The following is a 56,790-nucleotide window of genomic DNA, read 5'->3' as shown; positions in this document are numbered from 1 at the left end:
GCGATCGAGGAGAACGGCCTCACCGAGGACCAGGCCCGCGACCAGGTCGAGATGCAGCTGCTCGTCGAGCAGCTCGTCGAGGACGAGGACGGCAGCACGACGCCGAGCGAGAAGGAGCTGCGCGCGATCTACGCGAAGGCCAAGAAGCAGGCGGCGGGTCAGCAGGGCCAGAAGATCCCGTCCTACGACCAGGTCCACGACCAGCTCGCCGAGCAGGCGAAGACCGAGCAGATCGGCAAGGTCGCCGGCGCCCTCGTGGAGGACCTCCGCAAGGACGCGGACATCACGATCAACCTCTGACCCCTTCGGGCATGGTCCACTGACCGGGTCGGATCCGGCCGTTTGGCGCGACCGGATCGGGGAACGATGCCTGGCGACAGGCACGACCAGGGGGACGGTGGGGAGTGACGGATCCGGAGATCGAGCACGCGCGTCTCGTCTCGGGTGACGCGGCGACGCTGCGACAGCTGACGGCGACGCTCGAGGCATCCGCGCACGCGCTGACGGGTGCCCGGTCCGACATCGCCGACGCCCAGGACGTGGTGGTCTGGAACGGCGCCGGTGCCGTCGCCTTCGACGCCCGCCTCTCCACGCTCCGCTCCGGCGTCACCCTCACCCGTACGACGGTGCAGCGCGCCCGCGGCGCGCTCGAGACGGCCGCCGCGGCCTACGAGCGCGCCGAGGCCAACGCCGACTACTACATCGGGTTCTGGCGCAACCGGCCCGCCGCGCTGCCGCCGGTGGTCGAGGAGATCTTCGCCCGGCTCGTCAACGCCTTCCTGCTCGGCGTGGGCGTCGACTACAACCAGCAGCTCGCCGCCGTCGAGGCCGTCCTGACGGGCGACGAGGTCGACCTCGACAGCCTCGACGAGGAGACGCGCGAGTGGGTGGAGGAGGGGCTGCGCAAGAACGAGGAGTGGCTGGCCGGCAACGACAGCGGCCTCGGCCCCATCATCCCCAACACCGCGGCCACCGGCGACGACCGCGGCTGGATCCCGCAGGGGCTGGGCTACGACCCGGACTCGCACACCCTCATCCAGAGCTACTACACCAAGGACGGCACCTCCTACCTCGCCCTGATCGACGAGATCACCGGCAAGAAGATCGGCGAGGTCCGCCTCGGTGGCGACTTCCCCGTCCCCGAGACCGGGGGCGCCGCGCCTGACCGCCCCAACCACGCCGGGGGTGTGAGCGTGCAGGGCGACAACGTCTACGTGGTCGACAACGGGCAGGTGTTCACCTACTCGCTCCAGGAGCTCCGGGGCGGCACGGCGGACGACAAGGTCGACCCGGTGCGGCCTCCGCAGGACGTGAGCGGCGGCTCCTACTCGGCGATCCACGGAGGGCGTCTCTACCTCGGCGACTTCGAGAACGACCTGCTCCACGTCTACGAGAAGCAGGGAGGCGACTGGGTGAAGGTCGACGTCGTCGACACGCCCCAGGACTGCCAGGGCGTGGTCGTGCGGGACGGGCAGTACGTCTTCAGCTCCTCCTACGGCCGCGGCAACGAGAGCAGCCTGATCGTCCAGGACGCGGTCACGGGGGACAGGAGCGATCCCTACGTCATGCCCAACATGTCGGAGGGGATCGTGGAGGTCGACGGCGACGTGCTGACGACCTACGAGTCCGGCGCCGGCCACTACCAGCACGCCGACGGCACGTCGGGCTGGTGGTGGGGCCTGGACGACAACCGCGACCTGTGGCCCAGCACGCACATGACCCGCACACCGCTGTCGGACCTCGGTGTCGGTCAGGACCTCGAGATCGAGCCCGCGTCCCTGACCCGGGCGGCCGGCGACCTGGGTGCTCCCGCCGACGTGCTCGCCAGCGAGTCCGCGACGGTCGGCGGCGTACGCGTGCCCGCCCATGCCCTCGGCCGTGTGCCCGCGGCCGCCGGTCTCAGCCGTGCGATCAACGAGCTGGTCGAGACGGCCGGCGACAGCCTGCGCACCGGGTCCCGTGCGGTCGGTGCCGCGGCCGAGCTGCTGGTCGCCACGGCCCACGACCACACCCGTGTCGACGACCACGTGGGCGCCGCCTTCCGCGGTGCCACGCCGCTGCCGTGACGGGGACGCTCTGCCATGCTTCCCGCATGTGGCGCGCCATCTCGGGGGTTGTCCTGCTCGCCCTGCTCGCCGGGTGCGGCTCGGACGGCACCGGCGACGTCGACGACTCCGCGGCCTGGCGGACCAGCAGCGATCCGGTGGACCCCACCGGTCTGATCTGGGCGTCGGGACAGACGGTGCACCTCGCGGACGGTACGACGCTCGACGTGGGCGCCGACGTCGCCCGGTTCGCCGTCGCCGGTGACGGCATCTTCTTCTTCGAGGACGACGGAGGTGACCAGGGCAACGACCTGCGCCGGGCACCGCTCCTCTACGGCGCGGACGGAGCCGCCCCGGTGGACACCGGGCTGGAGGTCGACGGGGACATGGTCGCCGCCTCGCCCGACGGGACCCACCTCGCAACCATCGTGATGAACGACGACGACACCCGGGCGACGGTGATGGTCTTCGACCTGACGTCGGGCGACGTGGTCCGCTCGACCGACGGCCTGGAGCCGGGCTCCGACCCGGCCTTCGAGTTCGCCGAGGCCGAGCTCAGCGTCCTCGGGATCGACGACGAGCTGCTCTACGGCAGGTCGCTGGAGGGTGACTTCGCCTGGGACCTGGTCACGGGCGAGGGACGCGAGTCGGACCCGATGTCCCTTCCCACGGACACGACGAGCCCCGACGGCGCCTGGACCATCCAGGACAGGCGGGACGGCACCGTCCGCGCCATCGAGTCACCCTCGGGCGAGCAGGTGCCGCTGCAGCTGCCCGCCGATCAGCGCAGCTACCTCACCGCGTGGGCCGACGACTCGACGGCCGTCGGCGTCTCGGTGGAGGGCGGGTCCGAGGAGGGCCTGGATCCCGGTGACACCGTGCGCCTCCTGACCTGCCGGGTCCCCGAGGGGGAGTGCGAGGTCCGCACCGACGTTCCGGACGGGACGGTCGTCCTCCCGATGCGCGGCGACACCGGACAGCGGTTCACGATCCAGACCGGTACGCCCTGAGCAGTCCGCCCGGGTTCAGACGTTGCGGCGGTACTGGCCGCCCACCTCGAAGAACGCCTCGGTCACCTGCTGCAGCGAGCAGACGCGAGCGGCGTCCATGAGGACCGCGAAGACGTTGTCACCCTTGATCGCGGCGTCCTTGAGCCGGGCGAGGGCCTCCTGCGCCTCGGCGCCGTGCGCGGCCTGGAAGGCGCGCACGCGGTTGAGCTGCGACTCCTTCTCGGCGTCGGTGGCCCGCGCGAGCTCGATCTCCTTGGGCTGGGCGTCGGCCGCCGACTCCTTGACGAAGGTGTTCACGCCGATGATCGGCAGCGAGCCGTCGTGCTTGCGGTGCTCGTAGAGCATCGACTCGTCCTGGATCCGCCCGCGCTGGTAGCCGGTCTCCATCGCGCCGAGCACGCCGCCGCGCTCGTTGATCGAGTCGAACTCGGCCAGCACCGCCGCCTCGACGAGGTCGGTGAGGTCGTCGATGACGTACGAGCCCTGGAGCGGGTTCTCGTTCATCGCCAGGCCCCACTCGCGGTTGATGATCAGCTGGATCGCCAGCGCACGGCGTACGGAGTCCTCGGTCGGGGTCGTCACCGCCTCGTCGTACGCGTTGGTGTGGAGGCTGTTCGCGTTGTCGTAGATCGCGATCAGGGCCTGCAGCGTGGTGCGGATGTCGTTGAAGTCCATCTCCTGCGCGTGCAGCGACCGGCCGCTCGTCTGGACGTGGTACTTCAGCTTCTGCGAGCGCTCCGAGGCGCCGTACTTCTCCTTCATCGTCACCGCCCAGATGCGGCGTGCGACGCGGCCGATCACGGAGTACTCCGGGTCCATGCCGTTGGAGAAGAAGAACGACAGGTTGGGCGCGAAGTCGTCGATGTGCATGCCGCGCGCGAGGTAGGACTCGACGTAGGTGAAGCCGTTGGCGAGGGTGAAGGCGAGCTGGCTGATGGGGTTCGCCCCGGCCTCGGCGATGTGGTAGCCGGAGATCGACACGGAGTAGAAGTTCCGCACGTCGTTGTCGATGAAGTACTGCTGGATGTCGCCCATCATCCGCAGCGAGAACTCGGTGGAGAACAGCGCCGTGTTCTGGCCCTGGTCCTCCTTGAGGATGTCGGCCTGCACGGTGCCGCGGACTTGCTTGAGCGCGTCTGCCGCGGAGATGCCGCGCTCGGCCGCCTGGTCGATGGCGGCGTTGAGGAAGAACGCCAGCACCGTGGGGGCAGGGCCGTTGATGGTCAGCGACACCGAGGTCGTCGGGGCGATCAGGTCGAAGCCGTCGAAGAGCACCTTCATGTCGTCGAGCGTCGCGACGCTCACGCCCGAGGTGCCGACCTTGCCGTAGACGTCGGGGCGCGGGTCGGGGTCGCGGCCGTAGAGCGTCACCGAGTCGAACGCCGTCGACAGGCGGGTCGCGTCGTTGCCGTGGGACAGGATCTTGAAGCGGCGGTTGGTGCGCGCCGGGTCGCCCTCGCCGGCGAACATCCGCGCGGGGTCCTCGTTGTCGCGCTTGAACGGGAAGACGCCGGCGGTGAACGGGTAGTAGCCCGGCAGGTTCTCGTTGCGCCAGAACGTCACGAGCTCGCCGTGGTCGGCGTAGCGCGGCAGCGACACCCGGGGGATCTTGGTGCCGCTGAGCGACTCCCTGGTCAGCCTGGTGTGGATCTCCCGGTCGCGGACCACCACGACCTGCTCGTCCCCGGAGTACGACTCGACGACCGCGGGCCAGCGCTCGATCTGGTCGGTGATGTCGTGCGGCACCGCCTTGCGCGCGGCCTCGAGCAGCTCGGACACGCCGCCCGCATCCCCCTCACCCAGTGCGTCGGCGACGTACTGCACGCGCTGGAGGTTGCGCGCCGCCTCCGCCAGCTCGGTCGTCCGCGCGTGGTAGCCGCGCACGGTCTCGGTGATCTCGGAGAGGTAGCGCACGCGGTCGGCGGGCACGACCTGCCGGATGCCCGAGGAGTGGCGTACGTCGACGTGCGGGAGCGTGCCCTCGACGATCGGCAGCCCGGCGTCGGCGAGCTCGCCGCGCAGGTGCTGGTAGAGCGCGGTCACGCCGTCGTCGTTGAAGGTCGCGGCGCTGGTGCCGAAGACCGGCATGTCGTGCGGCTGCTTGCCGAACGCCTCACGGTTGCGGACCAGCTGGCGGCCGACGTCGCGCAGCGCGTCCTTGGCGCCGCGACGCTCGAACTTGTTGATCGCGACCGTGTCGGCGAAGTCGAGCATGTCGATCTTCTCCAGCTGCGAGGCGGCGCCGAACTCCGGCGTCATCACGTAGAGCGAGTGGTCGACCAGCGGCACGATGCCCGCGTCGCCCTGGCCGATGCCGGGCGTCTCGACGATGACCAGGTCGTTGCCGGCGGCCTTGAGCACGTCGATCACGTCGGCGAGGTGCTCGGGCACCTCGTGGGCACCGCGCGTCGCGAGCGAGCGGAAGAAGACCCGGTCGCCGTCGAGGGAGTTGGCGCGGATGCGGTCGCCGAGCAGCGCGCCGCCGCCCTTGCGGCGGGTCGGGTCGACGGCGATCACGGCGATGCGCAGCTTGTCCTGCTGGTCGGTGCGGAAGCGGCGTACGACCTCGTCGGTCAGCGACGACTTGCCCGAGCCGCCGGTGCCGGTGATGCCGAGCACGGGCACCTCGCGGCGCTGGGCGGCCGCGCGGACCTCGGTGAGCATCGCCTCGTCGAGGCGGCCGCCCTCGGCGCCGGTGATGGCCCGGGCGACGGCGAACCGGTCGCCGCTGAGGACCTGCTCGACGCTGACCGCGCCCTCGGACCAGAGGTCGACGTCGCAGTCGGCGACGACGGAGTTGATCATCCCGACGAGGCCCATCTTCTGGCCGTCCTCGGGGGAGAAGATCGTGACGCCCGACTCGCGCAGCCTGGTGATCTCCGACGGCACGATGACGCCGCCGCCACCGCCGACGACCTTGACGTGGCCGGCGCCCTGCGCGCGCAGCGACTCGACGAGGTACTCGAAGTACTCCACGTGCCCGCCCTGGTAGGACGACACGGCCACGCCCTGCACGTCCTCCTCGAGCGCCGCGTCGACGACCTCCTGCACCGAGCGGTTGTGCCCGAGGTGGATGACCTCGCAGCCCTGGCTCATGAAGATCCGCCGCATGATGTTGATCGACGCGTCGTGACCGTCGAACAGCGCGGACGAGGTCACGAGGCGGATCGGGTTCTTCGGCGTGTGCAGGTCAACCATGACCAGATACTAGGACGTCCAACTACCTACTCGCGAGTCACCGTTCTGTCGACTGCGGTCACCGGATATCCGGTGACCGCAACGGTTGTCGGCCCAGATCCAGGCTGACAACCATGGAAGTCGGGTGCACAGCTCAGCCGCCGTCGCCCAGGCCGGTCCGGAGGGCGGTGAGCCGGTCGGTCAGGTCGCGTACGTCGCCCTCGGGCAGGCCGGGGGTCTCGAAGACCTCGCCGTTGAGGGCCGCCGTCGCCTCCTCGACCGCCTCGCGGCCGGCGTCGGTCAGCACGGCGCGTACGACGCGACGGTCGGCGTCGTCGCGGACGCGCTCGACGAAGCCCTGCGCCACCAGGCGGTCGACGGCGCTCGTGACGCTCGTCGGGTGCACCTGCAGCAGCGAGCCGAGCCGCGACATCGGCATCGCCGCCTCGCGGGCGAAGGACAGCAGCCGCAGCACCTCGTAGCGGGCGAAGGTCAGGCCGCGCGGGCGCAGGACGGCGTCGATCCGCTCCATCAGGAGCTGCTGCGCGCGCACGACGGAGGTCACCATCGCCATCCCGTCGGCGGCGTCGGACCAGCCGTGCGCCACCCACTGGCGGTGGGCCTCGCCGATCGGGTCGCGCGTCATGGCTGCACGGTAGCCAGCATCTCGTGCGCCTCGACCATCGCCGGGCCGTACCAGGTCAGCAGCCGTCCCGACACCAGCCGGGTCGGCGTGCGCAACGCCTCGGGCCCGTCGGAGTCGGTGAAGACGTACGGCTCGTCCGGGAGGAGCACGACGTCCGCACCGGCGTCGTCGATCGCGTCGGGCGTGACCGTCGGATAGCGCCCGTCGCCGGGAGCCATCACGTTGACGAGCCCGGCCCGCGCGAGCAGGTCGTCGGTGTAGGTCGGGGAGCCGACGACCATCCACGGGTCGCGCCAGATCGGCACGGCGACGCGGAGCCGGGGAGCAGCGGGCTCGGACCAGAGCGAGCGCGCGGAGACCAGCCACGGCGGCTCGGGCAGCCCGAGGGCGAGGGAGAACAGCCGCGACATCGAGTCGATCGACTCCTCGACGGTCTCGATGCGGGTGACCCAGACGGCGACGCCGGAGTCGCGCAGCCGGCGCACGTCGAGCTCGCGGTTCTCCTCCTGGTTGGCCACCACCAGGTCGGGCGTCAGCGCGCGGATCGCCGCGAGGTCGGGGTTCTTGGTGCCCCGCACGCGCGTCACGGACAGGTCGGCCGGGTGGGTGCACCAGTCGGTGGCACCGACGAGGACGTCGGGCGCCGACGCGGCGATCGCCTCGGTCAGCGACGGCACGAGTGACACGACGCGACTGGCTGCACCTGCCAGCGGGACGGCATGTCCGAGGTCGTCGCGCATGACACGAAGGTTAGACACCGCACGGGTGATGGGCGATGGCACCGCAACGTGGTGGAGTTGCCTCATGAGCAAGCGTTTGCGGTCCGCCGCAGTGCTCCCCGTCGACGGCGTGGAGCTGTCGACGGCGGAGCAGCGGACCTTCCCGGCTCTCGAGCCGACGACCGGAGAGCCGCTGTGGCAGGTGCCCGACGCGGGCGTGGAGGACGCGGTCACCGCGGCCACCGCCGCCCGCCGCGCGCTCCTCGAGACGCCGTGGAGCACCGACCTCACGCTCCGCAGCGACGCCCTCCGGCGCTTCCACGAGGCGCTCCACGACCGGGCCGACGACTTCGCACTGCTCATGGCGACCGAGGCGGGCGTGCCGGTCGCGCTGCGCGCCGACCACCTGGACGCGCCGATCGCGCAGATGCTCGTCGAGGACCGCGACCAACAGCCTGCCGTGACGGCGGTGATCACCCCGGGCACGTCACCGCTGGCGGTCGCCATAGAGGAGGTCGGGCGGGTGCTCGTCGCAGGCGGCACCGTCGTCCTCAAGCCCGCCGTCGAGGCGTCCAGCGCCGCGCTCGAGCTCGGCCGCATCGCCCTCGACATCCTCCCGCGCGGCGTGCTCAACGTGATCACCTCCCGCGACGTCGACGTGGCGATCGCGCTCACCCAGGACCCGCGCATCGACGCGGTGTCCTTCACCGGCTCGGCCGTCAGCGGCGAGCGGGTGCTGGTCGCGGCGACGCGGGCGGGCAAGGCCACCCGCATCGACGTCGGTGGCGCCAGCGCCGCGCAGGCCACCGACGACGACCTCGCCGAGGTCGTGCGGGCCGCGGCGGCCGCGGTCGTCGCCAACGCCGGCCAGGGGTGCCGGCTCCCGACGAGCGTCCTGGTCCCGCCCCACCGCCACGACGAGGCGCTCGCCCTCGCGGTCGAGGCCATGGAGTCCGCGGTCGTCGGCGACCCGACCGACCCCGCCACCCGGTGCGGCCCGCTCCGCTCGCGCGTCGCGCGCGACCGGGTGCTGCGCTACCTGGCGCTCGCAGCGTCCGAGGGCGGCACCGTGGCGACCGGCGGCCACGCGCTGGACCGGCCCGGGTGGTGGATCGCGCCGACGGTGATGGGCGGCCTGTCGCCGCAGTCCCGGCTGGTGCGCGAGGAGGTCCTCGGCCCGGTGCTCATGGTCGTCGCGGACGACGCATCGGCACGTGCATGACGCCGTCCTCGTCGAACTCCGGGCCGGTCACCTCGAAGCCGTAGCCCTCGTAGAACGCGGTCAGCCCGGTCTGCGCGTCGAGCCGCACCTCGCGATCGCCGCACAGCGTGATCGCCTCGTTCATCAGCAGCGCGGCCAGGCCGCGTCCCCGCGCGGACGGTGCAACCACGACGCGGCCGATGCGCGCCCAGTCGCCGTCGTCGAGCACCCGGAGGGTGCCCAGCACGACGTCGTCCTCGTCGAGCAGCACGACGTGACGCGTCGCCGGCTCGAGGTCGCGCCCGTCGAGGTCGGGATAGGGGCAGTCCTGCTCGACGACGAACACCTGCTGCCGCAGCCGCCACACGGCGTACGCCGTCCGCGTGTCGAGGCCGTCGACGTCCGAGGTGACCAGCTTCATCGCAGGACACCTCCATCCACGAAGGCGACGACCTGGCGGAAGGCGCGGCGCGCCTCGGGGGCGAAGGGGAGGATGCCGTAGACGTGGATCAGGTCGGGCTCCTCGATGGCGGTCAGGTCCCAGCCGGCCTCGGCGGCGCGCCGGACGAGGAGGCGGCAGCCGGGGTGGAGCAGGTCGCGGGTGCCGTAGAGCACCATCGCCCGCGGCAGGCCGGCAAGTTCGGCCAGCGCGGGGGAGACCTCGGGGCGGCCGAGGTCGTCGGACGAGCCCGCCCACCACAGGGCGTACGCCTGGAGCTTGCCGAAGAACAGCCACGGGTCGATCGCGTCGACCGCCCGCGTCTCGGGGGTCGAGGTGGTGAGGTCGACCCACGGCGCGTGCATGACGAGGTGGGTGGCCGGGGTGAGCCCGCGGTCGCGCATCGCGACGGCGATCGCGAGGGCGAGCCCGCCGCCGGCCGAGTCGCCGGCGAGCACCACGCCGCCCTCCTCGCCGGCCCAGCGGCCCGCGTCGGCGACGAGCGCGTCGTGCGAGTCCGCCCACGTGTGCTCGGGCGCCAAGGGGTAGGTGGGCAGGACGATGCGGGCCCCGATCGCGTCGGCGAGCCGGGTGGCGTAGCGGACGTGCACCGGGTCGATCGGCGCCATGAACGCGCCGCCGTGGACGTAGTAGAGCGTCCGCGTCGCGCGCCGGCCGCGCGGCGTCAGGACGTAGGACGGGAAGCCGATGTCCTCGACCCTCACGTCCCACCGCTGGCCGAACCGCGGCACCGCGCGGGTCGGCAGGCCGGGCTCGAGGGTGCGGTGCCAGGCCTCGACGCGCGCCCGCTCGACCGGCTCGTTCTCGAGCTCGCGCGAGCGCCGGACCTTCGGGATCACCGTCGCGAGCAGCTGGTGGCGGAGGCTGGGCATGGCCAGAGCGTAGGCGGCGCCCGCGTCGGGGCTAGGCTGGTCCCACAAGACAGGGGAGCACGCGCAGGCGTGCTGAGAGTGCGGACCAGACCGCAGACCCTCCGAACCTGATCCGGTTAGCACCGGCGATAGGGAGTCACCACGATGCACGCACCCGTCCGCGCCCTCACGGCCACGCTCGCGGCCCTCACACTCAGCAGCTGCAGCCTGATGGGCGGCAGCGACCCGGCCGAGCCGAGCAGCTCGGCGTCCGACGGCACGACCGGCGGCACGTCCGGTGGCACCGTCGTGCTCGCCACGCACGAGTCCTTCCACCTCCCGAAGAAGCTCGTGCGTGAGTTCGAGGAGGAGTCCGGCTACACGCTCGAGGTCCGTGCGGCGGGCGACGCGGGCACGCTCGCCACGAAGCTCAGCCTGACCGCCGACAACCCGATCGCCGACGCGGCGTTCGGCATCGACAACACCTTCGCCTCGCGCCCGCTCGGCGAGGGCGCCTTCGCGTCGTTCTCGCCGACCACGACCCCGCCCGACGAGTACGCCCTCGCCGACGGCGGCGACCGGCTGGTCCCGATCGACTCCGCGAGCGTCTGCGTCAACGTCGACACCGACTGGTTCGACCGCGAGGGCCTCGAGCCGCCGCAGACGCTCGACGACCTCACCGACCCGGCGTACGCCGACCTGCTGGTGACGCCGGGCGCCTCGACGAGCAGCCCGGGGATGGCGTTCTTCCTCGCCACCGTCGCGCAGTACGGCGACGACTGGCCCGACTACTGGACCGACCTGATGGCCAACGGCGCCGAGGTCGTCGACGGGTGGGAGGACGCCTACTACGGCGACTTCACCGCCGGCGCGGAGAACGGCACCCGCCCGATCGTCGTCTCCTACGACTCCTCGCCGGCCTTCACGGTCACGGACGGCCGCACGACCACCGCGGCGCTGCTCGACACGTGCTTCCGCCAGGTGGAGTACGCCGGCGTGCTGGCCGGCGCCGACAACCCCGACGGCGCCGAGGCGCTGATCGACTGGATGCTCGGCGACGAGGTGCAGAGCGCCCTGCCGGAGTCGATGTACGTCTTCCCCGTCATGCCCGGCGCGACCGTGCCCGACGACTGGGCCGAGTTCGCACCGCAGCCCACCTCCCCCTTCGAGGTCGCTCCCGACGAGATCGCCGCCAACCGTGAGCAGTGGCTGACGGAGTGGACCGACGTCGTGTCCCGATGACCACTCCCGAGCTGCTGGTCGAGGTGCGAGAAGCCCCACCGACGAGCCTCGAGACCCTGTCCCGATGAGGCGCATCCTCGCCCTGCTCCTCCTGGCCGCCGGGCCGGTGCTGGTGCTCGGCGTCCTCTTCGTGCTGCCCGTGACGGGCATGGTGGCGGAGGGCTTCGTGGCCGACGGCCGCTTCGCGCCGGGCGCGGTCCTCGACGTCCTCGCCCGCCCGCGCGTGCACCGGGTCGCGTGGTTCACGGTGTGGACATCGGGGGTCGCGACGGTGCTCTCGGTCGTCCTCGGACTGCCGGCGGCGTACGCCCTGCACCGGCTCGCGCTGCCGGGCCGCGCGGCGGTCCGGGCGGCGCTGCTGGTGCCGTTCGTGCTGCCGACCGTCGTGGTCGGGGTCGCCTTCCGCCAGCTGCTCGGCGAGGGCGGGCCGCTCGGCGCGCTCGGGCTCGACGGCACCCCGGCGGCCATCGTGGCCGGCCTGGTCTTCTTCAACGTCGCCGTCGTGGTCCGCACCGTCGGCGTCGCGTGGGAGTCGCTCGACCCGCGGCCCGGACAGGCGGCGGCCGCGCTCGGCGCCTCGCCGTGGCAGGTGCTCCGCACGGTCACCCTCCCGGCGCTGCGGCCGGCGATCGTCGGTGCGGCGAGCATCGTCTTCCTCTTCTGCGCGACCGCGTTCGGCATCGTCCTCACCCTCGGCGGCGTACGCCACGCGACCGTCGAGACCGAGATCTACCTGCTGACCACCACGGTCTTCGACCTCCAGGCGGCCGCGGCGCTGTCGGTGCTCCAGATCGTCGTGGTCGTCGGCCTGCTGGCGCTGGCCGCGCGCCTGCGGGCCGTGCCGGACCCGACCGCCCAGCGCACGGTCACGCCCGTGCGTGCCGTACGCCGCAGCGACGCGGCCGTGGTGGCTGCCACCGGTGCGGTGCTCGCCGCCATGCTCGTGCCGGTCCTCACCCTGGTGCTCGGGTCGCTGCGGGTCGACGGCGGGTGGGGGCTCGGCAACTACCGCGCTCTGTCGAGCACCGGAGACAACCAGGCGCTGCTCGCGCCCGTGACGTCCGCGCTGGCCACCAGCCTGCGCACGGCGGTCGACGCGACGTGGATGGCGCTGCTGGTGGGCGTGCTGGTGGCCACGATCGTCACCCGGCGCTCGCACTCGCGCGCCGAACGGCGCGTGCGCTCGACCCTCGACGGCTTCTTCATGCTGCCCCTCGGGGTCAGCGCGGTGACCCTCGGCTTCGGCTTCCTGATCACCCTCGACCGGCCCCCGCTCGACCTGCGCGACTCGCCGTTGCTCGTGCCGATGGCCCAGGCCCTCGTCGCGCTGCCGCTGGTCGTCCGGACGCTCACCCCGGTGCTCGGCGGCATCGACGACCGGCAGCGGCAGGCGGCCGCGTCGCTGGGTGCGTCGCCGTGGCGCACGCTGCTGACCGTCGACCTGCCGGTCACGTGGAAGCCGATGCTCGCGGCGAGCGGGTTCGCCTTCGCGGCGTCGCTCGGGGAGTTCGGGGCCACGTCGTTCCTCGCGCGCGACGACAGCCCGACCCTGCCGGTGGTGATCTTCCGGCTGCTCGGCCACCCCGGTGCGATGAACTACGGCATGGCCCTCGCCGCCTCCGTCGTCCTCGCCGCCGCCACCGCCACCGCCATGCTCCTCGTCGAGCGGTTGCGCGTCCCCGGCGTGGGAGCGTTCTGACGTGCTCTCCCTCGACGACGTGACCGTCCGCTACGGCGACACCATCGCCGTGGACGACGTGTCCCTCGACCTCGCGACCGGCCAGGTGCTCGCCGTCCTCGGGCCGTCGGGCTGCGGGAAGTCGACCCTGCTCCGCGCCGTCGCCGGCCTCGAGCCGCTCGACTCCGGCACGATCGCGTGGGACGGCATCGACCTCGCGGGCACACCGACCCACAGGCGCGGCTTCGCGCTGATGTTTCAGGACGGTCAGCTCTTCGCCCACCTCACCGTCGCCCGCAACGTCGCCTACGCGCTGCGCCTGCGTCGTACGCCGTCCGCGCGGGTCGCCACCCGCGTGCGCGAGCTGCTCGCCCTCGTCGGCCTGGAGGGCTACGACGACCGGCTGCCCGGCACCCTCTCTGGCGGCGAGCGGCAGCGGGTCGCGCTGGCCCGGGCGCTCGCGGTCGAGCCGCGGCTGATCCTGCTCGACGAGCCCCTGTCCGCCCTCGACGCGACGCTGCGCGAGCGGCTCGCGGGTGACCTCCGGTCGATCCTCCACGCGGCCGGCACGACGGCGCTGCTGGTGACCCACGACCACGAGGAGGCGTTCGCGCTCGCCGACCGCCTGGCCGTGATGCGCTCCGGACGTGTCGTGCAGAGCGGCGCGATCGACGAGGTGTGGCGCGAGCCCGTCGACGAGGAGACCGCCCTGTTCCTCGGCTACGCCCGCGTGCTGCGCGGCGACGCGGCCGCGCGGGTGCTGGCCGCGGCGGGACTGCGGACGGCGTACGCCCTCGCGCTGCGGCGCTCGGCCCTGGTCGTCGACGCGACCGGTCCGCTGCGCGCCCGCGTCGTGCAGGCCCGGGTGACCCCGGAGCAGGTCCGCCTCGTCGTGGGGGTGGACGGCGTCGGCACCCTCGACGCCGTCGCGCCGCTCGGCAGCCGGGTCTCACCGGGCGACGAGACCGGGCTCCGGGTCGATGTGACCAGGCTCGCGATCCTTCCGATCACGCGGGCCTCTTGACCGCTCGTGGGGCACGTCGGTCAACCCCATGCCTGCTGCGCACCGTCCATCACGCACGCTGGCTGCGTTGTCCTCGACTCGACGTGGCTCCGCCACGCCTTCGCTCGTCCGCCTTGCCATCGCACGCGCTGGACGACGCTCGCGACGGCAAGGGCTTGACCGACGCACCCCTAGACTGACGTCCGTGCACCGTCCGGCCTATGCCCTCCTCGTCGGCGTCGCCGCCACCATGGGCGTGCTGGCGCTGATCGCGTCGTTCACCCTCGACCGTCCGCTCGTCGACCCGGAGGGCTTCCTCGGGCCGTCGTGGCTGAGGCTCCCGCTGCTCGTGCTGGGCGCCTTCGCCCTCGACCTGCTGCCCCGCACCCTGTGGGCCTCGCGGATGAAGCCGGCCCTGATGCCCGCGATCGCGCGCGAGCGGATCCGGGAGCACTGGGACAAGGAGCGCATCGTCCTGACGGTGCTCGGGCTCGTGTCCTTCTACATCACCTACGTCTGCTACCGGAACCTGAAGTCGTTCCTCCCCTTCATCATGGGTGAGGACAAGTACGACCGGGAGCTGCACCTCGTCGACCGGGCGCTGATGTTCGGCCACGAGCCTGCGACGATCCTCCACACGATCTTCGGCACCGGGTTCTCCTCGCACATCCTCTCGACGATCTACCTGTGGTTCCTGCCGCTGGTGCCGCTCGCGCTCGCCGCCTGGCTGGTGTGGTCGCGCAACATCACCTTCGGCTACTGGTTCGCCACGTCGCAGTGCCTGGCCTGGGCGCTCGGCACCGCGTCCTACTACGCGCTGCCGACCCTCGGCCCGGGCTTCCAGTACAGCTACCTCTACACCGACCTCCCGGAGACCGGCTCCAGCGCCTTGATGGAAGCCTTGTCCTACGGGAGGTCCAACGTGATCCGCGAGGGTGCCGAGGGGGCGGTCCAGTCGGTCGCGGGCTTCGCGTCGCTGCACGTCGCGATCACGCTCCTCGTCGCGCTGATGGTGCAGTACACGCTCCAGAACCGGATCCTCCACATCGTCTTCTGGGCCAACTTCGCGATCACCGTCGTCGCGACCCTCTACTTCGGCTGGCACTACATCGCCGACGACCTCGCCGGTGTCGTGATCGCCCTCTTCTCCTTCTGGCTCGGCGGGCTCGCGAGCGGGCAGAAGTTCGACCGCCACGGTCTGGCCTCCCACCCGACCTCGACCACCTCCCAGGTCCCCGTCGACGCCGACTGACGGGTGGCTAGCAAGTCCCCGGATATCCGGGGACCTGCCCGCTTACAGGTAGAGATCTGTACCCGTAAGCGGTCATCCCGGGTGCACAGTCCCTCACGCGAACGTGCGACTGCGGGCAGCGAGCACCTTGCGGAGCCGGCTCGCGAGGAGCTCGGGCCGCTCCAGGTCGGCCCACGTGATGCGGATGCACACCCAGCCGGTGAGCAGGATGACCTTCTCCTCGCGCGCCTTCTCCCGCATGAGGAATTCATCGAGCGTCTCGCCTTCCCGGCGGTGGATCAGGTACTTGGACTTCCCGTCGAACTCGAGGAACACCCCCAGCTCGGGCCACGCGAAGTCGAGCCGACTGACGAGGACGCCCAGCTCGTCGTAGATCTTGTGCTGCGGCTCGGGACGCGGCAGCCGTTGCATGTACGTCAGGTAGCTGAAGCGGTCCTCGCCGACCGACTCCAGACGACCGTCCGCGAGTCGAAGCACGAGGTCGGCCGTCAGGCTGCCGGGCCAGGTCTGGTGGTCCTCGACCTGAGCAGCGAACTCGGCCAGCGTCATTGCACGCGCATGCAGCATCCGGTTGACCACCACGAGCGACGCCTCCACGCCTGCCACGGTCGACACCTCGAACGCTGACCGTGGAGCGGTGCTGACCAGCACACCGTTGACTACCTCGAGGTCGTCGGCCTCCAGCCGCCCCCGGTGCGGGACCCAGTCCCCTTGGCGTCGGCCGGCGCGCTCCGGCTTCTCGCGGGTGGTGTGGACGACGTCGAGTGGGAGGCCCCACGTCGGAATCCTTCGTTCGACCACCGATGACGTGTGCGTCAGTGCAGTTTCCTGATGAGCGCGCGCGAGGACCGCACGGCCCAGGACGCGGTGTCGGTCCTCGGGCGAGCAGGCGTCCCACAGCTCGGCGCGCACATACGCGCCGTACCGCACGCGGTGCAGGACCTTGGCGCGGACCAGGCGATCGATCTGCTGGTTGGTGAGCCCTTCGGCGAGCAGCTCGCGGCGGAGTCGGACGATGCCCTCGAGGTTGCGGGCGGGCGATGACGGAGACGGCGGTTTCATCACCACAGTGGGATGCCCGCGCCCTGTCCGCGTCATGCCGGGCTTCCGGGATCTGTGGACAGACCTCGCGGACGGGCGCTTGGCACCCGGAATGCCCGCTTACAGGTAGAGATCTCTACCGGTAAGCGGGCAGGTCCCCGGATATCCGGGGACTTGCTCGACGGGCCGCGAGAGCTACATGGGTGTAGTTTGCAAGCCGACACGCCGGATGAGGGTGAAAAAGTTGGGGAAAGTGTTCCGCATGTGACGAAAGTTCACTAGCGTGCCTCGCGTTGCCCGTGCGATGGGGAAGTCGCGCGGTCGACCCGAGACCCGTGAGGGGAACCCCCGTGCCCGTCGCTCCACCGCCCGACCACGCCCGCGCGCCACGTCGTACGACGTCGCGCTGGGCGACGGCCGTCGTGCTGGTCGCGGGGCTCGCGATGGGTCCGGGTGCGGCGTTCGCGGACGACGACCGGGTGCCCACCGAGGCCGACGTCGCCGCGGCGGAGCAGGACGCGGCCGACAAGGGGCGCGACGTGGCCGCGGTGCAGGCGGACCTGATCCGCGCGAACCTCGCCCTCGACGCCGCCGGTGACACCGCAGCCCAGGCGGCCGAGGCGTGGAACGGCGCCCGGTGGCGGGCCGACGAGGCGCGCCGGGCAGCCGCCGAGGCGCAGGCCGCGGCCGACGCGGCCAGCGACGACGTCGCGACGCAACGCGAGCTGTACGCCGCCACGATGGTGAAGTCCTACGAGGAGGCCTCGCAGGTCCAGGGCCTTGCCGCGGTGGTCGAGGCCGACGGCATCGCCGCACTCATCGACCGCAGCATCACCGTCGGGAACACCTCGCAGGTCCTCGACCAGCAGTACGACTCCTTCACCGCGGCCTCCGCGGTCGCCGACGTCACCGCCGCCGCTGCCGAGCAGGCCGCGGAGCGCGCGAGCGACGCCGAGGCCCAGGCCGAGGAGGCCCGCGACGCGGCCGCTCAGGCGCAGGCGGACGCCGGGTCACGTGCCGAGGAGATCGCGGCCGACAAGGCCGACCTGATCGCTGAGCTCGCCGACCTCCAGGGCATCAGCACCCGCCTCGCGCAGAAGCGGCAGAGCGCCCTCGAGCAGGCAGCGGCCGAGGCCGCAGCGGCGGCGGCGCAGGCCCAGGCGGAAGCCGAAGCCAAGGCGCAGGCCGAGGCGGAAGCAGCAGCCAAGGCCCAGGCAGAGGCAGACGCCAAGGCGAAGGCCGAGGCGGAGGCAGAGGCGAAGGCCGAGGCCGAGGCGAGGGCCCAGCAGCGGGCCCAGCAGAGCAAGCCCACGCCGACCCCGACGAGCACGCCCACGCCCACGTCGACCCCCACGTCGACCCCCACGCCGACGCCGACGACCGCGCCAACGCCGACCCCGACGAGCACGCCCACCCCGACCACCACCCCGCCGCCCGGTGGTGGCGCGTCGGCCGCGGTCGCGTTCGCCGCCTCCCAGATCGGCGAGCCCTACCGCTACGGTGCGGCCGGCCCCGATTCGTGGGACTGCAGCGGCCTGACCGCGGCGGCCTGGGCCAGCGGCGGCAAGGCGCTCCCGCACTACTCCGTCGCGCAGTACACCCAGTCGACCAAGATCACCGCCGCCCAGCTCGCCCCCGGCGACCTCGTCTTCTGGGGCTCGTCCAGCAACCCGTCATCGATCTACCACGTCGCCCTCTACATCGGCGACGGCCAGATCATCCACGCCCCGCGCACCGGCCGGGACGTCAGCCAGGAGTCCATGTACTACTGGCGCACCCCCAACTTCTTCGCGCGCCCCTGACGAGGACTGTGCACCCAGGACACCCGCTTAGAGGTGGAGATCTCTACCTGTAAGCGGGCAGGTCCCCGGATATCCGGGGACTTGCCGACGCAGGACTCACCGCACCTTGCGGGCGAACCGCGCGGCGAGCTCGCCGGGGTCGAGGTCGCCGTCGAGGACGAGGCGGGTCGGCCAGGCCGAGGTGTCGATGTCGGACAGCTCCTCGAACAACGCCAGGTCGCGGGCGTACACCTCGGCGGTCCGGGCCACGTCGTCGGCGGTCGGCGCCGTGCCGGGCACCTGCTCGGCACCGGCGTGCCAGTTCTTCAGCGGCGGCACCGACTCGAAGCGGGGCAGCTCGAGGAAGTCGGTGGTGCGGTCGACCGTCGCAGGGAAGTCGGCCAGCATCGACCGCAGCTCCAGCAGCAGCCACTGCTGGCGGCCGAACAGCTCGAAGCCCCGCTGCAGCTGCTCGCCGTAGAACCCTCGGGCGAGACCGGTCATGTGCCGCCACCGCATGGTGCGTACGACGTCCGGGTCGGGCACCTCGTCGGGCAGGGACGTGTGCGGCCACTCGGTGAGGAAGTCCGGCCAGTCGGGCCACGCCAGGTTGCGCGAGCGCAGCATCACCCAGTGCGAGAAGAGGCGCTCGAGCGGGTCGCGGAACACCGCGATCAGCGGCATCCCGGAGTCGTAGGCGTGCATCCGCTCGAGGGCGTGCGGCCAGTAGAGGTAGGTGGGTGAGGCGTCGCCGACCAGCCGGTGGATCGGCGCGCGCCGGGGTGCGCTGTAGTCGCGCGCGTAGTCGGGCGCCGACCAGTCGACGTCCTCGTCGTCGAAGTAGTGGCGCTCCTTGTGCGGCGGCTGGCACACGAGCCGGTGCTGGTTGAGCGTCACCGCCAGCGTCGACGTACCGCCCTTCTGCACGCCGACGATCGCGTAGTTGTACGCCATCTCTCCCCAGCCCTCGCCCGGCGGGGTGGCCTCCGACACGTTCATCGCCGCGAAACCTACCCGCCGGGCTACTTTGGGGGCATGTCAGTGGACGACGCCCTCGCCGACGAGATGCCCACGCCCGTGCCGGAGAAGTCGGAGGACGAGGTGCCGGCACCCACGACGGACAAGGGCTACCGCCAGCCCGAGGTCGACGTCGCCGCGATGCGCGCCGTGCTCGACGGCCACTACGCCGAGGTCCGCGACCTGGTGCGCGCCAACCTCGCCGAGCACGCGCAGATCCTCCGCGACGAGGAGAAGATGACCACCGCCGACTTCCGCGAGCGGGTCAAGGACGTCGTGGTGATGATGGCCGAGACCGGCCAGACCGGCATGGGCTTCCCGGAGGCGTACGGCGGGGGCGGGGACATCGGCGCCTCCATCGCCGCCTTCGAGACCCTCGCCATGGGCGACCTGTCGGTGCTCGTGAAGGTCGGCGTCCAGTTCGGGCTCTTCGGCGGCGCGATCCTCCAGCTCGGCACGAAGACCCACCACGACGCCCACCTCGCCGACCTCGTGAGCGGCCGCACGATGGGCTGCTTCGCGATGACCGAGAGCGGCCACGGCTCCAACGTGCAGGCGCTCGGCACCGTGGCGGCGTACGACACCGCGACGCAGGAGTTCGTGATCACGACCCCGGACGACGCGAGCCGCAAGGACTACATCGGCAACGCGGCGGCCCACGCCGAGCTCGCCGCGGTGTTCGCCCAGCTCGAGGTGGACGGGGAGCGCCACGGCGTGCACGCCTTCGTCGTCCCGATCCGCGAGGGCGGCCGGGTCCTCGACGGCGTACGCATCGAGGACTGCGGTCCCAAGATGGGCCTCAACGGCGTCGACAACGGCCGCATCTGGTTCGACGGCGTGCGGGTGCCGCGCACCGCGCTGCTCAACCAGTTCGCCGAGGTGACGCCCGAGGGCCGCTACCTCTCGCCGATCGACAACCCCAACAAGCGCTTCTTCACGATGCTCGGCACCCTCGTGCAGGGCCGGGTCTGCGTCGGCGGCGCCGGCATCAACGCTGCCAAGGTCGCGCTGACGATCGCCACCCGCTACGCCGTACGCCGTCGCCAGTTCGAGGCGACCTCGCCCGAGGAGGAGCAGGTGCTCCTCGACTACGGCATGCACCAGCGCCGCCTGCTGCCCCTCGTCGCCCGGACGTACGCTCTCCACTTCGCGCAGGAGGTGGTCGCGGGACAGCTGCACCACGTCTTCTCGGGGGAGACGGACGACGAGCACGGCCGCCGGATGCTCGAGTCGCGCGCCGCCGCGACGAAGGCGCTGGGCACGTGGCACGCGACCCGCACCATCCAGGAGTGCCGCGAGGCGTGCGGAGGCGCCGGCTACATCAGCGAGAACCGCTTCGCCGCGCTCAAGGCCGACACCGACGTCTTCACCACCTTCGAGGGCGACAACCACGTCCTGCTCCAGCTGGTCGCGAAGGGCCTGCTGACCGACTACGCCGGCGAGTTCGAGGACATGGACCAGCTCGGCATGGCGCGCTTCGTCGCCGGCCTGGCGGTCGAGACCGTCGTCGAGCGGACGTCGGTGCACAAGCTCGTCCAGTCGGTGCGCGACCTGCTGCCCGGCGGCGACACGTGGGACCAGGAGGCCGGTCTCCTCGACCCCAACTACCAGCTCGCGATGCTGCGCTTCCGCGAGGAGCACATGATCGGCGGGGTCGCCCGTCGCCTGAAGCGCGGCATCGACCAGGGCCAGAACCCGGGTGCGGTCTTCTCCCGCGTGCAGGACCACGTCATCGCGGCCGCCAGGGCCCACTCCGAACGGCTGGTGCTGGAGGCGTTCGTCGCGAAGACCGCCGCACTGCCCGACGGCGACCTCAAGGTCGCGCTCAACCTGCTCTGCGACCTCCATGCCCTCAGCACGATCGAGGCGGACCGCGCCTGGTTCATGGAGCACGGCCGGCTCTCGAGCGCGCGCTCGAAGGCGATCAGCCGCGAGGTCGGCTCGCTGTGCCGCAAGGTCCGCCCGCTGGCCGTCGACCTCGTCGACGCCTTCGGCGTACCGGAGGAGATGCTGCGCAGTCCCGAGCTGCTGACCTGGACGGAGACCGGGCCGGCGTGAGGCTCCCGGGGCTGGGCGGCTGGAGCGAGGACCCGCTGTGGTCCTACGTCTACCCCTGGCTCGTCGAGCACCCCCAGGTCGGCCGCCCGGCGTGGCGCGCCGGGACGGGGAGCGACCTGCGGCTGATCGACGAGGCCGCCGCCGAGCTCGGCACCCTGCCTGCCGGGGCACGGGTCCTGGACGTGCCGACCGGCTCCGGCGTGGCGCTGCGCGGCGTACGACCGGGGCAGGGCCTCGACGTGGTCGTCGCCGACATCTCGCCCACCATGCTCCGCCGTGCGCTGGCCACGGCCGAGCGACGGGGAGTGGCCGACCAGGTGGCTCCGGCCCTCGTCGACGTCGGCGACCTCCCCTTCGACGACGGCACCTTCGACCTGGTCGTGTCGTTCACCGGCCTGCACTGCTTCCCCGACCCGCGGCGGGCGATCGAGGAGATGGTCCGGGTCCTGAAGGACGGCGGCGCGATCACCGGCAGCTCGATCTTCACCGACACCGGCGCGCGCTTCGAACCGCTGCGCCGAGCCGGCACCCGCGCCGGGATCCTTGGCCCGATGTGCCGGTCCGGAGACGCCATCCGGTGGCTCCGCGCGGCCGGGTGCGACACGGTGGACCTCCGGATCCACGGGGCCCTGGGCTACTTCCGGGCCGGCAAGGGCAAGGACAAGGGCAAGGACGAGGGCACGTAAGGGGGACGCACGATGACCTTCGGAGGACTGCCGACACGGTGGGAGCCGCCCAGCGAGAGCCGCGGCGTCGCGCTCGTCGCGCCCGGTCGCGCGTACTCGCCTGCCGCGCCACTGCTCGAGTTCGCGCGCCGTGCGCTGCTCCAGCACGGCTTCACCGTGCAGCAGCTCTGGTGGGACACGACCACGCGCGGCGACGAGGAGTCCGAGTCGTGGGTACGCCGCCACGTCGAGGAGGCGCACGCAGCCGAGGCCGCCGACCACGTGCTGGTCGTGGCCAAGTCCCTCGGCACCTTCGCCGCGTCGTACGCCGCCGAGCGCGGGCTCGACGCGATCTGGCTGACCCCGCTCCTCACCGAGCCGACGGTCGCAGAGGCGATCGGCGCCAACGCCGGCCGCCAGCTCCTCGTCGGCGGTCTGCGTGACGAGCTCTGGGTGCCGTCGATCGCCCGCGAGCTCGGTGAGAACGGGTGCGACGTGCTCGAGGTGCCCGACGCCGATCACTCGATGGGCACCGACGACGCCGTCCGCACGGCCGAGATCCACGTCGACGTCGCGCGAGCGGTCGAGGCCTTCCTCGCCTCCCTCTGACCTGGCCGTCCCGCTGTCACGCCGGGTTACGAGCTGTACCCACCATCTAGCAAGGTAGTGGGTACAGCACCTAACCCGGCGTTACAGGGGCCGACGGCCGGCGTTCGCGGTGAGCGAACCGCGAACCGGAACATGCCTCCGGTTGCGGGACGTTGTGACGGACATGACGCAGAACCTCTCGCTCCCGGTGGTGTTCCTCCACGACACGGTCGTGCTTCCCGGCATGGTCGTGCCCATCGAGCTCGACGACTCCGCCCGCGCGGCGATCGACGCGGCCCGCCTGGCCGCGGACTCCCGGGCCGGCGCCGACGACGAGCCCACGCGCGTGCTCGTCGCACCCCGCCTCGAGGACCGCTACGCCACCCACGGCGTCGTCGCGGTCGTCGACCGGGTCGGCCGCTTCGCCGGCGGCAGGCCCGCCGCCGTGCTGCGGGCCGAGCGGCGGGTCGCGATCGGGGCCGGCGTGACCGGCCCCGGTGCTGCCCTCTGGGTGGAGGCCGAGCCGGTCGCCGAGACGACCGTGACGGACGAGCTCCGCGCCTTCGCGGAGGACTACCGCGCGCTCGTCGTCTCGATCCTGGAGCGCCGCGAGGCGTGGCAGGTCATCGAGAACGTCCGCCGCATCGCCGACCCCGGCGCGCTCGCGGACACCTCCGGCTACGCGCCGTACCTCTCCGAGGACCAGAAGCGGCAGGTGCTCGAGACGCCCGACGTCGGTGACCGGCTGCGGCTGCTGCTCGAGTGGACCCGGGCGTACGACGCCGAGGACGAGGTCAACGACAAGATCGGCCAGGACGTCCGCGAGGGGCTGGAGAAGAGCCAGCGCGAGTTCCTGCTGCGCCAGCAGCTCGCCGCGATCCGCAAGGAGCTCGGCGAGGGCGAGCCCGACGGCTCCGACGACTACCGCGCGCGCGTCGAGGCGGCCGACCTCCCCGAGGCGGTCCGCGACGCGGCGCTGCGCGAGGTCGACAAGCTCGAGCGCTCCAGCGACCAGAACCCCGAGGCCGGCTGGATCCGCACGTGGCTCGACACCGTCCTGGAGCTGCCCTGGAACGAGCGCACCGAGGACTCCCACGACGTGGTTGCGGCCCGCGCGGTGCTCGACGCCGACCACCACGGCCTCGACGAGGTCAAGGACCGGATCACCGAGTACCTCGCGGTCCGGGCCCGCCGCGCCGAGCGCGGTCTCGAGGTCGTCGGCGGCCGCGGCTCGGGCGCGGTGATCCTGCTCGCCGGCCCTCCCGGCGTCGGCAAGACCTCGCTCGGCGAGTCCGTCGCGCGGACGCTGGGCCGGACGTTCGTGCGCGTCGCCCTCGGTGGCGTACGCGACGAGGCGGAGGTCCGCGGTCACCGTCGGACCTACGTCGGCGCGCTCCCCGGCCGCATCGTCCGGGCCATCAAGGAGGCGGGCTCGATGAACCCGGTGATCCTGCTCGACGAGGTCGACAAGGTCGGCGCCGACCACCGCGGCGACCCTGCGGCCGCGCTGCTCGAGGTGCTCGACCCGGCGCAGAACCACACGTTCCGCGACCACTACCTCGAGCTCGACCTCGACCTGTCCGACGTGCTGTTCATCGCCACCGCCAACGTGGTCGAGCAGATCCCCTCGGCGCTGCTCGACCGGATGGAGCTGGTCACCATCGACGGCTACACCGAGGACGACAAGGTGGCGATCGCGCGTGACTTCCTGGTCCCGCGCCAGCTCGAGCGGGCCGCGCTCACGGCCGACGAGGTGACCATCTCCGAGGAGGCGCTCGGCGAGATCGCCGCCAACTACACGCGCGAGGCCGGCGTACGCCAGCTCGAGCGGTTGCTGGCCAAGGCGTTCCGCAAGGCCGCGACGCGGCTCGCGACCGGCGAGGTCGAGCGGATCGACATCGACCGGGCCGGCCTCGTCGACCTGGTGGGTCGGCCGCGGTTCACGCCCGACAGCCACGAGCGCACCGACGTGCCCGGGGTCGCGACCGGACTGGCTGTGACCGGGCTCGGCGGAGACGTGCTCTACGTCGAGACGTCCGTCGCCGAGGGCACCGCGGGACTCACGGTGACCGGCCAGCTCGGCGACGTGATGAAGGAGTCGGCCTCGATCGCACTGTCGTGGGTGCGCGCGCACGCCGCGGAGCTCGGGATCGAGCCCTCAGCCTTCGAGCAGTCGATCCACGTCCACTTCCCGGCCGGTGCCGTCCCCAAGGACGGCCCGTCCGCCGGGGTCACCATGGTGACGGCCCTCGTCTCGCTGCTCACCGGTCGCCCGGTGCGCTCGGACGTCGGGATGACGGGCGAGGTGTCGCTCTCGGGCCGGGTGCTGCCGATCGGCGGGCTCAAGCAGAAGCTGCTGGCCGCCCAGCGCGCCGGGCTCACCACGGTCTTCGTCCCCGAGCGCAACCGCCCGGACCTGGACGACGTACCGGCCGAGCTGCTCGGTGAGCTCGACGTGCGCCCCGTCGGTCGGGTGACCGACATCCTCGCCGAGGCCCTCGAGCCGGCGGTCGTCACGGACCAGGCGAGCGCCGCCTGACGCTGTGACGCCGGGTTGCTGCCACTCCTCCTGCGTTGCAGCAGAGGTGGTTACAGGCAGTAACCCGGCGTCACAGCGGGTGCGGGGAGGAGGTCAGGCGTCCTCGCCGAGGCTGTCGTCGGCGAGGTTGTCCACGTCGTTGCCGTGGCCCTCGGTCTTGAAGCGCTCGAAGGACGCGCGGACCTCGGCCTCGGCCTCGACGCGGCCGACCCAGTCGGCGCCCTCGACGGACTTGCCGGGCTCGAGGTCCTTGTAGACCTCGAAGAAGTGCTGGATCTCGAGCCGGTCGTACTTCGAGACGTGGTTGATGTCGCGCAGGTGCTCCAGGCGCGGGTCGTGCGCAGGCACGCACAGTACCTTGTCGTCGCCGCCGGCCTCGTCGGTCATCCGGAACATGCCGATCGCCCGGCACGCGATGAGGCAGCCGGGGAACGTCGGCGCCTGGAGGATCACCAGGGCGTCGAGCGGGTCGCCGTCCTGGCCGAGGGTGTTCTCGATGAACCCGTAGTCGGCCGGGTAGGCGGTCGAGGTGAAGAGCATCCGGTCGAGGCGCAGGCGTCCGCTCTCGTGGTCGACCTCGTACTTGTTGCGCTCGCCCTTGGGGATCTCCACCAGCACGTCGAACTCGAGCACGTCTTCCTCCACACTCTCCGGCACGTCGTCGGGCCGGCTCACATCGGATAGGTCGCGTCCGGCGGTGGGCCCGACGCGTCCTGCTGGGGGCAGTGTCGCGCACAATGGCCCCGATGCGCGAAGCGAGAGGGACGAAAGAGCGAGGACGTGAGGTACGCCACCTCGTGAGCCGCTGGCTGCCGATCGTGCTCGTCCTCGCGATCCTCGGCGCCGGGGTCGGGGCCTACCGCTTCGAGTGGGGCCAGCGCTACCTGCCGTGGCTCGCCGCCGACCCGGTGACCGAGCCCGAGGCGGTGCTCCCGCCGGCCGGCCTCGACCTGCCCGAGTGGGACCCCACGGTGGACGACGCCGCGCCGCTCGCGAGCGACGCGGACATCGCCCCGGACAAGGTCGCCGCCGCCGTCACCCCCGACCTGACCGACCCCGACCTCGGCCCCCACGTGGTCGGCGCCGTGAGCTCGCTGACGCCGGGGTCGCCCGTGTGGACGACCGGCGACGGCCGCTACCTGCCGGCGTCGACGACCAAGCTCCTGACCCTCGGCGCCGCCCTCGCCACCCTCGGCCCCGACCACACCTTCACGACCCGCGTCGTCCGGGGCGAGGGTGCGCGCGAGGTCGTGCTGGTCGGCGGCGGCGACCCGCTGCTCGCGAGCCAGCCGCTCACGGTCACCGAGGCCGCGTCGACATACCCCGTCCGCGCCGACGTGACCACCCTCGCCCTGACGGCTGCCGAGGCCCTGGGCGGTCGCGGCCGCGTGAAGGTCAGCTTCGACGACAGCCTCTTCACCGGGCCGACCGACAACCCGGCCTGGCGCCGCGACTACGTCCCCGACGACATCGTCAGCCCGATCACCGCGCTCATGGTCGACAGCGGCATTGCGCCCGACCGCCAGTCCCGCTCGGACGACCCGTCGCTGGCCGCCGCGCAGGTCCTCGCGTCCGCGCTCACCGCCGCCGGCCTGAACGTGGTCGGCGAGCCGCAGCGCGTCGTCGTACCTCCCGGCACCGAGGAGCTCGCCTCCGCCGAGAGCGCCCCGCTGTCGGAGATCGCCGAGCGGATCCTCGACGTCAGCGACAACGAGGGCGCCGAGGTCGTCGGCCACCAGGTCGGGATCGCCGTCTCCGGCCAGGGCTCGTTCGAGGGCGGCGCCGCTGGGGTCCTCGAGACGCTCGCCGGGTTGGGCATCGACGTGAGCGGCGACGAGGTGTACGACGGGTCCGGCCTGTCGCGGCGCAACCGGGTCTCGACCGGCACGCTGATCGCCCTGCTCCAGCACGCGGCCGGACCGGGCGGCGAGGCGATGCGGAGCATCGTCACGGGCCTGCCGGTGGCGGGGTTCACCGGCTCGCTGACCTACCGGTTCGCCGAGGGGCCGCCCGTCGCGCGCGGGCTCGTGCGCGCCAAGACCGGCACCCTGACCAACGTGCACGCCCTCGCGGGGATCGCGGTGGGTCGTGACGGCGAGCCGATGGCGTTCGTCCTCGGTGCCGACAAGTCGCCCGACGCGAAGAAGCTCGACGCCCAGCAGGCGCTCGACCGCGCCGCCGCCGCGCTCGCGGCGTGCCGCTGCTCCACCCGTTGACTGATCCTCGGTGGTTGAGGAGGGACGAAGTCCCGTCACGAAACCATCTACGCTGATCGCCAGGTCTCGTGACGGGCGCCAGAGCGCCCTCCTCGACCAGCGGCGACGTACTGTCGCCCCATGAACATGGTCGACTGGGACTTCGCGGTGACCGTCGGGTCCAAGCTGGCCGGACCGGGGCCCACGGTGTCCAACGACGAGGCGCTCGCGGCCGTCGCGGAGCTCCGCGAGGGCGCGGACCGCTCGACGCCGCTCGTGCAGGAGTTCACCGGCCTCTCGACCCAGGCCGGCACCGCTCCGGTCCTCGTCGTCGACCGCGGCGGCTGGATCCAGGCCAACGCCGACGGCTTCGCGAAGATCCTCGCTCCCATCGTCGACAAGCTCGTGGAGAAGAAGGGCGAGCCCGGTGCCGTCGCCAGTGCGATCGGCTCACGCGTCACCGGCGCGGAGGTCGGCCTGATGCTCGGCTTCCTCGGCACCAAGGTGCTCGGGCAGTTCGACCCGTTCCACTCACCCACCGGCCGCCTGCTGCTCGTCGCGCCCAACATCGTCCACACCGAGCGCGAGATCGGCGCCGACCCGACCGACTTCCGGCTGTGGGTGTGTCTCCACGAGGAGACCCACCGCGTGCAGTTCACCGCCAACCCCTGGCTCGGCGACCACCTGCTCGCCCAGATGAACCAGGTGGCGGGCACGATCGAGCCCAGTGCCCTCGTCGACGGCCTGCGCCGCGGTGCGGAGGCGATCCGGAGCGGCAACGGCAGCGTCCTCGACCTGATGTCGACGCCCGAGCAGAAGGAGATCCTCGACCGGGTCACCGGCGTGATGTCGCTGCTCGAGGGTCACGCCGACGTCGTGATGGACGGCGTCGGTCCGACGGTGATCCCGTCGGTCAAGCAGATCCGCAAGAAGTTCAACCAGCGCCGCCAGGGCGTCGGCTCCCTCGACAAGCTGCTGCGCCGCCTGCTCGGCCTCGACGCCAAGATGGCGCAGTACCGCGACGGCGCCGTCTTCGTGCGCCACGTCGTCGACAAGGTCGGCATGGACGACTTCAACGCCGTCTGGACCGGTCCCGAGACCCTCCCGTCCAAGGCCGAGATCACCGACCCCGACGCCTGGATCACCCGCGTCCTGTGACGCTCCACCCGTCCGTCGCCGCCGTCCGGGTGCCGGTCCGTGCCGTGCTGTCCGACCTCGACCCCGGTGACGCCGTGGCCGTCGCCTGCAGTGGCGGCGCCGACTCGCTCGCGCTCGCCGCGGCCACGGTGTTCGAGGGGCACAAGCTCGGCCTGCGGGTCATCGGCGTCACCGTCGACCACTCCCTCCAGCCCGGCTCCGCCGAGCAGGCCGACCGCGTCGTGACGCAGCTCGCCACGATCGGCGTCGACGAGACGGTCACGGCCCGGATCCAGGTCGACACCTCCTCCGGGTCGGGCCCCGAGGCCGCTGCGCGCGAGGGGCGGTACGCCGTCCTCGAGGAGGTCGCCGACCGGTTCTCCGTGCGCCGGGTGCTGCTCGGCCACACCCTCGACGACCAGGCCGAGACCGTGCTGCTCGGCCTCACCCGCGGCTCGGGCGGCCGTTCGCTGCAGGGGATGCGCCCCGGCTTCGGCGTCTTCGCGCGCCCGCTGCTCGGCGTACGCCGTGCCGACACCGTGACCGCCTGCCAGGTCGAGGGCCTCGAGGCGTGGGACGACCCGCACAACGACGACCCCGGCTTCACCCGCGTGCGCGTACGGCGCCGGGTGCTGCCGGTCCTCGAGGACGAGCTCGGGCCGGGGATCGCCGAGGCGCTCGCCCGCACGGCCGACCAGCTGCGCGACGACACCGCCCTGCTCGACGACCTCGCCTCGGCCGCGCTCGACGCCGCCCGGCGCGCCGACGGCCTCGACGTCGACTCCCTCGCTGCGCAGCCGCCGGCCCTGCGCCACCGGGCGATCCACGCGGCCGCCCTCGCCGCCGGCGTACCACCCGTCGAGCTGACCCGCCGCCACGTGCTGGAGGTCGACCGCCTCCTCGTCGCCTGGCGCGGCCAGCAGTGGGTCGACCTGCCCGGCCACCGCCGTGCCCTGCGCCGCGACGGCCTGCTGGTGTTCGAGGGCGCGTAAGACCCTAGGCTGCAGCCCATGGACTCGTCCCACGTGGAGCACGACCTGGTCAACATCCTCTTCACCGAGGCGCAGATCCAGCAGCGCCTGGGGGAGATGGCGCTCCAGATCACCGCGGACTACGAGGGCCGCGACCTGCTCGTCGTCGGCGTCCTGCGCGGCGCGGTGATGGTGATGGCGGACCTCGCGCGGGCGATGCCGATCCACCTCGAGATGGACTGGATGGCGGTCAGCTCCTACGGCTCGGGCACCAAGTCGAGCGGCGTCGTCCGGATCCTCAAGGACCTCGACACCGACATCAGCGGCCGCGACGTGCTCATCGTCGACGAGATCATCGACACCGGCCTGACGCTGAGCTGGCTGGTCAACAACCTCTCGAGCCGCAACCCGGCGAGCGTCGAGATCGCGACGCTGCTGCGCAAGCCCGAGGCCCTCTCGATGCCCGTCGAGCCGAAGTACGTCGGCTGGGACATCCCCAACGAGTTCGTCGTCGGCTACGGCCTCGACTACCGCGAGCGCTACCGCAACCTGCGCGACATCGGCACGCTCGCCCCCCACGTCTACTCCTGAGGACGACCGATCGGCAGCGTCGCTACACCCCGCCTGAAAGAATGTGGGTCCGCGCGGCCTGTAGCGTCGCCCCACCAACCCCGAACCGGTGAAAGTTGCCTGTGAAGCGCATATTCAAGGGTCCCTGGCTCTGGATCGTCCTGTCCGCCTTCGCGGTGCTGCTGGCGATCCAGTACTTCGCGCCCAGTGACAGCTACGACGAGGTCAACACCTCGACCATGACCTCCTACATCCAGGATGGCAAGGTCGAGAAGATCGAGTTCGACGGCGTCGACTTCGAGATGCGCGCGACGCTCGACTCGGGCACGCGCGACGCGGGCGACAAGGTCGTCGCGACCTACGTCGCCGGCGACGAGGAGCGGCTGATCGCTGCGGTCCAGGAGCAGTTCGACGAGGGCACCATCGAGTCCTACAAGGCCGAGACGCCGTCCCCGAGCTTCATCGGCTCGCTGCTCGCGACCCTCCTGCCCTTCGCGCTGATCATCTTGCTGTTCATCTTCCTGATGAACCAGGCCCAGGGCGGCGGTGGCCGCGGCGTCATGCAGTTCGCCAAGTCCAAGGCCAAGCTGATCACCAAGGACATGCCGAAGACGACGTTCAGCGACGTCGCCGGCTGCGAGGAGGCGATCGAGGAGCTCGGCGAGATCAAGGAGTTCCTCACCGACCCGGCCAAGTTCCAGGCCGTCGGCGCCAAGATCCCCAAGGGCGTCCTGCTCTACGGCCCGCCCGGCACCGGCAAGACGCTGCTCGCCCGCGCGGTCGCGGGTGAGGCAGGCGTCCCGTTCTACTCGATCTCCGGCTCCGACTTCGTCGAGATGTTCGTCGGTGTCGGCGCCTCCCGCGTGCGCGACCTGTTCGAGCAGGCCAAGGAGAACCCGCCCGCGATCGTCTTCATCGACGAGATCGACGCCGTCGGTCGCCACCGCGGCGCCGGCATGGGCGGCGGTCACGACGAGCGCGAGCAGACGCTCAACCAGCTGCTCGTCGAGATGGACGGCTTCGACGTACGCGGTGGCGTCATCCTGATCGCGGCCACCAACCGTCCCGACGTGCTCGACCCCGCGCTGCTGCGGCCGGGCCGCTTCGACCGGCAGGTGCAGGTCGACGCCCCCGACCTCAACGGTCGCCACCAGATCCTCAAGGTGCACTCGCGCGGCAAGCCGATCGCCCAGGACATCGACCTGCTGAGCATCGCCCGGCGCACCCCCGGCTTCACCGGTGCCGACCTGGCCAACGTGCTCAACGAGGCCGCGCTCCTCACGGCCCGCAGCAACCAGAAGCTGATCACCGACGAGACCCTCGACGAGGCGATCGACCGCGTCATCGCCGGACCGCAGCGGCGTACGCGCCTGATGAGCGAGCGCGAGAAGCTCATCACCGCCTACCACGAGGGCGGCCACGCCCTGGTCGCCGCGGCCCTGCCCGGCACCGACCCGGTGCACAAGGTGACGATCCTGCCGCGCGGCCGTGCGCTGGGCTACACGATGGTGCTGCCCGACCGCGACAAGTACTCCCAGACGCGCAGCGAGATGCTCGACAACCTCGCCTACATGCTCGGCGGGATGGCCGCGGAGGCGCTGATCTTCCACGACGTCACCTCGGGTGCCGGCAACGACATCGAGAAGGCGACCGGACTGGCGCGGGCGATGGTGACGCAGTACGGCATGACCGAGCGCCTCGGCGCGGTCAAGCTCGGCGACAGCAACTCCGAGCCGTTCCTGGGGCGCGACATGGGCCACACGCGCAACTACTCCGAGGAGACCGCCGCGGCGGTCGACGGCGAGATCAAGGCGCTGCTCGGCCACGCCCACCAGGAGGCGTTCGAGATCCTCGAGCGCAACCGCGACGTGCTCGACGCGCTCGTGCTGGCGCTCCTCGACAAGGAGACGCTCGACAAGGCCGAGATCGCCGAGATCTTCGAGGCGCTGCGGATGAGCCCCGAGCGTCCGGCGTGGACCGGCTCGCCCGAGCGGGTCCCGTCGACCATCCCGCCGGTCGACATCCCGCAGGAGATTCGCGACCGCGTGACCGCCGGTGCGGCCGCCCAGGAGGAGGAGACCCGCAGCGGCGTCATCCTGACCCCGCCGGGTGCCGGCGGCGACGTCCACGGCGTTCCCGAGCAGGGCGGCTCGACCCCGCTGCCTCCGAGCCCGGACTCCCCGTGACCGACCCGATCACCGTGCCCGAGCGCGCGGCCGACGACATCCCCGACTTCGACCACCCGCGGGCCGAGGCGGCCGTCCGCGAGCTGCTCGCGGCGATCGGCGAGGACCCCGACCGCGAGGGCCTGCGGGACACGCCGGCCCGCGTCGCCAGGGCGTACGCCGAGCTGACGCAGGGCCTGCGGCAGACCGCGCAGGACGTGCTCACCACCACCTTCGACCTCGGTCACGACGAGATGGTGCTGGTCCGCGACATCGAGCTGTGGTCGATGTGCGAGCACCACCTGGTGCCGTTCACCGGGGTCGCGCACGTCGGCTACATCCCGGCCGACACCGGCAAGATCACCGGCCTGTCCAAGCTCGCCCGGCTCGTCGACGTCTACGCCAAGCGTCCCCAGGTGCAGGAGCGGTTGACCACCCAGGTCGCCGACTCGCTCATGGAGATCCTCGGCGCCCGCGGCGTCATCGTGGTGATCGAGGCCGAGCACCTCTGCATGACGATGCGCGGGGTCCGCAAGGCCGGCGCGCGCACGATCACCTCGGCCGTGCGCGGGTCGTTCCTCACCGACCAGGCCACCCGCGCCGAGGCGATGGCGTTGATCCACTCCGGCACCAGGTGACCGTGGCCCCCCGGCCGCCGACCCCCCGGGTCATGGGGATCGTCAACGTCACCCCCGACTCCTTCTCCGACGGCGGCCGGTTCGTGACGACCGAGGCGGCCGTCGCCCACGGCCGGCTGCTGCTGGAGCAGGGCGCCGACCTGCTCGACATCGGCGGGGAGTCCACCCGCCCCGGTGCCATCCGGCCGGACGTCACCGACGAGCTCGACCGGGTCGTGCCCGTCATCCGCGAGCTCGCCGCGGCCGGCGCGGAGATCTCCGTCGACACGATGCGGGCCGAGGTCGCGGCGGCCGCGCTCGAGGCCGGCGCCGCCATCGTCAACGACGTCTCCGGCGGGCTGGCCGACCCCGCGATCCTCGACGTGGTCGCCGGCAGCGACGCGACCTACGTCGCGATGCACTGGCGTGCCCACGCCGACCGGATGCGCGACTTCACCGACTACTCCCCGGACGGCGTCGTCGCGTCCGTACGCCGTGAGCTGGGCCAGCGGCTCGCCACGGCCGAGGCGGCCGGCATCCCGCGCGGGCGCATCGTCCTCGACCCGGGGCTGGGGTTCGCCAAGGTGCCCACCCACAACTGGGAGCTGCTGCGCGCGCTCGACGACCTCGCCACGCTGGGGTGCCCGCTGCTGGTCGGCGCGAGCCGCAAGTCGTTCCTCGGGGCACTGCTCGCGGACGCCGACGGCCCGCGGTCGGTCGACGAGCGCGAGCACGCGCACGCGGCCCTGGTGGCGCTCCTGGCTGCCCGGGGTGTCGACTACCTGCGCGTGCACGACGTACGCGCCACCCGCGACGCGCTCGCCGTCGTCGCCGCGATGGAAGGCATCCATGACTGACGAGCTCGCGATCACCGGACTCGAGTGCTTCGCGCACCACGGGGTCTTCGACTTCGAGAAGCGTGAAGGACAGATCTTCATCGTCGACCTCGTGCTGGGCATCGACACCCGGGCCGCGGCCGCCTCGGACGACCTCGAGCAGACCGTGAACTACGGCACCCTGGCGCTCGACGTGAAGGCCGCAGTGGAGCGCGATCCGGTCGACCTGATAGAAACCGTCGTCCAGCGCATCGCCGATGTGTGCCTGTTGGACGGTCGTGTTGAATGGACGCGAGTCACGCTCCACAAACCTGATGCACCCATCGACGCGACGTACTCGGACGTCGCGCTGACGATCACCAGAACGCGAGGCAACGCTCATGACTGAGACCCCCAACCCCAACATCGTGGACACCGACTCACTCACCGGCGAGATGCACCCGATCCGTCGGGTGGTCCTCGCCCTCGGCTCCAACCTGGGGGAGCGGCTCGCGTCGCTCCAGGGCGCGGTGGACGCGCTCGCCGACACCCCCGACTTCTTCGTCACCGGCGTCTCGCCGGTCTACGAGACCGAGCCGGTCGACTCGCCCGAGGGCTCGGGCCCCTACCTCAACGCCGTGCTCCTCGCCGACACCACGCTGCCCGCGGCCCGGCTGATGGAGCGCGCCCTGGCCGTCGAGGACGCGTTCGAGCGCGAGCGCAGCGACGTCCGCAACGCCCCCCGCACCCTCGACGTCGACCTGATCGTGGTCGGGGACCGCCGGTCCAACGAGGACTTCCTGCGCCTGCCGCACCCGCGGGCCCACGAGCGTGCGTTCGTGCTCCAGCCGTGGCACGACCTCGAGCCCGACGCCGTCTTCCCCGACCGCGGCCCGATCGCCGACCTGCTCTCCTCGACCGACGCGTCGGGCGTGCGCAAGCGCGACGACATCTCGCTCGAGGTCAATTGAGGCCCACCCCACGGAGTCCTGCTCCGCCGCTGCGCTCCCTCGCACGACGCGGCGGGGACCCGGGATGAGCGAGCAGGACCCGGAGGAGCCGCGCGGGTCCCTCCACCCGACCTCGGCGCGCGCCCTGACGGTGTGCGCCGTCGTCGGCCTGGTCGGTGGATGGGCGATCCACCCCCTGGTGAGCGCAGTGGCCGACCGCCCGCCGCTCGTGTCGTGGACGCAGGTGCTCGCCGTCGTGCTGGTCGCATTGATCATGGGCTTCCTCGCCTGGCAGACCTGGCAGACCGTCCAGGTGCGCGGTCAGCGGCTCGAGCTGCACCAGGCGATGAACCGCCTCGTCCTCGCCCGCGCCTGCGCGCTGGGAGGCGCGGTGATCGCCGCCGGCTACGTCGGGTACGCCGTGAGCTGGCTGGGCGACGACTCGCAGTTCGCCGACCGCTGGATCACCCGCTCCGTGGTCGCGGCCGTGGGTGGGCTGGGCGTGACGCTCGCCTCCCTCGCCCTGGAGCGTGCGTGTCGCACGGACGGGGGTCGGCCGCGGCCCTAGTCTGACCGCATGCCTTCCCAGCAGCCCCAGCAGTCACAGGCGTCACGCACGCCCGCTCGCCGACGTCAGCGCAGCACGCGCCTGATCGTCGCCATCGCCCTGCTCGCGGTCGCTGCCGCGGTCGTGCTCGGCGCCATCGCCTCGTCCTCCGCCGTCCTCACCACGTTCGCCGCCGTGCTGGCCGTCCTGGCCGGTGCCGCCGCGACGCGCATCACCCACTCCGAGCTGATGGCCGCCCGGGTCGAGGCGGCGCAGGACCGCGCCGTCCAGGCCCAGGAGTACCGCGCCATCACCGAGCGTCGTACGGCCGAGTCGGCCGCCTTCGCCGCCGACATGCGCCGCAAGATCTCCGAGCGCGAGGAGGCCATCGACGTCCTCGAGCGTGCCCTCTCCTCGGCCCAGAAGAACGCCGCCGAGCAGGCCATGAAGCGCGCCCAGGAGACCCGTCGCGCCGACGCCGCCGACCGTGGTCGCGACGACGCCGAGCGGGCTCGTGACGCCGCCGACGGCCGCGCCGCCGAGGCGATCGTCACCGTCGCCGAGCTCGAGGCCGAGCTCGACGTGCTGCGCGCCGAGGTGGACTCGCTCCGCGTCGCCGCCGCCCGCCGGGACCACCGCAGCGCCTGACCTCCACCACCGTGGGCGGTGGGTGAGGCGGGTTCTGGCCCGCGAGAATCCCCCTCACGCACCGCTCGATCCGCGTGCGGAAGAATGACTGCCCGTGATCCCCGACGACAACCGGTTCGAGAGCGACCCCGCCGACCTGCTGCCGCAGGACCCCGGACTACCGGAGGGCTGGGTCGCGGCGGCGCCCGACGGCAGCGACCGGCCGACCGTCGAGCGGCTCACCGAGCTGCTCCGCGCCCACGAGCGCGCGGGCCGCGGCTGGGCCGGTGCCGGTGAGGAGGACGTGCTCGTCGAGGTCTCCGACCGTGGACTGACGACGCGCGAGAACCTCGTCGTCCGCGATCCCGCCGGCCGGATCCAGGCGTGGGGGAGCGTGCACGACCGCGCCGAGGGCCGGATGCTCTTCGTGCACATTGTCGACCGTGAGATCGACGAGCGGCTGGCCGACCGGTGCAGCGACGTCCTGTTCGAGTGGGCGGAGGCCCAGGCGAAGGCCGTCGGCGAGGCCCGCGGGCTGGCCGTGCAGCAGATCGACAGCGGGTCGTTCGCCGACGACGAGCGCCAGCACGGCTGGCTGGCCGACGCGGGCTTCGACCGGGTGCGCACCTGGTGGCAGATGAGCCGCTCGGTGGAGGCCGAGGAGGCCGAGCTGGTCCCCGACCCGGCGCGCTGGGAGCGCAACGGGGTGGTCTTCCGGCTCGTCGAGCGGCAGGGCGACGGACTGCCGAGCGAGGCCGACCTGCGTGCGGTGCACGAGGTGCTCGAGGGTGCCTTCACCGACCACTTCAACTCGGCGGAGGAGACCTTCCACGAGTTCATCCACCGGCTCCGCGAGGACCCCGGCCACCGCTGGGACCACTGGTGGATCGCCGAGATCGTCGACGGCGGAGGCGAGCCCGAGCCGGCCGGCGCCCTCGTGGGCACCGTGAGCGAGTCGGACACCGGGACCGACGGGTCATACGTCTCCTACCTCGGCGTCCTCGAGTCCGCCCGCGGCCGCGGCGTCGCCACCGGCCTGCTGCGCACGATCATCGCCGACGCTGCCTCCCGAGGCCGCGATCGCGTGGGCCTCGAGGTCGACGCGGACTCACCCACCGGCGCCGACGGCCTCTACACCTCGATGGGCTGGGGCACGAAGTACGTCACCGAGTCGTGGCACCGGGACGTGACCGTCTCCCAGCAGTGAAGTCGCCCGGAACTTCGCACCCGAGTCCCACGCTTGTCAGCCGAGATCTGCGCTGACAAGCGTGGGAGTCACCGGATATCCGGTGACTCCAGACCCGGCACTAGCGCAGCGACTCCCGCAGCGCCTTGTGCACGCCCGCCGGAGTGAGCACGCCGACGAACGTCGGGCCGCGGCGCACGCCGATCATCGGCTTGTCGTCGCGCAGCATCGCGGCGAGGGCCTCCTCGAGCGAGGAGTCGATGTCGATCGCCGAGCCGAGGTCGCCGGTGCTGATGCCGTCGAGGGGCTCGAGGTGCTCCTCGCGGAGCCGGGTGACCGTGAGCGTCCGCAGGCCGCCGGCCCCGACGAAGTCGGCCACCTGCTCGTCGGCCGGGTGGGCCAGCAGGTCGGCCGGGGTGGCGTACTGGCTGAGGACGCCGCCGCCGGCGAACACCGCCACGCGGTCGCCCATCCGGATCGCCTCGTCGATGTCGTGGGTCACCAGCACCACGGTCTTGCCGAGCTCGGCCTGGAGCCGCCGGAACTCGTCCTGCAGCCGACCGCGCACGACCGGGTCGACGGCGCCGAAGGGCTCGTCCATCAGCAGCACGGGCGGGTTCGCCGCGAGTGCGCGAGCGACGCCGACGCGCTGCCGCTGACCACCGGACAGCTCGTGCGGGTAGCGACGGGCGTACTTGCTGGGGTCGAGGCCGACGGTGTCGAGCAGCTCGTGGGCGCGCTCGCGGGCGGTCGACTTGGACTCGCCGTAGAGCAGCGGCACGGTCATCACGTTCTGCTCGATGCGCTGGTGGGGGAACAGCCCGATCTGCTGGATGACGTAGCCGATGCCGCGGCGCAGCTCGACGGGGTCGGCGTCGGTGACGTCCTGGCCGTCGAGCCAGATGCGGCCGGTGGTCGGCTCGATCAGGCGGTTGATCATCTTGAGCGTCGTGGACTTGCCGCAGCCGGACGGGCCGACGAGGCAGACCATCTCGCCGCGCTGCACGTCGAGGTCGAGCTCGTGGACCGCGACCGTCCCGTCCGGATAGGTCTTGCCCACACCTTCGAGCCTGATCATCGACTCGTCGCTCCGTGTAGCGTCCATGCGTGTGACCTTACTGGGAGCCGCCGACGAGCCGAGCTGCTACAGCCGCCTCGTCAACGACTGGGTCTGCCTGGACTACGTGTCGGACCGGCAGCAGGAGATCGTCGACGCGACGATCCAGCACATCGGCATCACGGTGGTCTCGGTCCTCGTCGGGCTGGCCATCGCGTTCCCGCTGGCGCTGCTCGCCCGCCGGTTGCCGAGGCTCGAGTCGGCCATCCTCGCCGTCACCACCGGCATCTACACGGTGCCCTCGCTGGCGCTGTTCCCGCTGCTGGTGCCCTTCACAGGGCTGACGGCGACGACGGTCGTGATCGGCCTGGCCCTCTACGCGTTGACGATCCTGGTGCGCAGCCTGCTCGAGGGCCTGCGGTCGGTCCCGGACGACGTACGCGAGTCGGCGACCGGCCTCGGCTACGGCCGCGGGCAGCTGTTGCTGAAGGTCGAGCTGCCGCTCGCGCTCCCGGTCGTCATGGCCGGCCTCCGGGTCGCCACCGTGTCGACGGTCGCGCTCACGACGGTCGGGTCGCTGGTGGCCTACGGCGGCCTCGGCAACCTCATCAAGGACGGCGTGCTCACCAACTTCCGCGCCGAGCTCTTCACCGCCTCGCTCCTCTGCGTGATCCTCGCCTTCGTGCTCGACGCGCTGCTCGTGCTGGCCCAGCGACTGCTCACCCCCTGGACGAAGGGAGCCCGGGCATGACGGTCTTCGACGACATGTGGCGCTACCTCTCCACCGGAGCCAACTGGTCGGGCAGCGACGGCATCGCAGCCCTCCTCGGCCAGCAGCTGCTGCTCACCGTCACCGCGCTGCTGATGGCGATGGTCGTCGGGCTGCCGATCGCGCTGTGGCTCGGCCACCTCGGTCGGGGCGGCTTCCTGGCGATCAACATCTCCAACGTCGGGCGCGCCATCCCGACGTTCGCGCTGCTGGCCCTGCTGGTGGTCGCGCCGTGGCCCGGCACCGACCAGCTCGGCCCCTACGGACGCGCCGGCCTCGCCACGCTCCTCGCGCTGACGCTGTTCGCGCTGCCACCGATCATCACGAACTCGTACGTCGCCATGCGCGAGGTCGCGCCGGAGGTGCGGGAGGCCGCCCGGGGCATGGGGATGACGGGGATGCAGCGCTTCTGGAGGGTCGAGCTCCCGCTCGGCCTGCCCCTCGTGGTGTCCGGCCTGCGGCTCGCCCTGGTGCAGGTGTGGGCGACCGCCACGATCGCCGCGCTCGTGGCCGGACCGGGGCTCGGGCAGATCATCACCGACGGCTTCTTCCGCTCCAACTACGGCAAGGGCATCGCCGGCGCGCTCGTCGTCGCGGCGGTCGCGCTCGTCCTCGAGCTGCTGGCCGCGATGGTGCAGAGGGCGGTCGACCCGACGCGTCGCGGCACCCCTTCAGGTGGTCACACGGACGCGTTGTCGGTGACCGGGGCTACCGTTGACCCGCCCGCCGAATCCGTCGGCTGACGACGCTCATCCGGACACGCGCAGCCGCACGCTGCGGGACACAGAAGGAACACCATGCACCTGTCACGCACGCTGGCCGCGGTCCTCGCCGCCGGCGCCCTCGCCCTCACCGGCTGCGCCGGTGACGACCTCGCCAACGACAACGCCTCCGACGACCCGAGCTCCTCGGGCGGCGGCGACAAGGGGTCGGTCACCATCGCCGGCCAGAACTTCCCCGAGGCCACGCTCGTCGCCTCGATGTACGAGCAGCTCCTCGAGGACGCCGGCTACACGGTCGAGACCAAGCTGGTCGACTCCCGCGACGCCTACATGCCCACGTTCCCGGGAGACGTCGACATCGTCCCCGAGTACGTCGGCGGCATCGTCAACTTCCTCAACAGCCAGGAGAACGGCGACTCGGCCGAGCCGTTCGAGGCCGGCGACGGCCAGCAGCTGGCCGACGACGGCGCCGACCTGCTGGAGGCCGCGGGGATCGAGCTGCTCGACATCTCGCCGGCCACCGACACCAACGCCTTCTTCGTCACCCAGGAGTACTCCGAGGCCGAGGGCGTGACCACGCTGTCCGACCTCGAGGGCAAGAGCGTCGTCCTGGCGGCGGCCCCCGACTGCGAGGGTCGTCTCGACTGCGAGGGCGGCCTGTCCGACGACTACGGCATCGACGTCACCAAGGTGCTCGAGCTCGGCTACGCCTCCGACCAGACCTACCAGTCGGTCATCGACGGCGAGTCCCAGCTCGGCGAGACCTCCACGACCGACGGCACCCTGGAGTCCCAGGGCCTCGTCGTCCTCGAGGACGACAAGCAGATCCAGCCCGCACAGAACCTCGTGCCGGCCGTCTCCGCCGACTTCCTCGCCGACCACGAGGACGTCGCCGACATCCTCAACCCGCTGATGGCGGCGCTCACCACCGAGAACCTCACCGAGATGAACGGCCAGATGGCCGTCGACCGGGCCAAGCCCGAGGACGTCGCCCGCGACTTCCTCGAGGCCGAGGGCCTGCTCGGCTGATCTGCCCGCAGTCCCGTCGTCCCTGTTGTTCACCATGGGATGTCGGTGAACATGCACTTCCCATGGTCGATCGACCATGGGAAGTGCGCATGTCGCGACATCCCGTGGTGGAGCAGCGGTGGGTCAGACCTCGTGGTCGCGGAGCGCGAGGGCCTCGGCGGGGACGGTCGTCTCGTCGAGCACGGACGGCGGGACCGACAGCCGCCACGCTCCGGTGGCCACGTCCTGGGCTCGCGGCGCCGGCCCGTCCAGGGCGGCGACCCACTCCATCAGCGCGGTCACGTCGGCGCGCCGGTCCTCGGCGACGAGCCAGCCCGCCAGCCGGTGCACCGGCGGCAGCCCGCTGTGCACGAGCGACCGGGTGCCCCAGAGCTCGAGCACGCCGGCGCGCAGCAGCCGCCACCACTCCTCGGGAGCGCCCGGCACCAGCAGGAAGTAGCGCCACAGGTCGCCGGCCAGGACCCGGTCGACGAAGACCTGCTCGACCTCCGCGGAGCCGTACGCCTGCACGGACGCGAGCGACTGCCGCTTGGTCTCCCACCGGTCGGCGAGGTCCTGCACGGATGACGCGCGGGTCTGGGTGATCGAGCCCTCGCGGATCCGCCAGTGGTAGACGACCTCGTCCAGCACGTCGAACGACCCCCGCAGGAACGACCGTGTCGTCGTCGGCTGGTCCTCGTAGCGGACCCCCTCGGGCCACGCGAGCCCCGCGTCGTCCCAGAACGACCGTCGCCAGAGCTTGTTCCAGGCGAACACGTCGCCGAGGATCTCCGGCCGCTGGTCGACCCGCGCGCCACGGAGCGGACGGTGGAGCCGGCGCATCCAGGGCGGCTCGACCAGCCCGTCCGCCTCCCAGCGCACGATCGAGCCGGTCGCGAAGTCGGAGCCCGACTCGCCGAGAGCGGCCACCAGGTCGGCGTACGCCGTCGGGGGGAGGACGTCGTCGGAGTCGAGGAACGCGAGGTAGTCGCCGCGCACCTGCTGGATCCCGAGGTTGCGTGCGGCGCCGAGGCCGCCGTTGACGGAGTGGATCACGCTGATCCGGTTGTCGCGGTGGGCCCACTCGTCGGCGATCTCGCCCGTGCGGTCGGTCGAGCCGTCGTCCACGATCACCGCCTCCCAGCGCCGGTGGGTCTGCGCGAGCAGCGAGCGGACGCAGTCGTCGAGGTAGTCCTCCACGCCCCATGCGGGGATCACCACGCCGACGAGGGGAGCCCGGGAGAACAGCCGCTTCACGATCCCCGACCCTAACGGGGTCCGAGCCCGGGGCCGGGTCGCCGGTAGGCTGCCCGCCGTGACTGAGCAGGCCAGAGCGATCGACGAGATGAACCCCGACGGTGTGCCGCGCAAGGTCCTCTTCGTCGCCGGAGCCGGGCGCAGCGGCACCAGCACGCTGGCCGGCATCGTCTCCAAGCTCGGCATGCACGTGCCGCTGCCCGAGGTCCCGCCGGACGACTCCAACCCGCGCGGCTTCAGCGAGCCGCAGTGGGTCGTCGACGTCCACGACGAGTGGCTGCGCGAGGCGCTCGTGCAGGTCAGCGACTCCCGGCCCAACGCGTGGTTCGAGACCGGCAGGATCTGCAGCCGCGAGCCCGCGCGCATCCGCGTGAGCGAGTGGCTCGAGCCGCACTTCGACCAGCACCCCGAGCTGGTCATCAAGGACCCGCGGCTGAGCTGGTTCCTCGGCCTGTGGCGGGTCGCCGCGATCCGTACGGGCGCGACGCCGGTCTTCGCCACGATGCTGCGCCCGCCGGCCGAGGTCGTCGGGTCGAAGCAGAAGTACTACGCCAACAAGCTCGGGTCCGCGCACCTGGCGGCCAGCTGGGTCAACATGCTGCTCCACACCGAGCGCGCCACCCGCCCGGCCGAGGGCGACGGCGGTCGCGTGTTCGTCCGCTACGAGGACCTGCTGACCGACTGGGTGAAGACCACGACGGCGCTCGGCCACTCGCTCGGGCTCCAGACGATCATCCACACGCGCAGCGACCAGATCCGCGAGGTCCACCGCTTCATCGACCCGCACCTGCGCCGCGTCACCTCCACCCTCGACGACCTCGCGCTGCCGAAGCGGCTGCACGACCTCACCGCCGAGACCTGGGAGCAGCTCAACGACCTCGCCGACGAGGGCGGCGACAACGCGCACGCGCACGCGACGTTCGACCAGCTCCGCGAGGCCTACGTCGAGCTCTACGAGGAGGCCGAGGCGATCAGCCGCTCGACCGCCGAGCACGCCCGTCTCCAGGCCCGCCGCCGGGCGACGGCGGAGGCGGCGGCGGAGTCGCGCTCGCTGGCGGACCGGGTGCCGCACGACGTACGCGCCGCGATCCCGCCGTCGGTGCGCCGTGCGGCGCGCAAGGCGCTGGGGCGCGAGCGGGACGACCAGCCGTGAGCGTGCCGATCGGCTCCGGCCACGGCCTGACCAACCTCGAGGGCCACGAGGAGTTCGACATCGTCTGGCCGTGGAACCAGCCCGGCGGCCTGCGCCGCGGCGCCACCGCCGTGCTGCGGGTGAAGAACGAGGCTCCCGGCCTGCGCTTCGTCCTCCCTCCGCTGCTGCGAGCCTGCGACCACGTGCTGCTGGTCGACAACGGTTCCGACGACGGCACCGGTGAGGAGGCGCTCCGGGTCGCGGCCGAGCACGGTCTGTCCGACCGGTTCACGCTGAAGGAGTACCCCTTCCAGGTCGCCCGCGCCGGGGCCGAGCACCTGTCGGTCAACGAGCGCTCGGTCCACTCGCTCGCCTACTTCTACAACTGGTGCTTCTCCCACGTCCGCACCCGCTACTCGTGGAAGTGGGACGGCGACATGGTCCTCACCACCGAGGGCGAGGTGTCGATGGCCGACCTGTCGTGGCAGGTCGGGATGGCCGAGGCGGTCATCCGGTTCCCCCGCCACGGGCTCTACATCGAGTCCGACCGCAAGGCGTTCCTCGACCTGGGCCTGCGCAACATCGAGGAGTGGGGCTTCCCGATGAGCCCCGACTACGTCTACTCCAAGGCGCCGGAGTGGGAGATCCGTACGACGCCCGACCGGATCGAGCAGTTCGCGCTCCCGCAGGGCCTCTGCGTCGAGCTCAAGTGGCTCGACGGCGACGAGTTCGCCCACTGGACCAACCCCGAGTCGTTCGCGACCTCGATCCGCAACCGGCGCAAGCGCCGCGAGTGGCTCGTCTGGAACGCCCTCCACGACGGTGAGGTCCCCGAAGGTGTCGTCGAGATCGTGGCGCCCGAGGGCGAGCACGTCGTCGACCACGTCACGCACACCTGGCTGCCCCGCGCGCCCAGGCCGTTCGTGGTCGACGACCCCGACCACGCGCAGCTGCACCTCCGCGCCTGAGCCCGCCCGTACGGCGGTGAGTGGCGTGCGTCACCCCTCCGGGGCGTTCCCACCGCGGAATCCGTGGGCGTACGCTCGATGCTGATCGCAGTAGATCGGTACCCGCGAGGGACTGAAACGAAGAGGTCGACATGACGAAGTTCCGCATCGGTGTCATCGGCGCAGGCCGAGTGGGCGCCGTCCTGGCCTCCGCGCTCCGCGCCGCGGGCCACGAGGTCGTGGCCGCTGCCGGCGAGTCCGACGCCTCGCGCCGCCGGATGGACGAGCTGCTGCCGGGGGTCGAGGCGGCCAAGCCGACCGACGTCGCCCGCCGCAGCGACCTCCTGCTGCTCACCGTCCCCGACGACATGCTGTCCAACGTCGTCACCATGCTCAGCGCCAGCGGCGCGATCCGCGAGGGTCAGGTCGTCGTGCACACCAGCGGCCGTCACGGCCTCGCCGTGCTCGAGCCCGCTCGCGAGGTCGGCGCCCGCACGGTCGCGATGCACCCGGCGATGACCTTCACCGGGACAGAGGTCGACCTGCCCCGCCTCGAGGGCTGCGTCTTCGGCGTCACCGCCGAGCCCGCCGACCGCGACCTGACCGAGGGCCTGGTCGCCGACCTCGGCGGCCGTCCGATGTGGGTCCCCGAGGACCGCCGCACGCTCTACCACGCCGGTCTCGCCCATGGCGCCAACCACCTCGTCACCCTGATCGCCGAGGCGATGGAGATCCTCTCCGCCGCTGGTGCCGACGACCCGGCCGCGACCCTGCGCCCGCTGCTCACCGCCGCGCTCGACAACGCGCTCGACCAGGGCGACGCCGCGCTGACCGGTCCGATCGTCCGCGGAGACGTCGAGACGGTGCGTGCCCACGTCGCCGACCTCGCCGCCAACGCGCCGCAGACCCTGCACTCCTACCTCGCGATGGCGCACGCCACTCTCGACCGCGCCGTCACCGACGGCCGGCTGCTGCCGATCCGCGCCTCGAAGATGCTGCGCGTGCTCGACGCCGCCGAGGCCGACGCCCCGGTGGACCACCACCTCCGATGACGTCACGCCCTGTCCTCGCGAACACCCGCGAGGAGCTCGCCGGCCTGCTCGCCGACGCCCGGCGCTCGGGCGCGAGGGTCGCCTTCGTGCCCACGATGGGGGCGCTCCACGACGGCCACGCCAGCTTGATGCGTACGGCACGCGAGGCGACCTCTGGTCCCGTCGTGGTCAGCATCTTCGTCAACCCGATGCAGTTCGCCCCGACCGAGGACCTCGACCGCTACCCGCGCACGCTGGACGCCGACCTGGAGGTCTGCGCGGCCGAAGGTGTCGACGTGGTGTTCGCCCCGAGCGTCGAGGAGATGTACCCCGGCGGCTTCAGCCACGACTCGGTCCACGACGGCGTCACCGTCGCGCCGGGCACCCTGGCCACGATCCTCGACGGCGAGTCGCGCCCGGGCCACTTCGACGGCGTGCTCACCGTCGTCGCCAAGCTCTTCGGGCTGGTCCGGCCGGACGTCGCGGTCTTCGGGCAGAAGGACTACCAGCAGCTCGCCCTCATCCGCCGGATGGTCCGCGACCTCTGCATGGGCATCGAGGTCGTCGGCTCGGAGACGGTCCGCGAGCCCGACGGCCTCGCGCTCTCGAGCCGCAACCGCTACCTCGACGCCGGGCAGCGGCAGACCGCCGTGGCCCTCAGCCGTGCGTTGCGTGCGGCGCAGGAGCGGGCACCGTACGGCGTACCTGCCGCGCGCTGGGCCGCGATGTCGATCCTCAAGCAAGCAGCGACCGCCGGCCTCGAGCTCGACTACCTCGCCCTCACCTCGCCCGACCTCGGCGAGGCGCCGGAGACCGGCGAGGGCCGGATCCTGGTGGCGGCGAGGGTCGGCACCACACGCCTGATCGACAACATGGCAATCACGTTCGACCGCATCACGCCTGATGCGACGGCGGGGACCGCGTCCGCGGCCTCGACCACCTCGGAAGGGAGCGGCTGAGACCGATGCTGCGCACCATGATGACGTCCAAGATCCACCGGGCCACGGTCACCCAGGCCGACCTCCACTACGTCGGGTCGGTGACGGTTGACGAGGACCTGCTCGACGCGGCCGACCTGCTGGCCGGCGAGCTCGTCCACATCGTCGACGTGACCAACGGCGCCCGCCTCGAGACGTACACGATCGCCGGTGAGCGCGGCTCGGGTGTCCTCGGCATCAACGGCGCAGCCGCTCGGCTGGTGCACCCGGGCGACACGGTCATCCTCATCGGCTACGGCCAGATGGAGACCGCGGAGGCCAGGGAGCACCAGCCGCACGTCGTCTTCGTCGACGCCGACAACAAGGTGATGGCCACCGGCCACGACCCCGCCGAGACGTTCGGCGACAAGGCCCTCACGCGCGGCGACCTCCTCGCTCGATAGCCTGCCCGGATGACAGACCACCGGCCGGTCCCGGGCCGCCTGCGCGCGCCCGCACCCGGCTGGACCACGCGTGCCGACGTCGTGGTGGTCGGCTCCGGCATCGCCGGGCTCACCGCCGCGCTGCGGATCCACGCCGCTGATCCCTCGCTGCACCTGCTCGTCGTCACCAAGGACGTGCTCGCCGCGGGCTCGACCCAGTGGGCGCAGGGCGGCATCGCCGCCGCGCTCGGGCCGGGTGACACCCCCGAGCAGCACGAGCGGGACACCCTCGTCGCGGGGGCGGGTGCCTGCGACGTGGAGGCCGTACGCATCCTGGTGACCGAGGGGCCTGAGGCCGTCCGCGAGCTGATCGCGCTCGGCACCCAGTTCGACCACCACCCCGACGGCGAGCTGTCGTTGACCCGCGAGGGCGGCCACCACCGCGACCGGATCGCGCACGCCGGAGGCGACGCGACCGGCGCCGAGATCCAGCGCGCGCTGATCGCCGCGGTCGAGCGCGCGCCGGAGATCGAGGTCGTCCAGCACGCCCTGGCCGTCGACCTCCTGCGCTCCGCCGACGGTGCCGTCGCCGGGCTGACCCTCCACGTGCTCGGTGAGGGCCAGCACGACGGCGTCGGGGCCGTGCACTGTCGCGCGGTCGTGCTCGCCTCCGGCGGCCTCGGCCAGGTGTTCAGCCAGTCGACCAACCCGAGCGTGTCCACCGGCGACGGGATGGCCGTGGCGCTGCGCGCGGGCGCCCGGCTCCGCGACCTCGAGTTCGTCCAGTTCCATCCGACGGTCATGTGGCTCGGTGCCGACTCGCAGGGCCAGCAGCCCCTGATCTCCGAGGCCGTCCGCGGCGAGGGCGCCTTCCTCGTCGACTTCGAGGGCGACCGCTTCATGCAGGGCGAGCACGAGCTCGCCGACCTCGCTCCCCGCGACGTCGTCGCCAAGGCGATCACCCGGCGGATGATCGCGACGGGCCAGCCGCACATGTGGCTCGACGCGCGACACCTGGGAGCCGAGTTCTGGGAGCGTCGCTTCCCGACCATCCTCCGGGTCTGCCGCGAGCACGGCGTCGACCCGGTGACCGAGCTGATCCCGGTCGCGCCTGCGCAGCACTACGCGTCCGGGGGCGTCGCCACCGACCTGTGGGGGCGTACGTCCGTGCCGGGCCTCTACGCCACCGGCGAGGTCGCCTGCTCCGGGGTGCACGGCGCCAACCGGCTGGCGTCCAACTCGCTGCTCGAGGGCCTCGTCTTCTCCCGCAGGATCGCGGACGTCCTGCCCGGCGAGCTGCGCCCGTGGGCCGAGCCTGCCGCGGACTCCCGACCCGAGGGGCTGGTCGACGGCGAGCGCCGCCGCGCGATGCAGGACGTGATGACCACGCGCGTCGGGGTGCTGCGCCACGCCGACGGCCTCGCGGAGGCGATCGAGTGGCTCGCCACCCTCGACCCCGGCGACCCGGCAGTCGGCCCGCCGGCCTGGGAGACCAGCAACCTCCACACCATCAGCACCGCCCTCGCCGTGGCGGCGGCGATCCGCACCGAGACGCGCGGCTCGCACTGGCGCGAGGACTTCCCCGACCGGGACGACTCGAAGGCCGGCCACATCGACGCGTGGGTCGATATCGACGGAAGCATCCGCGCCGAGTGGACCTTCGCCCCGTCGACCGACCCCTCGACCGACCCCTCGACCGCGGGAGTGCGCGCATGAGCACCCCACGACGTTCTTCTCCCCCGCCACGCTTCACCCCACAGCCTCCTGGTTCCCCCGCTGCGCTCCTCCACCGCGAGCCTGCGGGGACCCCGAAGCGCTCCTCCGAACAACGCCGCAGGGGCCCCGCATGACCAGCCTCGACGACGTACCTGCCGAGCTCCGCGACGAGATCACCGCGGCCGGGTTGGACCTCGACCACGTCTGGGAGACGATCGCCCGCGCGCTCGCCGAGGACCTGCCCGAGGAGCCGCGCGAGGACCCGACCAGCGCGTCCACGATCCCGCTCGACGCCCGCGGCGAGGCGGTCTTCGGTGCGCGCGAGCCCGGCGTGGTGGCGGGGCTCGGGGTCGCGGCCGTGACGTTCAACATGCTCGGGGCCGACGCGACCATCACCGACCGCGTGCCCGACGGCACCCGGGTCGAGAAGGGCGACGTGGTCATGCGCGTCTCCGGGCTGACCCAGCGGATGCTGGTGGCCGAGCGGACTGCGCTCAACCTCGCCTGCCACCTGTCCGGCATCGCGACCGCGACGTCCCGCTGGGTCGAGGCGCTCGAGGGCTCGCCGACCCGCGTCCTCGACACCCGCAAGACACTGCCGGGCCTGCGGGCGCTGCAGAAGTACGCCGTGCGCTGCGGCGGGGGTGTCAACCACCGCACCAGCCTCCAGGACATGGCGATGGTCAAGGACAACCACGTCATCGCCGCGGGCGGCGTCCTCCCGGCACTGTCCGCCATCCGCGCCGGCCACCCCGGCCTGCCCGTCGAGGTCGAGGTGACGACGCTCGACCAGCTCGACGACCTCCTGGCGCTGCCCGAGCCGCCGGAGCGGATCCTGCTCGACAACATGACCGACGAGCTGATGGCCGAGGCCGTACGCCGTACGGCCGGGCGGGTGCCGCTCGAGGCCAGCGGCGGGATCACCCTCGAGCGCGCCGCGCGCATCGGCGCCACGGGCGTCGACTTCGTCTCCGTCGGGGCCCTCACCCACTCGGTGGTGGTCTTCGACCTCGGCATGGACCTGTCCGCATGAGTCTTCTCGCGGCCGACATCGGCAACAGCCACACCTTCATCGGGCTGCTCGACGGCGACGAGGTCACCGACCACTGGCGGGTCAACACCGACGAGCGGCGTACGGCCGACGAGTGGGGCGTGCTGCTGCGCGGCCTGCTCGCGGAGCGCGCCGGCGACGTCGACGGCGTCGCCGTCTGCGCGACGGTCCCCTCGGTGCTGCACGAGTGGCGCGAGATGCTCGAGCGCCACTTCGGCGACGTCCCCTCGATCGTGGTCGAGCCCGGCGTGAAGACCGGGATCCCGGTGCTGATGGACAACCCCCGCGAGGTCGGCACCGACCGGATCGTCAACTCCCTCGCCGCCGCCACGCTCCACGGCGGCCCGGCGATCGTCGTCGACTTCGGCACCGCGACGACGTTCGACGTGGTGAACGCGAAGGGGCAGTACGTCGGGGGCGCCATCTCGCCCGGCATCGAGATCTCCCTCGAGGCGCTCGGGCGGCGCGGCGCGCAGCTGCGCAAGGTCGAGCTCGCCCGCCCGCGATCGGTGATCGCGAAGAACACCGTCGAGGCATTGCAGAGCGGAATGATCTTCGGCGTCGCCGCACAGGTCGAAGGGCTCGTGGCGCGGATGATCGCCGAACTGGGTGTATCGACCGACGACGTCACCGTCATTTCGACCGGCCACTTGGCGGCGCTTCTCGTCGACGATTGTTCGTGCTTCACCGTCCACTCGCCCTGGTTGACGCTTCAAGGTCTGCGGCTGGTCTTCGAGCGCAATTCCTGACGTCACGGAATCGCGTTGCCAATTAGCGGGTAATGCAGCGCGTCAGGGCGTGCTTGACCTTTTGCCAATTCAATTGAATTGCTGCCACACTGCATTCGACGCGTTTAGCCCCGAACGCTCATGAGGGAAAAGGAATTCGACATGGCACAGAAGGTCAACATCGTCCTCGTCGACGATCTCGACGGCACCGAGGCGACCGAGACGGTCACGTTCGGGCTCGACGGGACCACCTACGAGATCGACCTCAACGACGCCAACGCCTCCAGCCTCCGTGAGGCACTCAGCGGCTACGTCGGCCACGCCCGCAGGGTCAGCGGCGGCGCCCGCCGCGGCCGCAAGTCGACCGGGTCCGCCTCGTCCTCCAACACCAAGGACGTGCGCGAGTGGGCCAAGTCCCAGGGCATGGACGTCTCCGAGCGCGGCCGCATCTCCGCCGACGTGCAGCAGGCCTACGACGCCGCCCACTGACGTACGCCGACACGACCCCGCACCCTCCGAGGGGTGCGGGGTCGTTCGCTGTGAGCGGACGGCCTCGATCCGTGGGCGGGAACACGTAGGCTGATCCCGGGCGTTGACCCCAGTGTCCGCAACCCGGCGACTGCGCCGACCCGCGGACCACGCAGACGTAGAGGAGCGCACATGTTCGAGCGGTTCACCGACCGAGCCCGGCGAGTTGTCGTGCTGGCCCAGGAAGAGGCCCGCATGCTCTCCCACAACTACATCGGGACCGAGCACATCCTGCTCGGCCTCATCCACGAGGGCGAGGGCGTCGCCGCCAAGGCCCTCGAGTCCCTCGACATCTCCCTGGAGGCCGTGCGCGCCCAGGTCGAGGAGATCATCGGCCAGGGCCAGCAGGCCCCGTCCGGCCACATCCCGTTCACCCCCCGCGCCAAGAAGGTGCTCGAGCTCTCGCTGCGCGAGGCGCTCCAGCTCGGTCACTCCTACATCGGCACCGAGCACATCCTGCTCGGCCTGATCCGGGAGGGCGAGGGTGTCGCGGCCCAGGTCCTGCAGAAGCTCGGCGCCGACCTCAACCGGGTCCGCCAGCAGGTCATCCAGCTCCTCAGCGGGTTCCAGGGCAAGGAGTCGGCCGCGGCCGGCGCCCAGACCTCCGGCTCCGGCGGCGAGGCGCCGTCGAGCTCGCTGGTCCTCGACCAGTTCGGCCAGAACCTCACGCAGGCCGCCCGCGAGGGCAAGCTCGACCCCGTCATCGGGCGCGAGCAGGAGATCGAGCGCGTGATGCAGATCCTGTCGCGCCGCACGAAGAACAACCCCGTCCTCATCGGTGAGCCCGGCGTCGGCAAGACCACGATCGTGGCCGGCCTCGCCCAGGACATCGTCAAGGGCAACGTGCCCGAGACGCTCAAGGACAAGCAGATCTACACGCTCGACCTCGGTGCGCTGGTCGCCGGCTCGCGCTACCGCGGTGACTTCGAGGAGCGCCTCAAGAAGGTGCTCAAGGAGATCCGCACCCGCGGCGACATCGTGCTGTTCATCGACGAGATCCACACCCTCGTCGGCGCCGGTGCGGCCGAGGGCGCGATCGACGCCGCCAGCATCCTCAAGCCGATGCTCGCGCGCGGAGAGCTCCAGACCATCGGTGCGACCACCCTCGACGAGTACCGCAAGTACCTCGAGAAGGACGCCGCGCTCGAGCGCCGCTTCCAGCCGATCCAGGTGCAGGAGCCCTCGATCGCGCACACCATCGAGATGCTCAAGGGCCTGCGCGACCGCTACGAGGCGCACCACCGCGTCACGATCACCGACGAGGCCCTGGTCTCGGCGGCGACGCTGGCCGACCGCTACATCTCCGACCGGTTCCTGCCGGACAAGGCCATCGACCTCATCGACGAGGCCGGTTCGCGACTGCGCATCCGCCGGATGACCGCGCCGCCGGACCTGCGCGAGTACGACGAGAAGATCGGCGACGTGCGCCAGCGCAAGGAGGCGGCGATCGACGGGCAGGACTTCGAGGCCGCGGCCCGCCTGCGCGACGAGGAGAAGCAGCTCTCCGCTCGCCGCTCCGAGCGCGAGAAGCAGTGGCGCGCCGGTGACCTCGACGAGATCGCCGAGGTCGACGAGGAGCTCATCGCCGAGGTCCTGGCCGTCGCCACGGGCATCCCGATCGTCAAGCTGTCGGAGGAGGAGTCCACCCGTCTGCTCAAGATGGAGGACGAGCTCCACAAGCGCGTGATCGGTCAGGAGGAGGCCGTCAAGGCGCTCTCCCGTGCCATCCGGCGTACGCGTGCGGGTCTCAAGGACCCGAAGCGTCCCGGCGGCTCGTTCATCTTCGCCGGCCCGTCCGGTGTCGGTAAGACGTGGCTGTCCAAGACGCTCGCCGAATTCCTCTTCGGCGACGAGGACGCGCTGATCCAGCTCGACATGTCCGAGTTCTCGGAGAAGCACACCGTCTCGCGCCTGTTCGGTTCGCCGCCCGGATACGTCGGCTACGAAGAGGGCGGGCAGCTCACCGAGAAGGTGCGCCGCAAGCCGTTCTCCGTCGTCTTGTTCGACGAGGTCGAAAAGGCCCACCCCGACATCTTCAACAGCCTGTTGCAGATTCTCGAGGAAGGCCGCCTGACGGATTCCCAGGGTCGCGTCGTCGACTTCAAGAACACCGTCATCATCATGACGACCAACCTCGGCACGAGGGACATCTCCAAGAGCGTCAACCTCGGTTTCGGCCAGACGGGCGACGCCGCCGGCTCCTACGAGCGGATGAAGAGCAAGGTGTCGGAGGAGCTCAAGCAGCACTTCCGCCCCGAGTTCCTCAACCGTGTCGACGAGATCGTCGTGTTCCCGCCGCTGACGCAGGAGCAGATCGTGGCGATGGTCGACAACATGATCGCCTCCGTCGAGCTGCGCATGAAGGACCGCGACATGTCGCTCGAGCTGACCACGCCTGCCAAGGCGCTGCTGGCCGAGCGCGGGTTCGACCCGGTCCTCGGCGCCCGTCCGCTGCGTCGCACGGTGCAGCGCGAGATCGAGGACGTCCTCGCCGAGAAGATGCTCTTCGGTGAGGTCGGGCCCGGCCAGATCGTGCTGGTCGACGTCGAGGGAGAGGGCCCGGAGGCGACGTTCACCTTCAAGGGCCAGAAGAACTCCCGGGTCCCCGACCTGCCGCCGTTCGAGACCGCCGACCTGGCGATCGAGCCGCAGCGCGACGACGAGGGCAACCTCGAGGGTCCGGACGACTCCGAGGGACCGATCGACATCCCTCGCGACCCCGCCTGACCCAGCGAGTCACCAGATCACCCCGGGAGCGCCCAGCGCCCCGGGGTGATCTGCGTCAGGAGGCCGTCGGCGACGAGCCCGGCGAGGCAGCGCTCGCGCTGCTCGGTGCCGGGCCAGGCGGCCTCGGCCTGGGCCGCGGTGACGACGTCGTGGTCGCGGGCGAGCGCCAGGAGGCGGCCACGACACTGCCGGTCGGTGCCGGCCCACGCCTGGCCGCGGCGCGGGGGTCCGTCGTAGGCCGGGAAGCCGGCGCCGCGCCAGGCGCACAGGTCGGCCACGGGGCAGGCGTCGCAGTCCGGCTGGCGCGCGGTGCAGACGAGCGCACCGAGCTCCATGGTCGCCACCGCCCAGGTCGCCGCGGTGGCGTCGTCGTCGGGGAGCACGCTCGTGGCGACGTCGCGCTCCGCGCGGGTCACGGCGGGGGCGGGGAGCTCGATGCCCGACACGGCCCGCGCCAGGACGCGGCGGACGTTGGTGTCGAGGACGACGTGCCGCTGGCCGAACGCGAAGCTCGCGATCGCCGCGGCCGTGTAGTCGCCGACGCCGGGCAGCGCGAGCAGGTCGTCGTACGCCGTCGGCACCGCGCCGTCGTGGCGCTCGACGATCGCGACGGCCGCGGCGTGGAGGCGGAGCGCGCGGCGCGGGTAGCCGAGCCGGCCCCACATCCGCACCGCCTCGCCCGTGGGCTCGCGCGCGAGGTCGGCCGGCGCCGGCCAGCGGTCGAGCCACGCTTCGTGGACCGGCAGGACCCGCGCGACGGGCGTCTGCTGGAGCATGAACTCGCTGACCATCACCGACCACGGGCTGGCCTGCACCCCGCGCCACGGCAGCTCCCGCGCGTGGTCGTCGTACCAGTCGAGCACCGCCTCGTGCAGCGTCGCGGGAGAGGGAGTATCCATCGCAGCGATCCTAGGGAGGCCGGTGCGCCTCCGCCGAGACGGGCCGCTCGCTACCTAGCCTGACCCCATGGCGTCGAACGTACGACCTCGCGGGCCGCTCCCGGCCCGGGTCTACTGGATCCGCCGCGCCGTCGTGCTCGCCGTGCCCCTGCTCCTCGTCGTCGTGATCGCGCGCGTCCTCGGTGGGTCGTCGGACGGCAAGGAGGCCGCCAGCGGTACGGCGACCCAGGCCGGTGCGAAGGTCGAGGCGAGCACCGTCCCGACGGCCGGGCCGACTGCCGGCGAGAAGGCCGCGACCGGCAAGGGCAAGAAGGGGAAGGGCAAGAAGGGCAAGCAGCAGCCCGTGGAGGAGACCGCCCCGCCCGAGCCCGTGCTGGCCGAGCCCACCGGCCCCTGCGCCGACTCCGACATCGTCGCGACCCCGGCCATCACCTCGGCCGCCGGTGGCTCCGACGTCGCGATCACGATCAACCTCCGGACGAAGTTCGCCGAGGCGTGCACCTGGCAGGCGTCACCGACGACCATGACGGTGACCATCACCTCCGGTGACGACTACATCTGGAGCACCCGCGAGTGCCCGGTCGGCATCCCCCCGCAGGACGTCGTCATCCGTCAAGCCGTCGACGCCCCCGTGGTGGTGACCTGGTCGGCGAGGCGCTCCGACGAGACCTGCTCGGACCGCACGGCCTGGGCCAGGCTCGGGTTCTACCACGTCGAGGCGGCCGCCCTCGGCGGCGAACCGACCGACGTGCAGTTCGAGCTCGTGGCCCCTCAGCCGGGCGTGGTCACCCAGACCGCCGACCCCCAGGCGCAGGGCAAGGGCGGCAAGAAGAACGGCGACACCTCCCACACCCCCGGCGAGGACGGCGCGGGCAACTCCGCCGGCTGAGCGGTCGCCGGGCGTACGACGTCGAGCTCAGCGCGTGCCGGGTGCGGACACGTGTCCCGATGTTGCCCTCGATCCAGTGGCACGAGGGCCATGTCTCGGACATGTGTGGGTGGCCTCCGACAGGCCTGCCTCCCACAAGGGATTTCGACGCGCCCGTCGCTGCCTCGTTCCTCGGCAGCGGGGCTTGCTCAATCTGGCCACGCCCACGCAGGACGCGCGAGCGCGTCCTGCTGCGTGTCTCAGATGTAGCGCTCGGTGATGCTCGACTCGGCGAGCCGGGAGAGTCCCTCGCGGACGCTGCGGGCACGCAGCTCGCCGACGCCCTCGACGGCCTGAAGGTCGTCGATGCCGGCGGACAGGAGCTGCTGCAGCCCGCCGAAGTGCTCGACCAGGCGGTCGACGACGGCGGCGGGGAGACGCGGGACCTTGGCGAGCAGGCGGTAGCCGCGCGGCGCCACGGCTGCGTCGAGGTGCTCGGGCCCCCCGAGGCCGATCACCCGCGCGACTGCCGCGGGATCGACGAGGTCGGTGGGGGAGAGGCCCTCGAGCTCGGCCAGGTGCAGCTCGGGACTGGTGTGGCGGCGCTTGCCGGTCGGCAGGTAGTCGCGGACGACGAGCTCGCGCTCGGCGTCGACCCCGGTGACGAGCTCCTCGAGCTGGAGCGAGAGCAGCCGGCCGTCGGTGCCGAGCTCGAGCACGTAGTCCTCGATCTCCCGCGCGATCCGGATGACCATCTCCAGACGCTGCGCCACGACGGCGACGTCGCGCACGGTGACGAGGTCCTCGATCTCGAGCGCGGACAGGGTCGCGGACACCTCGTCGAGGCGGAGCTTGTAGCGCTCGAGCGTGGCCAGCGCCTGGTTGGCGCGGGACAGGATCTTGCCGGAGTCCTCCAGCACGTGGCGGATGTCGCCGACGTAGGCCGCGATGATCTGCATCGACTGGCTGACCGAGATCACCGGGTGGCCGGTCTGCTTCGCGACCCGCTCGGCCGTACGGTGCCGGGTGCCGGTCTCCTCGGACGGGATCGTGTGGTCGGGCATCAGGTGGACCGCGGCCCGGTGGATCCGGGTGATGTCCTTGTCGATGACGATCGCGCCGTCCATCTTCGCCAGCTCGCGCAGGCCGGTGGCGGTGAAGGGCACGTCGAGGGTGAAGCCGCCGGTCGAGATCGACTCGACGGTCTTGTCCAGCCCCAGCACGATGAGCGCGCCGGTGCGGCCGCGCAGGATCCGCTCGAGGCCGTCGCGCAGCGGCGTACCGGGTGCGATCGATGCCAGGGTCGCGCGCAGGCGCAGCTGCTCGTCGATGCGCTCGGCCACCGGTCCTCCACTGTGTGTGCTGGCCCGCCCCCGGGCACCCCGGTGAAGTGTAGGGCGCGAGACGCCGATCGAGCGTTCCGTTAGCGACCCGTGACCTTCGGAGGGAGGAGGGCTAGAGCGGCGGCGTCAGCTCGAGGGTGAGGAGCGCGCCGAAGACGTCGTCGACCTCGACCACGGTGAGGCCGTCGACCACCCGCCGGCTCGGGATGCCGCGCTCGCTCCGGAGCGGGCGTCCGCGCGGGACGACGGCCAGCTCGAAGCCCAGCCGGGCGGCCTCGGCGATGCGCTGCGGCAGGTCGCGTACCCGTCGCAGCTCGCCCGCCAGGCCGATCTCGCCGATGGCGACGGCACCGCGCGGTGCGGGCACTCCGAGGTGCGAGCTGGCGACGGCGACGGCGATCGCCAGGTCGGCGGCCGGGTCGTGGAGCTTGGCCCCGCCGACGGTCGCGACGAACGTGTCGCTGCCGGCGATGCGGAGCCGGGCATGGCGCGTCAGCACGGCGAGCACCATGTCGACGCGGGACGACTCGACCCCGGAGACCGTACGCCGGGGGCGCTCGAGCGGCGACGGGGTGAGGAGCGCCTGCACCTCGGCCAGCAGTGGTCGACGGCCTTCCATCGTGACGGCGACGCAGGTGCCGGAGACGTCCTGGGTGTGGTGCTCGACGAAGAGGCCGGTGGGGTCGGTGACGGCGGCGATGCCTTCGGAGGACAGGTCGAAGCAGCCGACCTCGTCGACGGGGCCGTAGCGGTTCTTCATCGCCCGGACCATCCGGAAGCGGGAGTTGCGGTCGCCCTCGAAGTGGAGCACGACGTCGACGAGGTGCTCGAGCACGCGCGGGCCGGCGATCGAGCCGTCCTTGGTGACGTGGCCGACCATCACGGTCGTGATGT

The 56,790-nt window shown here is 72.0% G+C and carries 53 protein-coding genes and 1 riboswitch (2 of these 54 running past the window's edge); of the genes, 40 read left to right on the top strand and 13 right to left on the bottom strand.

The genetic code is table 11. The features are described from left to right. The 3 genes from JI751_RS01075 to JI751_RS01065 all read left to right on the top strand — a co-directional run. Positions 1 to 300, top strand: partial view of a SurA N-terminal domain-containing protein gene (locus tag JI751_RS01075; protein ID WP_201932348.1) — the 3' end only. The gene continues 468 nt to the left of window position 1, outside the view; the window shows 300 of its 768 coding nt (coding positions 469–768); its start codon lies off the left edge, out of view; its stop codon occupies positions 298 to 300. A gap of 104 nt (positions 301 to 404) precedes the next feature. Continuing rightward, on the top strand, positions 405 to 2,066 hold the full coding sequence (locus tag JI751_RS01070; protein ID WP_201932345.1) for a hypothetical protein: 1,662 nt from the start codon (positions 405 to 407) through the stop codon (positions 2,064 to 2,066). Between the two features lie 26 nt (positions 2,067 to 2,092). After that, positions 2,093 to 3,055 (top strand): hypothetical protein, encoded by a 963-nt coding sequence (locus JI751_RS01065; RefSeq protein ID WP_201932342.1) that lies wholly within the window; start codon positions 2,093 to 2,095, stop codon positions 3,053 to 3,055. 15 nt (positions 3,056 to 3,070) lie between these two features. Here the strand turns inward: JI751_RS01065 and icmF are convergent, their stop codons facing one another. The 3 genes from icmF to JI751_RS01050 form a co-directional block, all read right to left on the bottom strand. Further along, positions 3,071 to 6,253 carry a fused isobutyryl-CoA mutase/GTPase IcmF gene (gene icmF, locus JI751_RS01060; RefSeq protein ID WP_201932338.1) on the bottom strand — a complete coding sequence of 1,061 codons (3,183 nt, stop codon included), beginning with the start codon at positions 6,251 to 6,253 and terminating at the stop codon, positions 3,071 to 3,073. Positions 6,254 to 6,386: 133 nt separating this feature from the next. Further along, positions 6,387 to 6,878, bottom strand: coding sequence for a MarR family winged helix-turn-helix transcriptional regulator (locus JI751_RS01055; protein WP_201932321.1), 492 nt, complete (start codon positions 6,876 to 6,878; stop codon positions 6,387 to 6,389). Continuing rightward, complete coding sequence (locus JI751_RS01050) at positions 6,875 to 7,618, bottom strand: helical backbone metal receptor (RefSeq protein ID WP_201932318.1); 744 nt, start codon at positions 7,616 to 7,618, stop codon at positions 6,875 to 6,877. The genes JI751_RS01055 and JI751_RS01050 overlap by 4 nt, the downstream gene beginning before the upstream one ends. 64 nt (positions 7,619 to 7,682) lie before the next feature. Between JI751_RS01050 and JI751_RS01045 the strand changes: the two genes are divergently transcribed. Next, entirely contained in the window at positions 7,683 to 8,819 is a 1,137-nt protein-coding gene (locus tag JI751_RS01045) for an aldehyde dehydrogenase family protein (protein WP_201932316.1), read from the top strand. Here JI751_RS01045 and JI751_RS01040 read toward each other — a convergent pair. Both JI751_RS01040 and JI751_RS01035 read right to left on the bottom strand, forming a co-directional pair. Then, positions 8,782 to 9,219, bottom strand: a complete 438-nt coding sequence (locus JI751_RS01040; RefSeq protein ID WP_201932314.1) for a GNAT family N-acetyltransferase — start codon at positions 9,217 to 9,219, stop codon at positions 8,782 to 8,784. The genes JI751_RS01045 and JI751_RS01040 overlap by 38 nt on opposite strands. Continuing rightward, positions 9,216 to 10,130: an alpha/beta hydrolase gene (locus JI751_RS01035; protein ID WP_201932313.1), complete on the bottom strand. Its 915-nt coding sequence runs from the start codon at positions 10,128 to 10,130 to the stop codon at positions 9,216 to 9,218. The genes JI751_RS01040 and JI751_RS01035 overlap by 4 nt, the downstream gene beginning before the upstream one ends. A gap of 41 nt (positions 10,131 to 10,171) precedes the next feature. Then, a riboswitch (TPP riboswitch) is annotated at positions 10,172 to 10,282 on the top strand. Here JI751_RS01035 and JI751_RS01030 point away from each other — a divergent pair. The 4 genes from JI751_RS01030 (at position 10,275) to JI751_RS01015 (ending at position 15,284) form a co-directional block, all read left to right on the top strand. Further along, positions 10,275 to 11,351 (top strand): thiamine ABC transporter substrate-binding protein, encoded by a 1,077-nt coding sequence (locus tag JI751_RS01030; RefSeq protein WP_201932312.1) that lies wholly within the window; start codon positions 10,275 to 10,277, stop codon positions 11,349 to 11,351. (Overlaps the previous riboswitch by 8 nt.) Positions 11,352 to 11,415: 64 nt before the next feature. Beyond that, positions 11,416 to 13,050, top strand: a complete 1,635-nt coding sequence (locus JI751_RS01025) for an ABC transporter permease (protein ID WP_201932311.1) — start codon at positions 11,416 to 11,418, stop codon at positions 13,048 to 13,050. Between the two features lies 1 nt (position 13,051). Next, on the top strand, positions 13,052 to 14,053 hold the full coding sequence (locus tag JI751_RS01020) for an ABC transporter ATP-binding protein (protein ID WP_201932309.1): 1,002 nt from the start codon (positions 13,052 to 13,054) through the stop codon (positions 14,051 to 14,053). Between the two features lie 184 nt (positions 14,054 to 14,237). Beyond that, on the top strand, positions 14,238 to 15,284 hold the full coding sequence (locus tag JI751_RS01015; RefSeq protein WP_307813659.1) for a phosphatase PAP2 family protein: 1,047 nt from the start codon (positions 14,238 to 14,240) through the stop codon (positions 15,282 to 15,284). A gap of 93 nt (positions 15,285 to 15,377) precedes the next feature. Here JI751_RS01015 and JI751_RS01010 read toward each other — a convergent pair whose 3' ends face one another. Then, positions 15,378 to 15,890, bottom strand: coding sequence for a hypothetical protein (locus tag JI751_RS01010; protein WP_201932305.1), 513 nt, complete (start codon positions 15,888 to 15,890; stop codon positions 15,378 to 15,380). Between the two features lie 225 nt (positions 15,891 to 16,115). On the opposite strand from JI751_RS01010, the gene JI751_RS01005 reads away from it, so the two are divergent. Together JI751_RS01005 and JI751_RS01000 are read left to right on the top strand one after the other, a co-directional pair. Beyond that, positions 16,116 to 16,328 (top strand): hypothetical protein, encoded by a 213-nt coding sequence (locus JI751_RS01005; RefSeq protein WP_201932304.1) that lies wholly within the window; start codon positions 16,116 to 16,118, stop codon positions 16,326 to 16,328. 347 nt (positions 16,329 to 16,675) lie between these two features. Then, positions 16,676 to 18,127, top strand: a complete 1,452-nt coding sequence (locus JI751_RS01000; protein WP_201932302.1) for a C40 family peptidase — start codon at positions 16,676 to 16,678, stop codon at positions 18,125 to 18,127. Positions 18,128 to 18,223: 96 nt separating this feature from the next. Here the strand turns inward: JI751_RS01000 and JI751_RS00995 are convergent, their stop codons facing one another. Next, positions 18,224 to 19,105, bottom strand: coding sequence for a sulfotransferase domain-containing protein (locus JI751_RS00995; RefSeq protein WP_201932300.1), 882 nt, complete (start codon positions 19,103 to 19,105; stop codon positions 18,224 to 18,226). A gap of 36 nt (positions 19,106 to 19,141) precedes the next feature. On the opposite strand from JI751_RS00995, the gene JI751_RS00990 reads away from it, so the two are divergent. The 4 genes from JI751_RS00990 to lon all read left to right on the top strand — a co-directional run bounded on the left by JI751_RS00990 (position 19,142) and on the right by lon (position 24,973). Next, entirely contained in the window at positions 19,142 to 21,181 is a 2,040-nt protein-coding gene (locus JI751_RS00990; RefSeq protein ID WP_236665509.1) for an acyl-CoA dehydrogenase family protein, read from the top strand. Further along, a complete protein-coding gene (locus JI751_RS00985) occupies positions 21,178 to 21,867 on the top strand; it encodes a class I SAM-dependent methyltransferase (protein WP_201932298.1) in 690 nt (229 codons plus the stop codon). Before JI751_RS00990 ends, JI751_RS00985 begins: the two co-directional genes overlap by 4 nt. Positions 21,868 to 21,879: 12 nt before the next feature. Continuing rightward, positions 21,880 to 22,455 (top strand): hypothetical protein, encoded by a 576-nt coding sequence (locus JI751_RS00980; protein ID WP_201932296.1) that lies wholly within the window; start codon positions 21,880 to 21,882, stop codon positions 22,453 to 22,455. Positions 22,456 to 22,618: 163 nt separating this feature from the next. Then, the gene (gene lon / locus JI751_RS00975; RefSeq protein ID WP_201932294.1) at positions 22,619 to 24,973 is read left to right on the top strand and encodes an endopeptidase La; all 2,355 of its coding nucleotides are present in this window, start codon (positions 22,619 to 22,621) and stop codon (positions 24,971 to 24,973) included. Between the two features lie 93 nt (positions 24,974 to 25,066). Here lon and JI751_RS00970 read toward each other — a convergent pair whose 3' ends face one another. Beyond that, the gene (locus JI751_RS00970) at positions 25,067 to 25,606 is read right to left on the bottom strand and encodes an inorganic diphosphatase (RefSeq protein WP_201932293.1); all 540 of its coding nucleotides are present in this window, start codon (positions 25,604 to 25,606) and stop codon (positions 25,067 to 25,069) included. Positions 25,607 to 25,770: 164 nt separating this feature from the next. Between JI751_RS00970 and dacB the strand changes: the two genes are divergently transcribed. The 12 genes from dacB to JI751_RS00910 all read left to right on the top strand — a co-directional run bounded on the left by dacB (position 25,771) and on the right by JI751_RS00910 (position 36,774). Beyond that, complete coding sequence (gene dacB / locus JI751_RS00965) at positions 25,771 to 27,189, top strand: D-alanyl-D-alanine carboxypeptidase/D-alanyl-D-alanine endopeptidase (RefSeq protein ID WP_201932292.1); 1,419 nt, start codon at positions 25,771 to 25,773, stop codon at positions 27,187 to 27,189. A 120-nt stretch (positions 27,190 to 27,309) separates the two neighbouring features. Continuing rightward, on the top strand, positions 27,310 to 28,326 hold the full coding sequence (locus JI751_RS00960) for an Rv3626c family coenzyme F420 biosynthesis-associated protein (RefSeq protein WP_307813655.1): 1,017 nt from the start codon (positions 27,310 to 27,312) through the stop codon (positions 28,324 to 28,326). Further along, positions 28,323 to 29,297 carry a tRNA lysidine(34) synthetase TilS gene (gene tilS, locus JI751_RS00955; RefSeq protein WP_201932287.1) on the top strand — a complete coding sequence of 325 codons (975 nt, stop codon included), beginning with the start codon at positions 28,323 to 28,325 and terminating at the stop codon, positions 29,295 to 29,297. The genes JI751_RS00960 and tilS overlap by 4 nt, the downstream gene beginning before the upstream one ends. An 18-nt stretch (positions 29,298 to 29,315) precedes the next feature. Then, complete coding sequence (gene hpt / locus JI751_RS00950; protein ID WP_201932283.1) at positions 29,316 to 29,867, top strand: hypoxanthine phosphoribosyltransferase; 552 nt, start codon at positions 29,316 to 29,318, stop codon at positions 29,865 to 29,867. Positions 29,868 to 29,968: 101 nt separating this feature from the next. Next, entirely contained in the window at positions 29,969 to 32,032 is a 2,064-nt protein-coding gene (gene ftsH, locus JI751_RS00945) for an ATP-dependent zinc metalloprotease FtsH (protein WP_372440531.1), read from the top strand. Continuing rightward, the gene (gene folE / locus JI751_RS00940; RefSeq protein WP_443678514.1) at positions 32,029 to 32,649 is read left to right on the top strand and encodes a GTP cyclohydrolase I FolE; all 621 of its coding nucleotides are present in this window, start codon (positions 32,029 to 32,031) and stop codon (positions 32,647 to 32,649) included. Before ftsH ends, folE begins: the two co-directional genes overlap by 4 nt. Positions 32,650 to 32,681: 32 nt before the next feature. Further along, on the top strand, positions 32,682 to 33,485 hold the full coding sequence (gene folP / locus JI751_RS00935; protein ID WP_201932276.1) for a dihydropteroate synthase: 804 nt from the start codon (positions 32,682 to 32,684) through the stop codon (positions 33,483 to 33,485). Then, positions 33,478 to 33,852, top strand: a complete 375-nt coding sequence (gene folB, locus JI751_RS00930; RefSeq protein ID WP_201932274.1) for a dihydroneopterin aldolase — start codon at positions 33,478 to 33,480, stop codon at positions 33,850 to 33,852. Before folP ends, folB begins: the two co-directional genes overlap by 8 nt. After that, on the top strand, positions 33,845 to 34,414 hold the full coding sequence (gene folK / locus JI751_RS00925) for a 2-amino-4-hydroxy-6-hydroxymethyldihydropteridine diphosphokinase (protein WP_201932272.1): 570 nt from the start codon (positions 33,845 to 33,847) through the stop codon (positions 34,412 to 34,414). The genes folB and folK overlap by 8 nt, the downstream gene beginning before the upstream one ends. 64 nt (positions 34,415 to 34,478) lie before the next feature. After that, positions 34,479 to 34,961: a DUF3180 domain-containing protein gene (locus JI751_RS00920; protein ID WP_201932270.1), complete on the top strand. Its 483-nt coding sequence runs from the start codon at positions 34,479 to 34,481 to the stop codon at positions 34,959 to 34,961. 9 nt (positions 34,962 to 34,970) lie between these two features. Next, positions 34,971 to 35,588 carry a hypothetical protein gene (locus JI751_RS00915; protein ID WP_201932268.1) on the top strand — a complete coding sequence of 206 codons (618 nt, stop codon included), beginning with the start codon at positions 34,971 to 34,973 and terminating at the stop codon, positions 35,586 to 35,588. A 94-nt stretch (positions 35,589 to 35,682) separates the two neighbouring features. Continuing rightward, entirely contained in the window at positions 35,683 to 36,774 is a 1,092-nt protein-coding gene (locus tag JI751_RS00910; RefSeq protein WP_307813653.1) for a GNAT family N-acetyltransferase, read from the top strand. A gap of 100 nt (positions 36,775 to 36,874) precedes the next feature. Here JI751_RS00910 and JI751_RS00905 read toward each other — a convergent pair whose 3' ends face one another. Then, complete coding sequence (locus JI751_RS00905; protein WP_372440530.1) at positions 36,875 to 37,858, bottom strand: ABC transporter ATP-binding protein; 984 nt, start codon at positions 37,856 to 37,858, stop codon at positions 36,875 to 36,877. A 4-nt stretch (positions 37,859 to 37,862) separates the two neighbouring features. On the opposite strand from JI751_RS00905, the gene JI751_RS00900 reads away from it, so the two are divergent. The 3 genes from JI751_RS00900 to JI751_RS00890 are packed head-to-tail and all read left to right on the top strand — an operon-like array spanning position 37,863 to position 40,330. Further along, entirely contained in the window at positions 37,863 to 38,561 is a 699-nt protein-coding gene (locus JI751_RS00900; RefSeq protein ID WP_201932266.1) for an ABC transporter permease, read from the top strand. Next, the gene (locus JI751_RS00895) at positions 38,558 to 39,322 is read left to right on the top strand and encodes an ABC transporter permease (protein WP_201932265.1); all 765 of its coding nucleotides are present in this window, start codon (positions 38,558 to 38,560) and stop codon (positions 39,320 to 39,322) included. The genes JI751_RS00900 and JI751_RS00895 overlap by 4 nt, the downstream gene beginning before the upstream one ends. Before the next feature lie 54 nt (positions 39,323 to 39,376). Further along, a complete protein-coding gene (locus tag JI751_RS00890) occupies positions 39,377 to 40,330 on the top strand; it encodes an ABC transporter substrate-binding protein (protein ID WP_201932264.1) in 954 nt (317 codons plus the stop codon). Positions 40,331 to 40,453: 123 nt separating this feature from the next. On the opposite strand, the gene JI751_RS00885 is transcribed toward JI751_RS00890, so the two are convergent. Then, positions 40,454 to 41,566, bottom strand: a complete 1,113-nt coding sequence (locus JI751_RS00885; RefSeq protein ID WP_307813650.1) for a glycosyltransferase family 2 protein — start codon at positions 41,564 to 41,566, stop codon at positions 40,454 to 40,456. Between the two features lie 58 nt (positions 41,567 to 41,624). Between JI751_RS00885 and JI751_RS00880 the strand changes: the two genes are divergently transcribed. From JI751_RS00880 to JI751_RS00835, 10 genes are all read left to right on the top strand, one after another. Further along, the gene (locus JI751_RS00880) at positions 41,625 to 42,719 is read left to right on the top strand and encodes a sulfotransferase family protein (RefSeq protein ID WP_307813648.1); all 1,095 of its coding nucleotides are present in this window, start codon (positions 41,625 to 41,627) and stop codon (positions 42,717 to 42,719) included. Continuing rightward, positions 42,716 to 43,666: a glycosyltransferase family protein gene (locus tag JI751_RS00875; protein WP_201932261.1), complete on the top strand. Its 951-nt coding sequence runs from the start codon at positions 42,716 to 42,718 to the stop codon at positions 43,664 to 43,666. The genes JI751_RS00880 and JI751_RS00875 overlap by 4 nt, the downstream gene beginning before the upstream one ends. Before the next feature lie 131 nt (positions 43,667 to 43,797). Beyond that, the gene (locus JI751_RS00870; protein ID WP_201932260.1) at positions 43,798 to 44,697 is read left to right on the top strand and encodes a Rossmann-like and DUF2520 domain-containing protein; all 900 of its coding nucleotides are present in this window, start codon (positions 43,798 to 43,800) and stop codon (positions 44,695 to 44,697) included. Next, a complete protein-coding gene (gene panC, locus JI751_RS00865; protein ID WP_201932258.1) occupies positions 44,694 to 45,635 on the top strand; it encodes a pantoate--beta-alanine ligase in 942 nt (313 codons plus the stop codon). Before JI751_RS00870 ends, panC begins: the two co-directional genes overlap by 4 nt. A 5-nt stretch (positions 45,636 to 45,640) precedes the next feature. Beyond that, positions 45,641 to 46,057, top strand: coding sequence for an aspartate 1-decarboxylase (panD, locus tag JI751_RS00860; RefSeq protein ID WP_201932256.1), 417 nt, complete (start codon positions 45,641 to 45,643; stop codon positions 46,055 to 46,057). A 9-nt stretch (positions 46,058 to 46,066) separates the two neighbouring features. Then, positions 46,067 to 47,752: an L-aspartate oxidase gene (locus tag JI751_RS00855; RefSeq protein ID WP_201932247.1), complete on the top strand. Its 1,686-nt coding sequence runs from the start codon at positions 46,067 to 46,069 to the stop codon at positions 47,750 to 47,752. Between the two features lie 130 nt (positions 47,753 to 47,882). Then, entirely contained in the window at positions 47,883 to 48,785 is a 903-nt protein-coding gene (nadC, locus tag JI751_RS00850) for a carboxylating nicotinate-nucleotide diphosphorylase (RefSeq protein WP_201932245.1), read from the top strand. Next, complete coding sequence (locus JI751_RS00845; RefSeq protein WP_201932244.1) at positions 48,782 to 49,552, top strand: type III pantothenate kinase; 771 nt, start codon at positions 48,782 to 48,784, stop codon at positions 49,550 to 49,552. The genes nadC and JI751_RS00845 overlap by 4 nt, the downstream gene beginning before the upstream one ends. Positions 49,553 to 49,693: 141 nt before the next feature. Next, positions 49,694 to 50,020, top strand: coding sequence for a histone-like nucleoid-structuring protein Lsr2 (locus JI751_RS00840; RefSeq protein ID WP_201932242.1), 327 nt, complete (start codon positions 49,694 to 49,696; stop codon positions 50,018 to 50,020). Between the two features lie 171 nt (positions 50,021 to 50,191). Continuing rightward, entirely contained in the window at positions 50,192 to 52,786 is a 2,595-nt protein-coding gene (locus JI751_RS00835) for an ATP-dependent Clp protease ATP-binding subunit (protein WP_201932240.1), read from the top strand. A 17-nt stretch (positions 52,787 to 52,803) separates the two neighbouring features. Here JI751_RS00835 and JI751_RS00830 read toward each other — a convergent pair whose 3' ends face one another. Then, entirely contained in the window at positions 52,804 to 53,685 is an 882-nt protein-coding gene (locus JI751_RS00830; protein ID WP_201932238.1) for an iron-sulfur binding domain-containing protein, read from the bottom strand. Between the two features lie 67 nt (positions 53,686 to 53,752). Between JI751_RS00830 and JI751_RS00825 the strand changes: the two genes are divergently transcribed. Next, positions 53,753 to 54,574 carry a hypothetical protein gene (locus JI751_RS00825; protein WP_201932236.1) on the top strand — a complete coding sequence of 274 codons (822 nt, stop codon included), beginning with the start codon at positions 53,753 to 53,755 and terminating at the stop codon, positions 54,572 to 54,574. A gap of 239 nt (positions 54,575 to 54,813) precedes the next feature. Here JI751_RS00825 and disA read toward each other — a convergent pair whose 3' ends face one another. Beyond that, the gene (gene disA / locus JI751_RS00820; RefSeq protein ID WP_201932234.1) at positions 54,814 to 55,896 is read right to left on the bottom strand and encodes a DNA integrity scanning diadenylate cyclase DisA; all 1,083 of its coding nucleotides are present in this window, start codon (positions 55,894 to 55,896) and stop codon (positions 54,814 to 54,816) included. Positions 55,897 to 56,008: 112 nt separating this feature from the next. Continuing rightward, on the bottom strand, positions 56,009 to 56,790 hold the 3' portion of the coding sequence (gene radA / locus JI751_RS00815; protein ID WP_201932232.1) for a DNA repair protein RadA. Its footprint extends 613 nt past the window's final position; the window shows 782 of its 1,395 coding nt (coding positions 614–1,395); the start codon falls outside the window, past its right edge — the gene reads right to left on this strand; the stop codon is at positions 56,009 to 56,011.

The organism is Nocardioides baculatus (assembly GCF_016735675.1).
In the GTDB taxonomy this organism is placed as follows: Bacteria; Actinomycetota; Actinomycetes; order Propionibacteriales; family Nocardioidaceae; genus Nocardioides; species Nocardioides baculatus.
Note: the sequence above shows the minus strand (reverse complement) of the source record. Positions and strands in the feature narration are given on the sequence as shown.

Excerpts from the sequence above, each read along its gene's own strand:
- JI751_RS01035 (WP_201932313.1), bottom strand. The coding sequence starts at position 10,130 with ATGCCCAGCCTCCGCCACCAGCTGCTCGCGACGGTGATCCCGAAGGTC.
- JI751_RS00870 (WP_201932260.1), top strand. The coding sequence starts at position 43,798 with ATGACGAAGTTCCGCATCGGTGTCATCGGCGCAGGCCGAGTGGGCGCC.
- JI751_RS00845 (WP_201932244.1), top strand. The coding sequence starts at position 48,782 with ATGAGTCTTCTCGCGGCCGACATCGGCAACAGCCACACCTTCATCGGG.
- JI751_RS00835 (WP_201932240.1), top strand. The coding sequence starts at position 50,192 with ATGTTCGAGCGGTTCACCGACCGAGCCCGGCGAGTTGTCGTGCTGGCC.
- JI751_RS00905 (WP_372440530.1), bottom strand. The coding sequence starts at position 37,858 with ATGGACGCTACACGGAGCGACGAGTCGATGATCAGGCTCGAAGGTGTG.
- JI751_RS01005 (WP_201932304.1), top strand. The coding sequence starts at position 16,116 with ATGAGCGCGCGCGAGGACCGCACGGCCCAGGACGCGGTGTCGGTCCTC.
- panC (WP_201932258.1), top strand. The coding sequence starts at position 44,694 with ATGACGTCACGCCCTGTCCTCGCGAACACCCGCGAGGAGCTCGCCGGC.
- nadC (WP_201932245.1), top strand. The coding sequence starts at position 47,883 with ATGACCAGCCTCGACGACGTACCTGCCGAGCTCCGCGACGAGATCACC.
- JI751_RS01055 (WP_201932321.1), bottom strand. The coding sequence starts at position 6,878 with ATGACGCGCGACCCGATCGGCGAGGCCCACCGCCAGTGGGTGGCGCAC.
- JI751_RS01025 (WP_201932311.1), top strand. The coding sequence starts at position 11,416 with ATGAGGCGCATCCTCGCCCTGCTCCTCCTGGCCGCCGGGCCGGTGCTG.
- JI751_RS01040 (WP_201932314.1), bottom strand. The coding sequence starts at position 9,219 with ATGAAGCTGGTCACCTCGGACGTCGACGGCCTCGACACGCGGACGGCG.
- JI751_RS01045 (WP_201932316.1), top strand. The coding sequence starts at position 7,683 with ATGAGCAAGCGTTTGCGGTCCGCCGCAGTGCTCCCCGTCGACGGCGTG.
- JI751_RS00895 (WP_201932265.1), top strand. The coding sequence starts at position 38,558 with ATGACGGTCTTCGACGACATGTGGCGCTACCTCTCCACCGGAGCCAAC.
- JI751_RS01065 (WP_201932342.1), top strand. The coding sequence starts at position 2,093 with ATGTGGCGCGCCATCTCGGGGGTTGTCCTGCTCGCCCTGCTCGCCGGG.
- JI751_RS00830 (WP_201932238.1), bottom strand. The coding sequence starts at position 53,685 with ATGGATACTCCCTCTCCCGCGACGCTGCACGAGGCGGTGCTCGACTGG.
- folB (WP_201932274.1), top strand. The coding sequence starts at position 33,478 with ATGACTGACGAGCTCGCGATCACCGGACTCGAGTGCTTCGCGCACCAC.
- JI751_RS00980 (WP_201932296.1), top strand. The coding sequence starts at position 21,880 with ATGACCTTCGGAGGACTGCCGACACGGTGGGAGCCGCCCAGCGAGAGC.
- JI751_RS00840 (WP_201932242.1), top strand. The coding sequence starts at position 49,694 with ATGGCACAGAAGGTCAACATCGTCCTCGTCGACGATCTCGACGGCACC.
- JI751_RS00920 (WP_201932270.1), top strand. The coding sequence starts at position 34,479 with ATGAGCGAGCAGGACCCGGAGGAGCCGCGCGGGTCCCTCCACCCGACC.
- JI751_RS00960 (WP_307813655.1), top strand. The coding sequence starts at position 27,310 with ATGAACATGGTCGACTGGGACTTCGCGGTGACCGTCGGGTCCAAGCTG.
- JI751_RS01030 (WP_201932312.1), top strand. The coding sequence starts at position 10,275 with ATGCACGCACCCGTCCGCGCCCTCACGGCCACGCTCGCGGCCCTCACA.
- JI751_RS00915 (WP_201932268.1), top strand. The coding sequence starts at position 34,971 with ATGCCTTCCCAGCAGCCCCAGCAGTCACAGGCGTCACGCACGCCCGCT.
- folK (WP_201932272.1), top strand. The coding sequence starts at position 33,845 with ATGACTGAGACCCCCAACCCCAACATCGTGGACACCGACTCACTCACC.
- folP (WP_201932276.1), top strand. The coding sequence starts at position 32,682 with ATGGGGATCGTCAACGTCACCCCCGACTCCTTCTCCGACGGCGGCCGG.
- icmF (WP_201932338.1), bottom strand. The coding sequence starts at position 6,253 with ATGGTTGACCTGCACACGCCGAAGAACCCGATCCGCCTCGTGACCTCG.
- hpt (WP_201932283.1), top strand. The coding sequence starts at position 29,316 with ATGGACTCGTCCCACGTGGAGCACGACCTGGTCAACATCCTCTTCACC.
- JI751_RS00825 (WP_201932236.1), top strand. The coding sequence starts at position 53,753 with ATGGCGTCGAACGTACGACCTCGCGGGCCGCTCCCGGCCCGGGTCTAC.
- JI751_RS00990 (WP_236665509.1), top strand. The coding sequence starts at position 19,142 with ATGTCAGTGGACGACGCCCTCGCCGACGAGATGCCCACGCCCGTGCCG.
- lon (WP_201932294.1), top strand. The coding sequence starts at position 22,619 with ATGACGCAGAACCTCTCGCTCCCGGTGGTGTTCCTCCACGACACGGTC.
- JI751_RS00855 (WP_201932247.1), top strand. The coding sequence starts at position 46,067 with ATGACAGACCACCGGCCGGTCCCGGGCCGCCTGCGCGCGCCCGCACCC.
- JI751_RS00890 (WP_201932264.1), top strand. The coding sequence starts at position 39,377 with ATGCACCTGTCACGCACGCTGGCCGCGGTCCTCGCCGCCGGCGCCCTC.
- JI751_RS00995 (WP_201932300.1), bottom strand. The coding sequence starts at position 19,105 with ATGAACGTGTCGGAGGCCACCCCGCCGGGCGAGGGCTGGGGAGAGATG.
- panD (WP_201932256.1), top strand. The coding sequence starts at position 45,641 with ATGCTGCGCACCATGATGACGTCCAAGATCCACCGGGCCACGGTCACC.
- JI751_RS01050 (WP_201932318.1), bottom strand. The coding sequence starts at position 7,618 with ATGCGCGACGACCTCGGACATGCCGTCCCGCTGGCAGGTGCAGCCAGT.